Annotated in this window: 51 protein-coding genes, 1 tRNA gene, 3 pseudogenes and 1 riboswitch (1 of these 56 running past the window's edge); of the genes and pseudogenes, 27 read left to right on the top strand and 28 right to left on the bottom strand. The window is 37.4% G+C overall.

From position 1 onward, the window contains the following. Window positions 1–218 precede the first annotated feature (218 nt). Window positions 219–1247, top strand: coding sequence for a BamA/TamA family outer membrane protein (locus DET49_RS07940; RefSeq protein WP_133547568.1), 1029 nt, complete (start codon window positions 219–221; stop codon window positions 1245–1247). A 203-nt stretch (window positions 1248–1450) separates the two neighbouring features. Further along, the gene (locus tag DET49_RS07945; RefSeq protein ID WP_243729581.1) at window positions 1451–2677 is read left to right on the top strand and encodes a hypothetical protein; all 1227 of its coding nucleotides are present in this window, start codon (window positions 1451–1453) and stop codon (window positions 2675–2677) included. Window positions 2678–2700: 23 nt separating this feature from the next. Here DET49_RS07945 and DET49_RS07950 read toward each other — a convergent pair whose 3' ends face one another. From DET49_RS07950 to pnuC, 13 genes and pseudogenes are all read right to left on the bottom strand, one after another. After that, window positions 2701–3171 carry a hemerythrin domain-containing protein gene (locus tag DET49_RS07950; RefSeq protein WP_133547569.1) on the bottom strand — a complete coding sequence of 157 codons (471 nt, stop codon included), beginning with the start codon at window positions 3169–3171 and terminating at the stop codon, window positions 2701–2703. Between the two features lie 37 nt (window positions 3172–3208). After that, a complete protein-coding gene (locus tag DET49_RS07955; protein WP_133547570.1) occupies window positions 3209–5593 on the bottom strand; it encodes a glycogen debranching protein in 2385 nt (794 codons plus the stop codon). A gap of 121 nt (window positions 5594–5714) precedes the next feature. Further along, window positions 5715–6084, bottom strand: a pseudogene (locus tag DET49_RS18920) (VOC family protein). A 248-nt stretch (window positions 6085–6332) separates the two neighbouring features. Continuing rightward, complete coding sequence (locus tag DET49_RS07965) at window positions 6333–8474, bottom strand: glycoside hydrolase family 97 protein (RefSeq protein ID WP_133547571.1); 2142 nt, start codon at window positions 8472–8474, stop codon at window positions 6333–6335. Window positions 8475–8576: 102 nt separating this feature from the next. Continuing rightward, a complete protein-coding gene (locus tag DET49_RS07970; protein ID WP_133547572.1) occupies window positions 8577–8837 on the bottom strand; it encodes a hypothetical protein in 261 nt (86 codons plus the stop codon). A 350-nt stretch (window positions 8838–9187) separates the two neighbouring features. Further along, on the bottom strand, window positions 9188–10063 hold the full coding sequence (locus DET49_RS07975) for a DUF808 domain-containing protein (protein ID WP_133547573.1): 876 nt from the start codon (window positions 10061–10063) through the stop codon (window positions 9188–9190). A gap of 203 nt (window positions 10064–10266) precedes the next feature. Further along, window positions 10267–12732 (bottom strand): TonB-dependent receptor, encoded by a 2466-nt coding sequence (locus tag DET49_RS07980; protein ID WP_133547574.1) that lies wholly within the window; start codon window positions 12730–12732, stop codon window positions 10267–10269. Beyond that, window positions 12713–14074, bottom strand: coding sequence for an HTTM domain-containing protein (locus DET49_RS07985; RefSeq protein WP_133547575.1), 1362 nt, complete (start codon window positions 14072–14074; stop codon window positions 12713–12715). Before DET49_RS07985 ends, DET49_RS07980 begins: the two co-directional genes overlap by 20 nt. Before the next feature lie 10 nt (window positions 14075–14084). Further along, complete coding sequence (locus DET49_RS07990) at window positions 14085–15212, bottom strand: imelysin family protein (RefSeq protein ID WP_133547576.1); 1128 nt, start codon at window positions 15210–15212, stop codon at window positions 14085–14087. Between the two features lie 57 nt (window positions 15213–15269). Then, the gene (locus DET49_RS07995) at window positions 15270–16478 is read right to left on the bottom strand and encodes a DUF4856 domain-containing protein (protein ID WP_133547577.1); all 1209 of its coding nucleotides are present in this window, start codon (window positions 16476–16478) and stop codon (window positions 15270–15272) included. A gap of 195 nt (window positions 16479–16673) precedes the next feature. Beyond that, the gene (locus tag DET49_RS08000) at window positions 16674–17351 is read right to left on the bottom strand and encodes a hypothetical protein (RefSeq protein WP_243729584.1); all 678 of its coding nucleotides are present in this window, start codon (window positions 17349–17351) and stop codon (window positions 16674–16676) included. Window positions 17352–17488: 137 nt separating this feature from the next. Continuing rightward, window positions 17489–18502, bottom strand: coding sequence for an acyl-CoA dehydrogenase family protein (locus DET49_RS08005; RefSeq protein WP_133547578.1), 1014 nt, complete (start codon window positions 18500–18502; stop codon window positions 17489–17491). After that, the gene (gene pnuC / locus DET49_RS08010) at window positions 18471–19073 is read right to left on the bottom strand and encodes a nicotinamide riboside transporter PnuC (protein ID WP_133547579.1); all 603 of its coding nucleotides are present in this window, start codon (window positions 19071–19073) and stop codon (window positions 18471–18473) included. Before pnuC ends, DET49_RS08005 begins: the two co-directional genes overlap by 32 nt. 52 nt (window positions 19074–19125) lie before the next feature. Beyond that, a riboswitch (TPP riboswitch) is annotated at window positions 19126–19234 on the bottom strand. A 487-nt stretch (window positions 19235–19721) separates the two neighbouring features. Here pnuC and DET49_RS08015 point away from each other — a divergent pair. From DET49_RS08015 to DET49_RS08035, 5 genes are read left to right on the top strand one after another with little or no spacing between them, the layout of a single operon-like run. Further along, window positions 19722–20147 carry a DoxX family membrane protein gene (locus DET49_RS08015; RefSeq protein ID WP_133547580.1) on the top strand — a complete coding sequence of 142 codons (426 nt, stop codon included), beginning with the start codon at window positions 19722–19724 and terminating at the stop codon, window positions 20145–20147. A 5-nt stretch (window positions 20148–20152) separates the two neighbouring features. Continuing rightward, complete coding sequence (locus DET49_RS08020; RefSeq protein ID WP_133547581.1) at window positions 20153–20611, top strand: MarR family winged helix-turn-helix transcriptional regulator; 459 nt, start codon at window positions 20153–20155, stop codon at window positions 20609–20611. Between the two features lie 45 nt (window positions 20612–20656). Continuing rightward, on the top strand, window positions 20657–21640 hold the full coding sequence (locus DET49_RS08025) for an NADP-dependent oxidoreductase (RefSeq protein WP_133547582.1): 984 nt from the start codon (window positions 20657–20659) through the stop codon (window positions 21638–21640). Window positions 21641–21696: 56 nt separating this feature from the next. After that, a complete protein-coding gene (locus DET49_RS08030) occupies window positions 21697–22329 on the top strand; it encodes an SDR family oxidoreductase (protein ID WP_133547583.1) in 633 nt (210 codons plus the stop codon). A 28-nt stretch (window positions 22330–22357) separates the two neighbouring features. Then, window positions 22358–23035, top strand: a complete 678-nt coding sequence (locus tag DET49_RS08035) for a type 1 glutamine amidotransferase domain-containing protein (protein ID WP_133547584.1) — start codon at window positions 22358–22360, stop codon at window positions 23033–23035. 249 nt (window positions 23036–23284) lie between these two features. On the opposite strand, the gene DET49_RS08040 is transcribed toward DET49_RS08035, so the two are convergent. Beyond that, the gene (locus DET49_RS08040) at window positions 23285–25429 is read right to left on the bottom strand and encodes a histidine kinase dimerization/phosphoacceptor domain -containing protein (RefSeq protein WP_133547585.1); all 2145 of its coding nucleotides are present in this window, start codon (window positions 25427–25429) and stop codon (window positions 23285–23287) included. A gap of 494 nt (window positions 25430–25923) precedes the next feature. On the opposite strand from DET49_RS08040, the gene DET49_RS08045 reads away from it, so the two are divergent. Further along, entirely contained in the window at window positions 25924–26721 is a 798-nt protein-coding gene (locus DET49_RS08045; protein ID WP_133547586.1) for a GLPGLI family protein, read from the top strand. A gap of 37 nt (window positions 26722–26758) precedes the next feature. Here DET49_RS08045 and DET49_RS08050 read toward each other — a convergent pair. From DET49_RS08050 to DET49_RS08055, 3 genes and pseudogenes are all read right to left on the bottom strand, one after another. Next, window positions 26759–26953 (bottom strand): annotated as a pseudogene (locus DET49_RS08050) (integrase core domain-containing protein); the annotation flags it as partial. Window positions 26954–27147: 194 nt separating this feature from the next. After that, window positions 27148–27324, bottom strand: coding sequence for a hypothetical protein (locus DET49_RS18455; protein WP_166636559.1), 177 nt, complete (start codon window positions 27322–27324; stop codon window positions 27148–27150). Window positions 27325–27529: 205 nt separating this feature from the next. Beyond that, window positions 27530–27601 (bottom strand) — tRNA-Arg (locus DET49_RS08055). A gap of 119 nt (window positions 27602–27720) precedes the next feature. Between DET49_RS08055 and DET49_RS08060 the strand changes: the two genes are divergently transcribed. The 6 genes and pseudogenes from DET49_RS08060 (at window position 27721) to DET49_RS08080 (ending at window position 31235) form a co-directional block, all read left to right on the top strand. After that, window positions 27721–28020: a hypothetical protein gene (locus tag DET49_RS08060; RefSeq protein WP_133547587.1), complete on the top strand. Its 300-nt coding sequence runs from the start codon at window positions 27721–27723 to the stop codon at window positions 28018–28020. 271 nt (window positions 28021–28291) lie between these two features. Beyond that, window positions 28292–28459, top strand: a pseudogene (locus tag DET49_RS18925) (hypothetical protein); the annotation flags it as partial. Further along, window positions 28404–28610: an IS200/IS605 family transposase gene (gene tnpA, locus DET49_RS18930; protein ID WP_410527958.1), complete on the top strand. Its 207-nt coding sequence runs from the start codon at window positions 28404–28406 to the stop codon at window positions 28608–28610. The pseudogene DET49_RS18925 and the gene tnpA, both read left to right, overlap by 56 nt. After that, the gene (locus DET49_RS08070) at window positions 28607–29746 is read left to right on the top strand and encodes an RNA-guided endonuclease InsQ/TnpB family protein (protein WP_133547588.1); all 1140 of its coding nucleotides are present in this window, start codon (window positions 28607–28609) and stop codon (window positions 29744–29746) included. The genes tnpA and DET49_RS08070 overlap by 4 nt, the downstream gene beginning before the upstream one ends. Window positions 29747–29848: 102 nt before the next feature. Beyond that, the gene (locus DET49_RS08075) at window positions 29849–30838 is read left to right on the top strand and encodes a DUF1028 domain-containing protein (RefSeq protein WP_133547589.1); all 990 of its coding nucleotides are present in this window, start codon (window positions 29849–29851) and stop codon (window positions 30836–30838) included. Window positions 30839–30881: 43 nt separating this feature from the next. Then, window positions 30882–31235: a hypothetical protein gene (locus tag DET49_RS08080; protein WP_133547590.1), complete on the top strand. Its 354-nt coding sequence runs from the start codon at window positions 30882–30884 to the stop codon at window positions 31233–31235. A 135-nt stretch (window positions 31236–31370) separates the two neighbouring features. Here the strand turns inward: DET49_RS08080 and trxA are convergent, their stop codons facing one another. From trxA to DET49_RS08115, 7 genes are all read right to left on the bottom strand, one after another. Further along, window positions 31371–31703, bottom strand: a complete 333-nt coding sequence (gene trxA, locus DET49_RS08085) for a thioredoxin (protein ID WP_262707979.1) — start codon at window positions 31701–31703, stop codon at window positions 31371–31373. A 106-nt stretch (window positions 31704–31809) separates the two neighbouring features. Next, complete coding sequence (locus tag DET49_RS08090) at window positions 31810–33216, bottom strand: efflux transporter outer membrane subunit (protein WP_133547592.1); 1407 nt, start codon at window positions 33214–33216, stop codon at window positions 31810–31812. After that, the gene (locus DET49_RS08095) at window positions 33216–36380 is read right to left on the bottom strand and encodes an efflux RND transporter permease subunit (protein WP_133547593.1); all 3165 of its coding nucleotides are present in this window, start codon (window positions 36378–36380) and stop codon (window positions 33216–33218) included. Before DET49_RS08095 ends, DET49_RS08090 begins: the two co-directional genes overlap by 1 nt. Before the next feature lie 9 nt (window positions 36381–36389). Next, window positions 36390–37511: an efflux RND transporter periplasmic adaptor subunit gene (locus tag DET49_RS08100; protein WP_133547594.1), complete on the bottom strand. Its 1122-nt coding sequence runs from the start codon at window positions 37509–37511 to the stop codon at window positions 36390–36392. A 15-nt stretch (window positions 37512–37526) separates the two neighbouring features. Further along, a complete protein-coding gene (locus tag DET49_RS08105) occupies window positions 37527–38012 on the bottom strand; it encodes a GbsR/MarR family transcriptional regulator (protein ID WP_133547595.1) in 486 nt (161 codons plus the stop codon). 71 nt (window positions 38013–38083) lie between these two features. Beyond that, window positions 38084–38926: a phospholipase A gene (locus DET49_RS08110; RefSeq protein ID WP_133547596.1), complete on the bottom strand. Its 843-nt coding sequence runs from the start codon at window positions 38924–38926 to the stop codon at window positions 38084–38086. A gap of 130 nt (window positions 38927–39056) precedes the next feature. Next, a complete protein-coding gene (locus tag DET49_RS08115) occupies window positions 39057–40133 on the bottom strand; it encodes an isoaspartyl peptidase/L-asparaginase family protein (RefSeq protein WP_133547597.1) in 1077 nt (358 codons plus the stop codon). 198 nt (window positions 40134–40331) lie between these two features. Between DET49_RS08115 and DET49_RS08120 the strand changes: the two genes are divergently transcribed. The 3 genes from DET49_RS08120 (at window position 40332) to DET49_RS08130 (ending at window position 43109) form a co-directional block, all read left to right on the top strand. After that, window positions 40332–40874, top strand: coding sequence for a 3-hydroxyanthranilate 3,4-dioxygenase (locus DET49_RS08120; RefSeq protein WP_133547598.1), 543 nt, complete (start codon window positions 40332–40334; stop codon window positions 40872–40874). A gap of 61 nt (window positions 40875–40935) precedes the next feature. After that, window positions 40936–42489: an aldehyde dehydrogenase family protein gene (locus tag DET49_RS08125; RefSeq protein WP_133547599.1), complete on the top strand. Its 1554-nt coding sequence runs from the start codon at window positions 40936–40938 to the stop codon at window positions 42487–42489. Window positions 42490–42716: 227 nt separating this feature from the next. Continuing rightward, a complete protein-coding gene (locus DET49_RS08130) occupies window positions 42717–43109 on the top strand; it encodes a YkvA family protein (RefSeq protein WP_133547600.1) in 393 nt (130 codons plus the stop codon). A gap of 88 nt (window positions 43110–43197) precedes the next feature. Here DET49_RS08130 and DET49_RS08135 read toward each other — a convergent pair whose 3' ends face one another. From DET49_RS08135 to DET49_RS08150, 4 genes are all read right to left on the bottom strand, one after another. Then, a complete protein-coding gene (locus DET49_RS08135) occupies window positions 43198–44202 on the bottom strand; it encodes an acyl-ACP desaturase (RefSeq protein WP_133547601.1) in 1005 nt (334 codons plus the stop codon). A 163-nt stretch (window positions 44203–44365) separates the two neighbouring features. Continuing rightward, a complete protein-coding gene (locus DET49_RS08140) occupies window positions 44366–45094 on the bottom strand; it encodes a metallophosphoesterase family protein (protein ID WP_133547602.1) in 729 nt (242 codons plus the stop codon). Between the two features lies 1 nt (window position 45095). Then, window positions 45096–46232, bottom strand: coding sequence for an ATP-binding protein (locus tag DET49_RS08145; RefSeq protein ID WP_133547603.1), 1137 nt, complete (start codon window positions 46230–46232; stop codon window positions 45096–45098). A 41-nt stretch (window positions 46233–46273) separates the two neighbouring features. Further along, entirely contained in the window at window positions 46274–47026 is a 753-nt protein-coding gene (locus tag DET49_RS08150; RefSeq protein ID WP_133547604.1) for an SDR family NAD(P)-dependent oxidoreductase, read from the bottom strand. 153 nt (window positions 47027–47179) lie between these two features. On the opposite strand from DET49_RS08150, the gene DET49_RS08155 reads away from it, so the two are divergent. From DET49_RS08155 to DET49_RS08200, 10 genes are all read left to right on the top strand, one after another. Next, window positions 47180–47995, top strand: a complete 816-nt coding sequence (locus DET49_RS08155) for a DUF4382 domain-containing protein (RefSeq protein ID WP_133547605.1) — start codon at window positions 47180–47182, stop codon at window positions 47993–47995. A gap of 134 nt (window positions 47996–48129) precedes the next feature. Further along, window positions 48130–49134 (top strand): AAA family ATPase, encoded by a 1005-nt coding sequence (locus DET49_RS08160; protein WP_133547606.1) that lies wholly within the window; start codon window positions 48130–48132, stop codon window positions 49132–49134. Window positions 49135–49199: 65 nt separating this feature from the next. Then, window positions 49200–50066: a DUF58 domain-containing protein gene (locus DET49_RS08165; RefSeq protein WP_133547607.1), complete on the top strand. Its 867-nt coding sequence runs from the start codon at window positions 49200–49202 to the stop codon at window positions 50064–50066. A 5-nt stretch (window positions 50067–50071) separates the two neighbouring features. Next, on the top strand, window positions 50072–51706 hold the full coding sequence (locus DET49_RS08170; RefSeq protein WP_133547608.1) for a protein BatD: 1635 nt from the start codon (window positions 50072–50074) through the stop codon (window positions 51704–51706). After that, complete coding sequence (locus tag DET49_RS08175) at window positions 51706–52710, top strand: vWA domain-containing protein (RefSeq protein ID WP_133547609.1); 1005 nt, start codon at window positions 51706–51708, stop codon at window positions 52708–52710. The genes DET49_RS08170 and DET49_RS08175 overlap by 1 nt, the downstream gene beginning before the upstream one ends. An 18-nt stretch (window positions 52711–52728) precedes the next feature. After that, the gene (locus DET49_RS08180; protein ID WP_133547610.1) at window positions 52729–53778 is read left to right on the top strand and encodes a vWA domain-containing protein; all 1050 of its coding nucleotides are present in this window, start codon (window positions 52729–52731) and stop codon (window positions 53776–53778) included. A 4-nt stretch (window positions 53779–53782) separates the two neighbouring features. Continuing rightward, window positions 53783–54697, top strand: a complete 915-nt coding sequence (locus tag DET49_RS08185; protein WP_133547611.1) for a tetratricopeptide repeat protein — start codon at window positions 53783–53785, stop codon at window positions 54695–54697. Window positions 54698–54755: 58 nt separating this feature from the next. Further along, entirely contained in the window at window positions 54756–56510 is a 1755-nt protein-coding gene (locus tag DET49_RS08190) for a BatD family protein (protein WP_133547612.1), read from the top strand. A gap of 76 nt (window positions 56511–56586) precedes the next feature. Further along, entirely contained in the window at window positions 56587–57336 is a 750-nt protein-coding gene (locus DET49_RS08195; protein WP_133547613.1) for an SH3 domain-containing protein, read from the top strand. A 114-nt stretch (window positions 57337–57450) separates the two neighbouring features. Further along, window positions 57451–57671: the 5' portion of a hypothetical protein gene (locus tag DET49_RS08200; protein WP_133547614.1), read on the top strand. It continues 34 nt past the right edge of the window; 221 of the gene's 255 nt are visible here — the first part of the coding sequence; the start codon lies at window positions 57451–57453; the stop codon falls past the right edge of the window.

A 57671-nucleotide genomic window follows, 5' to 3' on the forward strand; every position in this document is an offset into this window, starting at 1 on the left:
AAAAACAAACCAAAAAATTTCCTGATTCAACAAAAACTATAATTCAATCTGAAAAAATTCTTTGGCTAAACTACTCATGAATAAAGCGGGTTAAGTTATACGATCATAGAACTAAGGAAAACACCATTAAGAACCCAAGCTCTAAAAAATGGCTGGTAGATTCTTATGACATAATTACATATGACCCTAATAAGCGCAAAAGAAGTGAGAATAAAATTATGCCACAAATAGATTATAGTGGCGATGAAGGGCTTTCTTTGGGGCTTAAAGATATCTATACAAGCTATGGCTTAACCAACAACCCCTTTAATACACAACATATCTTTGATGTTTCTTACTTTTTTGCTACCCAGGGTTTTGAAGTTGGTTACAGTGGTGAGTTTGCACACATTTTTTACAATTGGAACTTTGGAATTTCGACGCGCTATACCAGTCCTAATTTTGCTATAAATTATTTTGGAAAAGGAATAGAATCAGAGAATTTAAGGCCTACTTTTGGTAGGGATTACAACCGGGTTCGAATTGAACAATGGGAAATAGCCCCCTCGCTCATCTGGAGAGGAGATGCCGGAGGAAGTTTCTATATAAAACCAATGCTGCAGTCCAAAGAAGTTTCTTATGACCAGGAAAGGTTTATTGCCGAAGCTTTTTCTGAACAAAACGACCTTTTTGATCAGCAACTTTATGCCAGTGGTGAAGTAAATTACAATTATGAAAACCGGGACAACCCTGCTTTTCCCACCCGCGGATTTGAAGTAAATGTCACCACCGGGTATAAAAGAAATATTGACGAGCATAATAATGAATTTGCCTATGTCAGTCCATCTTTGGCCATAGATTATCCGTTACATGAAAGTGGAATTGCAGTTTTAGCAACAAAAGTGGGTGGTAAAGCCATCTTTGGCGACAACTACGAATATTATGATGCTGCTATCCTTGGTGGAAATGATGATTTAAGAGGTTATCGTCAGCAGCGCTTTAACGGAAAACAATCCTTCTATCACTCTACCGATCTTAGAGTAGGCATAAGCCGTTTTAAAACTAATTTCATTCCCTTACAAATTGGGGTAAGCGCCGGGTTTGATTACGGCCGGGTTTGGGCCGAAGATTCTAATTCCGAGTTATGGAGGAACAATTATGGCGGTTCTATTTGGATAAATGGTTTTAGTGCATTTACGGCAAATACGGGGTATTACTATGGTGATGATGGTGGCCGGCTTACCTTTACTTTCGGCTTTAAATTTTAAAATTGGAATACTTAATTCTACAGACTTGTGGAAACAGTATTGTAGAAAACAACAGTTTATCAATTAAAAAAATTGCACAACGAAAAACAAAGTACCGTTATACATTAAAGATTCAGTTAATTTTTAACATTAAACCCAAAGCTATCATAATTTATTGTTTTCGGTAGGGAAATTGAATTTAAGGGGAGAAAGAGTCTTCAAAAATGTCCCCAGATATAAACTTAATTCACAACCTATTGCAAGCGGTAATGTTTATTCCGTTTTTGTACCTGGTAAATCAATACATTTTTAAAAAGATCAGGGAAAAACATGATTTTTTCTCAGCTTCTCTGATGAACAAATTGTTTTATTATCACCTTATCTTTGCTGGGATTTATTACACCTACGCCCTTTTTAATCCTTCAGATTCTAAGCGATATTATCGGGTCCCCAGTAGAGAAGGTAAAGCCTGGAACGACTTTTTAGAAACCGGCACCTCTTTTATAGACTTTGTTTCCTATCCATTTATCAATTTTTTAGGTTTCAGCTACGAAATGATGATGCTACTTTTTAGTTGGGTTGGTTTCCTGGGGTTTGTCTACGCTTACCTATTTTTTAAAGAAAATATTCTCCTTAAAATCAAAGTATTCAAAAAAATAGATTTCCTAGTCCTAATTCTTTTTCTACCTAATATGCATTTCTGGACAGCTTCCTTAGGGAAAGGAGCTCCCATATTTCTGGGTTTAATGTTATTTGCGTACGCCCTTAGAAAACCTAAAAGTAGAATCTTAAGCCTAAGCCTGGGATCTCTCTTGGTTTTTGCAATTAGGCCTCATATGTTTTTATTGCTTGCAGGTGCAGGAATTTTTTGTATTTTCTTCAATAAAAACCAGATAAGTATAAGGCAAAAAGCGATTTTTGTTGGTGCTATCACCGGGGTTTTAATACTTTTTAGCAAACAAATTCTTGAAATAGTACACCTGGGAAATTCCCAGAACCTTATTGCCGATTTCCTTTCTTTTACCGAAAATCGAGCAGAAAATTTAGAAAATGCCAGCTCAGGAGTGCCAATGACAGACTATTCACTTGTTGAGAAATTCTTCACTTTTTGGTTTAGACCCTTGTTTTTTGATGCACCGGGAATCCTTGGGATAATCGTTTCTATAGAGAATCTCATCTATTTACTCTTATTTACAAAACTTTTTAAAAAGAGTTTCTTTGGTTTTTTAAAAACTGCGCCAGGACACGTAAAACTAAGTCTAATCTTGTTTTTCACCACCTCCTTTGCGATGACATTTGTCATGTCTAACCTTGGTATTATCTTAAGACAAAAAACCATGATTATGTATTTCCTGTTTTTTGTGATCTATTATTTTCTTGCCTATGAAAAAAATACTGTTTTCCGAATAAAACAGGAAATAACCGGCAGCGGGTCTATGCGTGCAGCATAAAACATTGGTTTTATATATGGATTTTAATTCCAGAATTCGTCTTCCCAAACCCCGCAGGAAATTTCCTTCTCATGATGCTGCTGAATATACTGGAGCTCTTCTGTTGTAGCCTGCTCTTGAATTTTATTGAAAAGTACACGCTCCTCAAACCTAATATGACTTTCCAGATCTTTCTGAATCGCTTCTAGAGCAAACGATATTTCAGTTTTCTGCCCAAAAAGTGCCGTTAAATGATTGTGCTCCACCAGTGCCTGTTTAACAAAATCATTTTTATTGCCCAGGATAGGAAAAACATATTTTTCTTCAATAGCAAAATGTTCCTTTAAATGATTCTCCCAAAACCAATCTGAATACTTTTTAATACGCTGTTGTTCTACTCCTTTTTCAAAACCTTTCCTGATTTTCCAGCATAATAAAAGGCCCTGATGGTGCTCTCGACTTAAGGGTTGAATGGCTTTATGTCTTTTTATCGGATTATTCTTTAGTGGTACCATAATGAGATAAATTGGTTCCTATATAAAATAAGAAATCTTAATCTGTTTTTACAGATATTTTTAATTTATCTGAAGTCCCGCTAATAACCAGGTTTCCATCTTCAGTTGAAACCTTAGCATTTTTTGAAGTCAATTCGTATTCTGAGTCGGCCATATCAATTAGTACGAGTTGCAAGTCCCAGTTTTTATCCTGAGTAATTTCAATATTTAAAGCTGCTTCTGACCTGGAATATAAAACTGAAACTTCATTTTCACCAATCTTAACATTTTCCAAAGAAGCTTTGTTCCAGGAATTTGGCATTTGAGGTTGAATCACGATTTTCTTGTTGATAGCTTCAGGCTGAATTCCAAAGAACTGATTTACAATGGGCACAGCGTAACCATAAATATTCCAGGCCTGGGAAATCATTCCGTAATCTGGTGAAACTTCATACATACTTCCGGGAAAAGCGAAACTGAAACTACGCGTCATTCGCTCCAGGTACTCAAGGGCTTTTTCGGGTCTTCCATAATTGTTTTCTGCAATAATTTGCACCGCGGTGGGTAAGGTCATTACCGCACCGGTATAAGTAAAAACTTCTCCACCTTTAAAAGAACCTTCCTCAGTTTTTTCCTCTTCATCACGATCTATTCCGGTAACAAAAACCCCAAAAGGATTTCGGTATTTTTCAGCAGTATTCAAAGCTTTTAAGGCTTTTTCTGGTTCTGCTATTTGCATTTCCATTGGGGTATTCACCACCCAATTGTGATGCACCACAAAAGGCCTTGCGCCTTTTGAAGGATTAGCCAGTATTTTCGACCTGGTATCTTTTAATTCTTTTACCGCCCAGGGTTTTTCTAAGGTATCAGCCCTCACGATAGCATCCTCTATCAGCCTAATTGCCTGTTTGTCTGTGCCTATAAAATCGGCGTAAGAATTAAATTCTTCAGACCAGAATTCCTCATTTATTTTCTTTTTGAGGTTTGCAGCTATTTCAGCATACACTCTGGCCAATTCCTGTTCCTCAAGAATTTTTGCCATTTTTGAAGCATCTGCAAATGCTTTCTGGCTATATACAGCAACATCTATCATTTCACTATCCAACCCGTGAATTTCCATCAACCCAAAACCTTCGGGAAAAAGATTACCATCAGTATCTTTTGTTTGCAACCACTCCAAGCCTTTTTTAATAGTAGGAAAGTATTTTTTTAGAAATTCAAGGTCACCATTCCATTTAAAAATCTCATAAATTAGCGAAGCAAACTGTGGCGTTTCGTTAATATTTCCATCGTTAAAAACTGCGCCATTGGTAGACATTTCGTGAATAATTTTACCGTTACCATTCACTACATTGCTCATACTATCCAGCAGTTTAATCGTACTATAAACCGCATCGGTTTGGCCAACCATCATATAACCCTGCAAGGCGTATTCACTATCTACTCCAAACCACCAGGGGTAATCTGGGATGCCTGCAGTGATCCCGGTGCCAATTCCCGGCACGGTTTGTACCAGCCAATCGCTATTATATTTAAGCCATTCAAAAGCCTGTTCAATATTTTTATCGGGAATAGTGAGTTTAGATTTATTGGCCAGAGCTTTATAACGTTCTTTTTTTTCGGCCACCTGGGTTTTGAGGTTTTGCCTGATTTCGTTGTAAGTTTTTAGCACCGCTTCCCTGCTTTCAAAAGAGCCGGCAATGCTGAAATTAATTACTTCCTCTTGTCCTGCCGGGATAGTAAGTTTGTAACTCTGTGAAGCCGAAATTCCTTTTCCCTTATAATTTGTTTTAGTTTGCACCTGTTCTTCGGAATCCCTGTTCGCGCCAACAACAGTAAACCAGGGATTGTTTTCATCTTTTACCAACCACGCATTCTCTTTCGGAAGAAATTCAGCTAAATCCTTATGGTCTACCATCCCCGTTCGATCGCCCAGCCAGGTGGGTCTAAGATCTGAAGAAGCTGTCAAAATAAAATCGGCATTAATCTCTTCTGAGGAATTATTCTGAATTATATACTGCACGGCCAGGCCTTCTTCCCCATCTGGAACAAATTGCCACCTGGTAACTTCAATTTCTTTATTTTCAAGTTGAAAAATATGTTTTCCTGCGAAAGGATAATTCACAAATTCCGAAGCATTATTCAACTCAATCTTCTTTTCATTAAAAATAATTTCCGCAGAAAAACCATCTAAAAGTTTAATAGGATGATTCCAAACGCCGCCCATTTCACCTTCAATATGCCAGCCTAGTTCCGGAAAACTACCATTTTGGTGTCCCACAACGTAAACCCGGTCTCCCGCAGTAACAAAAGGCGAGGCCAGGTACTCAGCTTTTCCGGAAATGTGCGGACTATCCAGCGTCCAATCGTTAAAACTTTCCTGAGCTATTAAAAGATTAAAGCTAAAAATCAAGCAAGAACTAAAGAGGAATATTTTTTTCATAGCTGAAATTTACAAAAACTAAGAATAATCAGCAGCAAAAAACACCAAGCCTAAAACCAATAATGAGTAGGAATTGAAACATAAAGAAGATTGTGCAGTATATCCTGATTTTGTCAAAAAATTAAACGTGCTGATCTACCAAAATCGCATTGCCGTCGGGATCTAAAACTATAAAACTAGCAGGACCTGAAGTGTTTCATCGGCTTCACTTTCAAAGCTTACTCCTTCCTTTTTAATTGCTTTTGAATTTCCCTAACATCATCAAACTCTTACAGTTTTCTGGCTTTGGCGTCCCAGCCGGGATTGAAGGTGAGAATGTTATTCTCGAACATTCCCTGAAATAAACCAATTAAGGAATCTTCACTCTTCATAATAAAATAATTCTTTTCAAAATCGCCTGCAAAAACCTGAAATCCCAGTTTTTCGTAGAATGCCTTTGAAGCCTTTAGGTCTTTAACACTAAGACTTACTGAAAATGCGCCTAATTTCATAAGATTTGTGTTTAGGTTATTAGAATTCAATAATAATTTTCCATTTTAAGTAGGTTTTTGACGGGCATTTGACTAACACTGGTTAAAACTATAAATTATTTCTAAAACTATTAGGCAATAAGGTTTCTAATTGAGACTCTCAAAATCGGAACCGTTTTAAAAAAGAAAACCCCGCCAAATTGACGAGGGTTTTAAGTATTGAAGTTTTACAATTTACAACCTACATTATACGCTATACATTTTAAAAATTACAATTTCTCCAAATCCCTGGTTTCAGATTTATCTGCTTCCATTATACTAATAGCATAGCCTCCACCTGGAGCAGATTTCTGTGAAAGCTCTGACTTACTATTCACCCTATATTTCTTGATTTCATAAGCCTGCGGATTGGTTTTATAGTGTGCATCTGCAGCATCGGAATAAATGGTGGCTATATAGGTTTTATCCTCATCAAGAAAATCGAATTCAATTTCTGATACTCTCGGAGTTAAACCGTTAACATTTCCAACAAACCAATCTTCTCCATTCTTTTCTTTTCGGGCAATAGTGATGTAATCCCCGGGTTCGGCTTCCAGGTAAACACTTTTGTCCCAATCTATCGCCACATCCTTAATAAATTGAAATGCATCCATAAACTGCTCGTAATGTTTAGGTAAATCGGCCGCCATTTGCAGAGGAGAATACATCGTTACATACAATGCCAGCTGATTCGCCAGAGTACTGTTTACGTGGGAATTATTATCGGGATTCAGTTTGCTAATATCCATTTCAAAAATTCCAGGCGTATAATCCATCGGCCCGCCAATTAAACGGGTAAAAGGCAAAACTGTAACGTGATTTGGTTTATTTCCGCCGAAGGCCTGATATTCCGTTCCACGCGCCGATTCGTTTGCGATAAGGTTTGGCCAGGTTCTCGCGATTCCGGTTGGTCTAACGGCTTCGTGTGCGTTGATCATAATCTCATATTCGGCTGCTTTTTCCAGCGCATATTGATAATGATTAACAATCCACTGACTGTAATGATTTTCCCCACGCGGAAGAATATCGCCAACATATCCGGTTTTTACCGCGTTATAATTATTGGATTTCATAAACTGGTAAGCGGTATCTAAATGCCTTTCATAATTTCTAACCGAAGCCGAAGTTTCATGATGCATAATCATTTCAATATCTTTACTCTTGGCGTATTCCCTAATTTCATCTACATCAAAATCGGGATAAGGAGTTACAAAATCGAAGACATAGTCTTTAGAATTGCCAAACCAGTCTTCCCAGCCCACGTTCCAGCCTTCAACCAATAGACCGTCAAAACCGTGTTTGGAAGCAAAATCAATATATCTTTTTACATTCTCGGTAGTTGCGCCGTGAGTTCCGTTGGGTTTAGCATCTTCATAGTTTGTTTCGCCTAATTTTACCGCGGAAAATTCATCGGTATAATCCCAGGAACTCATTCCTGTGATCATTTCCCACCAAACACCCATATATTTCATTGGTTTAATCCAGGAAGTATCTTCTATCTTGCTGGGTTCATTCAGGTTGTAAGTGATTCTGGAAGACAGGATATCTTTTGCATCATCGCTAACAATCACCGTTCTCCAGGGAGTTACTCCGGGAGCGATCATATAAGCTTTATCGCCATTAACATCTGGGGTTAACCAGGATTCAAAAACCATAGTTTCATCGTCGAGATTAAGGTGCATTGCGGGATAATCGATTAAAGCGGCCTCGTGTAAATTTATATACAGGCCGTCTTCGGTTTTAAGCATCAGCGAAGTTTGCACTCCGGTTGGAGAAAATGATTTTTGGGAAACATTGGCGGTTACTGCCTTTTCCATCAAGCCTCTTATTTCTGAAAGTTTACTTTCTGTATAATCGTATTCCTGGGTATCATAATCGCCGGCTATCCAGAAAGCGGTATGATCTCCGCTCATGGCAAATTCAGTTTTTTCATCTGAAATCACGAAATGCGCAAGATTGGGTTGCTGCGGAAATTCATATCTAAATCCGAGTCCGTCGTTGAATAAACGAAACCGGATTATCATCTCTCGATTTGTACTTTCCTGTTTTAAATGAACGGCCAGCTCATTATAATGATTTCTAATTTCACTTTCTTCCCCCCAAACCGGCGTCCAGGTCTCATCAAAAGTAGATTTTTCGGTATTTCCTATAGTAAAATTAGAGGTAAGCGGTTTTTCCTCCTTTAATTCTACGCCAAGCTCACTGGTTTCAATTACGGTTTCATTATCAAAATCCAGTTTATAAACCGGTGTGCCATCTTCAAGAAGGGAAAAATCCATCTCCAGATTACCATTGGGAGATTCCAGACTTTGCGCCTGCAGGTTTCCAAAAACAGCCAGGCAAAGAAGGCTAAGTATTAATCGACATTTCATAAAATTTACTTTTGTTTGTGTGAGAATCACAAAAGTAAGGGTTTATGTTTTTAGAGGAAATGAAAGCCTGTAAAACTCTTCCTTAAAAGCGGAATTCTAATCTTAAGAAGCCAGCATTCTAAAAAGCTCTTCGTCTATTTTGGAATTTTCATTACGGTGGTATTTGTTGAGCAAATTGGCAATTAATTCGCCAATGGCATCCTGACGTTCTTCAGATTTATTCATAAATTGAATTTTTCCCCAACCTCGAATATCACAAACCATCATTCCTTTGGCATCCCAAATTGTTTGTTGCCTGCTATCGTAACTAACCGGAAATTTTAAAGTTTTCAGTGCCAAATTATTCTTTTCATTTACATTCATAACCTAAAATTTCACTATTATTTATCAGCAAAATTAGACGCAAACATTATGGGATAGGTTATTTAAAAATTAAGCCTTATCCTCTGATCTTTAATTGAATGTTAAATTAAAAATACACTTTGCAGGTAATAAAAGCTTAGTATTTACTTGACTTTGATTTAACCTGAATGGGGTTTATCTGAATTAATTTTGAAATATAATATAGGGTAAGAAAGGGGGCAATTCTGAAATGAAAGTCAATCCCCCTTTTTTTATGAAATGTTCTGAACGAAACTCGAGCCTATCTTCGGTAACATAAAACTGAAAGTGGACCGGCTAGCCTTTCTTGTAGTTTTTGCTTTATCACTAAACTATTTAGAGAATTTTTTCCAGATTTTCGTGGCGAGTTTTATAATCAACAAAACAATAGCCCCAACTACCAGGCCTGTTAAAAACTCAACGATAATACCGGGTATATTTTCAAACAAACCGTGAAAGAAAGAAATATTATGAACAAATATACCTCCTGAAACCAAAAGCAAAGCTATAGTCCCTATAACGGACAAACTTTTAATGATTTTAGGCAATGCCGTTACCAGTAACCCGCCTACTTTATCGGAAAAGCTGTCTTCCTTATCGTTTAAATCTATAAGCTTAGCACCAAATTCATCCATTCTTATAATTAAAGCAACAATCCCATAAACTCCAACAGTGGCAATAAGGGCGATAAGTGAAACCACAAGAATTTGCGTAAGCAAAGGTTCTTTCCCAACGCTTCCTAAAGCAATAATAACAATCTCTACCGATAGAATAAAGTCGGTAAGAATTGCTGATTTTATCTTTTCTTTTTCCCTGCTCAAAACTTCCTCTTCGGTAAGTTTTTCAAGCTTAGGTTTTTCAACCTTTTGAGGATGTGGGAAAAAAAATTCATATATCTTTTCGGCTCCTTCATAAGCCAGATATAATCCACCAATAATTAAGATAACGGTAACCGCAGCTGGCAAAAATGCACTAAGCAAAAATGCGAGCGGTAAAATAATAATTTTGTTAAGAAAAGAGCCTTTGGTAATTGCCCACAGCACCGGCAATTCTCTGGAAGACATAAAACCTGATGCTTTTTCGGCATTAACGGCGAGATCGTCGCCAAGTATCCCAGCGGTTTTTTTCCCGGCGACTTTTCCCATCACCGCTACATCATCCATTAAAGTTGCAATATCATCTAAAAGCGCAAAAAATCCTGAGGCCATAATTTAAATATATTAAGGAGCGCAATATAAGTGTATTTAATAAATTGAAATTAAAATAAAAACTTAATTAAATTGAAGGTAAATAAAGAATTTCATAATAGCAGATTTCAAAGCTGGAGTATCTACTCTTTAGCAACCCCTTACGAATTGGCCTGACCTGATTGTTCTATTTAACGACTAAATTACCCGGCCTTATAACACGTTTATAGTTTAAATTGAAGTGTAGTGTACCAGGTTACCGGCTGTGCCGGAATAATCCCAGGACCGGGATAACCTGTTGCCCTCCTGGTGAAATAAGAATTATTCAGTAAGTTATTAATTCCCGCTTCAATTTTGAATTTCCCAAAACTATAAGAGGTGGAAAGATCTACAATGCCATAGGAAGGAATCACACCTTCTATCCCACGCTGATTGTCGTCTACATCTTGCGGCGCATTGGTAGCATCTGTATATTGCTTAGATAAATAAGTATACTGTAGTGCCCCCAAAAAGTTTTTAAAACCAAAATTAATCCCGGTCTTTAGATTCACCTTCGGGATAAATTCAACTTCATTCCCTTCTACATTGGTAGCTTCAGATTTCGTGTACTCAGATTTTGTAAAAGCGGCATTAACAAACGTACTTAACCTAAAATTATTAGCCTGCTGAAAAAAGCTGTTCTTAATATTCCATTCCCCAAAAGTTTCCAAACCATAGATAAAAGCATCGCCTATATTTCCGCGAAACCTTATTATTCTCCCGGTTTCCGCAAGGTCTCCAGAAGCATTTTCCCGAACCTCGGGCCTTAAGATCTCACCAACCCTGTCGTTATATTTTAGAGCGAAAACACTTGCATCATAAGACACAATTTTGGCCAACCTTCCACGTATCCCTAAATCTGAAGTAAAACCTTCCTCATCATTAATGTTTGGATCTACCTGGAATACAGGATTTACCACGCGTATATCATTAAAGGTGACCGAGCGGTAGTTCTGGGAAAAATTTGCATAAAGCTCATTCGTTCCATTTAAATTATAACTGCTTCCTACTCCTAGTAAAACAAAGCTTCTTTCAAATTCCCGGTTATCTTCTTTAGTTTCATTTAACAGTGGATTGCCCGCTAAATCCAGGATAATATTTTTATAAGTTCCACTAGCCGCAGTATTTATATACTCGAACCGAATACCAGGAGTTACAGAAAAATTATTGGTAATCGTAAAAATATTTTCTCCAAAGAAGGCTAAATTTTCGTTTGGAAACTCAAAGGAGGATTGCCTTGGATAATTTGGATATGTGGTTGTAGCAAATTCAAAATCGGGTTCAGAAGTAGTACTTCCCGGACCTTGCTGCTGGCTATTATCACTCTTATAATATTTACTTCCCAGCAGAATCACTGATTCTTCCCCAAAAAGATTGTACCTGGTTAAATATCGTGCTTCTGCGCCCCAGTTAGAAAAGTTATCTACAAGTAATTCCCTAGGTGCAGTAAGATCATCTGGTTGAGAAACCCTATTTTCACGAAATCCTACGGCTTTTCGCGAAGCATCTAATCCAAAAACATTCAGGCTGAAATCAGTTTTTTCTGAAAATTTATGCTGAAGCTTTACCGCAAATAAGTTCCAGTTTACATCAAACCAATTCCGTTCCCGGTTGCTAAAATCGGGTTTTTCGTAAAACTGCTTATCGGTAAGTCCGCCGGGTTGCTGAGCGAGGTAATCTAAAAATGTATATTCGAAACTGATTTTTGTGTTATCACTTATTTCCCATCCCAAATGAGCGAAAGCATTATGGGAACCATATTCAGAATTTGGCCTGAACCCATCACCTGTTTTGAAATTGTAATAAGTATAGTAGCTAAAATCACCCAGGGTCCCGCTTAAACTATTAAAACTGGTAAACAAATTATAGGATCCAACAGATTGCCTGGTTAAAAACGCTATTTTCTTCTCTGAAGGCTCTTTAAATTTAAAGTTGATTAGGCCGCCAAACTGAGTCCCATATTGCAGTGAAGCCGCACCGCGCACCACTTGTATCTCTTTTAAAGCTTCTGGTGGCGGAGTGTAATAACTTTCGGGATAACCCAACACATCGGCCGAAATATCATACCCATTTTGGCGGGTATTAAAATTTTGGGTGCGGTTGGGATCCAGGCCACGGCCGCCAATATTTAGCTGTAAGCCGGCATCTCCATTATCGTAGATGTTAAGGCCCACCACCTGGCTATAGATTTGCCGGGCATTGTTAGCAGCGGTATTTGCCATAACTTTATCCATCACAACAACTTCACTTTTCTTCCCTGCATAAATTGAAGTTCCTTCTACTTTACGGAGTTTCCTAAGGGCAAAAAGCTGTTCCCTTCTTGTGGTAAGCATGACTTCGTTAAGACTTTCGGCCAGCGGTGCCAGACGGAAATTGACTGTAGTATCCTGATTAATTGTGATCTCCCTTTCAATGATCTCATATTCATAACTAAAAACAGCAAGCTTATACTTACCTGCTTCAAGCGATGAAATTTCAAACTCCCCATTATCATCAGCTAAAACAAGATTTCCAGTAGTTTTATTCCAGATTTCTGCATTACGAACAGGATCGCCAGTTTCCGAAGATACTACGTTCCCGCTTAGCGTATACTGCTGTGCCTGGGCGATAAATCCGAATAAAAAAAGTAAGCTAAAGACCTTTAATCTCATCTTGGAAGGGTAATATATATGTTTTGTGTTCAAACGAGTTCGCGAAATTAAGCAAATTAACATCGGGATCTATATAAGGCGCACTCTTTCTGCCGTTAAGAGCTACGTAATTCTCTACATAAATTTCGATATTCTTATGCCCATCTTTTCTAAAATGATTTTCTAGAAAATGAGCATATTCAATTATAAAATCGGGTTGAAATGCCATTTGTTTTTCCTGGAAAGGGGTTAGGAAGTCTGAATTATCCACATAAAAACGATTTCCTGTTTTAGCATCCACTATTTTGAATTGGGCATAACCGGCCTTTTCCATTAACATTACCCTCCATGAAAAACGAAAACCTTCCTCTGTCCAGAAAAGTTCACCTGGGTATAATAAATAACGCCAGGGAAATAATAGCTGGATTATAAAGAAGCCGGTGATTACCGAAGTGATAACTTTTCTCTTAATGGGTTTATAAAAAAGTATCCTGGAATTATCAAAACGATCTTTTTTTATATTTATAATTTTCGCAATCATTCCAAGAATTTTATGATGAACTTCAGGACTGAAGAAAATAAGAGCACTCACAATCATGATGTAGGGAAACATACCTATGGGAAACAAAACACGGGTTAATACATGAAAAACAATAACCAATAAAAAAGCTCCAAAGCGTGTTGGTTTCCAAAGCAATAAAAAGGGAATTAAAATATCATAAAACATGCCGCTCCAGCTAAAAACATAATGCACCCATTCCTGTTGAAGCAAATCTCCCAGAAAAGGAAGATCATATTTTGAGGGCAACCAAATCTTTAACGGCATTGCCCTAAGCAACCAATCCGAATTTATCTTGGCGAGTCCGGCATAAAAATATACAATGGCTAGTAAGAGTTTTATAGCATCTATACTCCATCTTGGAATTTTCTGAAATACTTTTTGAGGGCTTCTAGCTGCATCTATAGAAAAATAGCAGGCTGCAGGCAAAAAAATCATTAAAAAACTGAGAACACTAATAAAGTAATAATGATTTAAATAAGTGGTTTTATCCATCAATTCTATGTAAGTAAAACTGAGAAAAAAAAGGATGATAGCAAACCGATATTTATAGCCTACAGCTACCAGTATAGAGGAAATCCCACAAATTATAAAAAGTAAGTAAGTGAAATCACCAAATGGTTTTACCCACTCAAATCCATAATATGAGAAAAAGAATTTTGGGGCAATATATAGTTTTTCAATCCATCCATTTAACCAGAAGCGAACAATACTGGCAAACATCATAAGTCCGAAGAAAATCCTGAAAACCGCCAGGGGGGCGGTTTCGGTATAAGAATTAAGATATTTACCAATTTTGTTCATTGGCGGATTATTAATCTCCGTCTGAATCTACATAGTCAACACTTATAGATAATGCCTGCATCATATCAACTTTTAGAAGCACCACTGCCATTTGTAAAAGATCAAACGCTTCCAGCATTGGTGTATTATTGGTTCGCACCTGCTCCTTTAAACTAGCATCTAGTGAATCAGCTTGTGCTTTGATAGTATCAAACTGCAAATTTATAAGTTCACCTAAATTGGCTCCCTCTTTTATGCTATCCAGATAATCCAAATATTGTTTATAACTTTTCCCAGCTGAGCTTCCGTCAAAGTGAACTCCATTAAAAAAGTCTTGTACACTTTCTAGTGCTTTTAAATATAATTCTTTGGAAAAATCATTAGCGTAATAAGCTTCTGTGTTCTGTGGTGAAGGTTCTCCTGTGAATGCTCCCGCCGGATATCCTATTTTTCCTGAACGAAGAAATTTTTCAAAATACATCACGTAATCATTGGTGAATTTATCTACTGCCCCAGTACTTGAAGAACTTGTATTGTTTACAAAGGTATCACGATAGTCGCCATGCCAGGAATCGCTCACTTCCACGGTAAGCGCATTAATACGAGTCGAAACTGCTTCCAAATATGATTTATATGCCGAAGCATTAGGATTTTCTGTGTAAAATGAAACTATTTCAGCTTCATTGGCACCAAGACCATTAATTAAAAAATCCAAAGCGGGAAAACCCTGCTCTGCATAACTGGATGGCAGCTCTAAATTATAAGAACCCGTTTCAATTTTTTCCCGAATATTAGTGGTGTTCGCAGGGTAGGTATTAAGAAAATTGCGATAATTAAGCTGCTCAGCCTTTCCAATCTCGAACATTGAAACGCTTTGAAAATCGAGATATGCAGTTCTAAAAGCACTTCTGATTACTTCAAGTTTTGCTACAGATGGATCCTGAATAAAAGCAGTTGTTTGCTCTTCCAAAGTTCTGGTAGAAGATTCAAAGTTTTGAAATGCAGGAAGGATTATATTATCGGCCCAATTGACAAGCATTGCTTCCCGATCAAAAGAATTTTCTTCCTTTTCATTATCAGGCGTTTTATCTTCATTTTCGGTAGAACAAGCAGAAAAAAGAAAAATTAAAATTAACAAAAAACCAGGAATTTTATTCATAACCTTAAATTTTAAAAACCTGGAGCTTTTTAGGCTCCATATGATTTATTATGTTGCTTACGCTTCAGAAACTGCAAAACCAAAAGCAGTGGCAATCTCTTGTGAAATCGAATCTAGTGTTTCAGGTGTTACATCCCAAAATCCATTGCCTTCTAGTAATTCCTGTATAAAACCATCAATTTGTGATTTTGTAAGGTATGGAGAATTTGTTGCTGGGTTATTTGTGAACCTTAAGCTATAAACGAACCCAAAACCTTCTGATAATTCGTGAAAAGCTGAACCATAATTTTCATTTTCGAGTGCGGCTTTTCCTCCCTGAAGATAGTGAACTGCTCTAACTGCAATTACTTTTGATATATTTTCACGTATTATGGCTACCTGCTCATCACGAAGTTCATAATCACCCGCAACGATAGCGGCACGTCCTATTTTGAAGGCTTCAAAAGTTTCTTCAGCAATTCCAGCAAAATCCGCGTCTTCCTCTAACCTACCCAGGTAGTTAAAAAGCAACCTGTCGTTACTTTCATTAAGCATGGAATTGGGATCTTCGGCAGGAACCGATGGATCGCCATAGAGATACCCGTAGGCTTCGTCCCATTTGTGCTCCATAGTGGTATAATTCTTTCCTTCTTCGGTGATACCGGCCTCATTGTTCGCCCTATTTTCTCCTTCATCCAAAACTGGTTGGGCTAGGTAATTATTAAGCATTTGGTCTGCCTGAAGTGCACCAATAAGGCCTTTTGCAAAAGCCTGGTTCATTTCAAGACCCTGGGCATTTACATAGCGAATACTGGATCCATCGGCAATCTGGCCTGCAATTCCAGGTTCGGCCAACTCATCCTTATTAGTTTTAACTGCATTCATTTGGGTTGCAATAAAATCTTCAAAATCAGTTTTTATTGCGTTGCTTTCTACAGTATTAGCAGAAAAATATAAATTTGAAGCCGCTACCTTCGATTTAACACTTTTGGAGGACTCATTGAGTGCTGCAGAAGAAAAAGGATTATTATCGTTGGCAAACATATTAGAGAGGGATTCCTCTGTAGCATTATCAAAATCAGTGAAATCGCCCATTATTTCTGAGGTCATTTTAAGTCTGGTTGTTTGCCCGTCATAACTTACGGTAGAATTTCCATTTCTTTCAAAGGAATAATTTTCAGGTATCACAACTGTATCTTCTCCATCAATAATTTTATTATCGTCATCTGATGAACAAGAAGTTAAAGTCAGGCCTGCAAGAATGAATGTAAAAAAATATGCTTTCATGATGTTTTATTTGGACTAGATTTAAATAAAGTTCCGCAAATATAAAATCATCTTTAAAATAGCCAAAACTTATTTAGATTAATTTTAAATACTCTTAAAGAAATAGTCTTTTCAAAGGAATTTATAGCCCTCAAACCTGTGATTTATATCCATAATAATTCCTAACCAACAAGAATTTGCACAGTTTGATAATTATTATTTTCCTGAATCATCACCGAAATCCTCTATCTCCTTTTCCCAGGTTGAATCGATTATCTCTTCTTTTTTTAGGAGATTTCCAGAAGTAGTTATTTTAAAATGATCATGCTCCAAATTCTGTAAATCCCAGATAATATGTTCTGCCTCTGGGAATTCGGTATTGCCATTCATTTGATCCTCAAACAATCTTTTAACGATATTTCTATCGGAAAGACCATCATTCAATAACCTGAGCACAGTTTCTTTGGTTATGCTAGGATTGTCATCCTTAAATGCTGTTATAGAACAATGAATAATAGTAGCGCTGGAACTCGGGAATTTACCGTTGTAGGCTTTGAATAGTAATTGATTCACATGGAATAATTTTGCCTGCAATTCCATTTCTGGATATTCTTCACAAACCGTATCTATCAACATATCGTTGGAGATCTGGTGAATTTGTCCTTCGGTTAATTGCCCGTCTAAGGTGTATTTCATAACTAACTGTGCAGCTTCAGAAGGTTCAAAATCCGTTATAGCCATAAATAACAACTCCCTTAAATTTTCTTTTTCAGAATCTTCCGCATCAGGATAATTAAATATTTCCAGCAATTGAATGTAATCTTCACTAGTCCAGTATTCTCTGATTTCATCAACAGTTTGGACTTTCTCTATGTTTATTTTGTACTTCATCATAAATTTTTAGTAGGTGGGTTAAAATAATTACCGCCTTTCCCATGATAATCATTTTTCACTACTAATTGGATAAATGATCTCGAAATCTTAATTTCAAACCGAGTGATTATAAACTAAAAATGGGTAGACGATAGATTTCATTTGGTAAAAATGTGATGTTGTGTTGCCGTAAAATAATCCCGAAAAATTTGATTTAAAGGATGATTTAATCGACCTGCATTTACACCCAAAAATGGATAAAGTTCAATAATATTCTGCGAAATATTTTTCACTGCATTAACAGCTGAATTATGGATTTCCTCTATCAAATACTTATCAATGCTTTCCCGGGTTATTATCTTCGCCTCAATATCCTCTGAATATCGAATTATTTTCTTATTGTAAAAATTGAGGCTTTCTTCTAAATTTATTGAAGTATTCAGAGATTTTATAACTCTCGCTTGATCCAGAAAGTGCTCGGCCATTCCTAAGTAATTAACCCAAAGGCTTAGATCGGCAAAGACTGCGAAAGGGACTTTAAATATGTCCTGCGGCTGATTAAATTCATTATAAATAAAACTATAGTCTTTGGAAACCAAAATGTTTTCGACTGCAAAAGAATGGGTGGCTGAAGCTTTTAAACCCATGGTATTCCAATCTTCAATGATCTGTACTTCTTTTCGGGGCAATACGAACGAACGCACTTTTGGTGACCTGTCTTCATTTAATAAGGTTTTTCCATTTTCTTGAATTTCCGCATTAAGCGTGAAATGGCTTAAGTAAGACGCCCCTGTGGCATAACGCCAGGTTCCTGAAATTTTATAATGCTCGCCAAGTTTTTCAGCCTTTCCAAATACACCTCCACTACCTCCCATAATTGTTGTTTTGGAGCTTTGAAAGATTTCTTTCGCGGTTTTCGTTTCCAGGTTCCCAATAAAGTAATTGGCACCACTACATAAAGTTATTGTCCAACCAAGGCTGCCATCAATTTTGGCTAATTGTTTAAGTTTTATAAGTCCTTCTGTTAAGGTTAATTCCAATCCACCATATTTTTTGGGCACCCATATATTCCAAAGGTTTTCATCTGCAATCCAGGTTAAAACTTGTTCGGGAAAAATATTGCAATCAAGGCATAAATCTCTAAGTGCTTGTTGCTTGGACTCTTCTTTCATTTTTCAAAATTTTAATCCATTTAAAATATCCCGAAGTTCCTACTATAAATAAGAAAATCGTTAATCCGGCATATACGTATAATTCTTTGTAAATAAGCAATGGAATAGATATGGTGTTACTGATGTTTAAAAAAACCCAGTTTTCCAGTTTCCTTTTAGCCATGAGCCACATTCCTGCCCAGGCAAAACCACTCACCGCGGCATCCCAAAACGGAACATCTGAATTGGTATAAAACAAAAGCCAGTAACTCATACCCATAAAACATATCAATACAATTCCAATTGCTTTGAGATGTTCCGATCTACTTGCAGAAGAAATCGGAGTTTTTTCTGCTTGCTTTCCATACCAATAAAACCACCCATAAATACTCATTACCAGGTAATAAAGATTCAAAATAATATCGGCATATAGTCTTGACTGGTAAAGCACCCACAAACTTATGAGGATGGCAGTGATACCGAATAAGTAATTATGGATATTATTTTTTCTTGCCAGTAATACCTGAGCTACACCAAAAAAAGTTCCCACAGCCTGTAAGGCTGTAAGGCTGGTAAAGAAATCCTCTCTCATTGTTTTCCAATTAGCAATGAAATGAGGAAAGCAGATGACATTACAGGAATGAAAACTTTGCTTAGAAAATCCCTACGCCGGCATTATCCGGATCAGGTTTAGAGTAAAGACCCCGGGTATCATCTCAGCCTGTCAAATGACAAGCACCCCATTTCATTTGCAAAACTATAATAATTTTAGAAGAATTACTGATAGTTTTTAAAAACCCAATATTTATTATGTAAAAGTGCAAGAATTCTATTGCAGAGTGAAAAAGGGGTCTAAACAATGAAATGTTCAAAACTGAATGAAACAAATGAATAAAGTAGAACCGTTTCTTGTTTTTTCTTATTATGAAAATGGGCAAACTATATTATTTAGATAAAACATCTAAACTTTAGGGGAATGGTTTAGCAGCCTTTATTCCTCATTTAAGTAATCCCCCTAATTTCAAATTGATAATCTGATCAATAGCCACTTAACTATCAGGGGTTTCCGGGTGTAACTCAATATATCTCATTTTTGTTTTTAAAATCTCTAAAATTAATCCTAAGTTATATTAGATCATTGGTAATAAGTTAATACTATGCTAATCAATATATTTTAATTCTATATTTCCATATATTTGTATCGTGCACGATATAATTATGCACGATAAAAATAAAAGTAATGAAAAGAGAAGTTGAAACTTCATTAACACAAAACATCTTTAGAATTCTGTTGGCGCTATTCATGATTTATGCTGGTTTTAGTCACTTAACTTTTAATAGAGTAGACTTCCAGGCGCAGGTTCCAGATTGGGTTCCCTTAAGCAAAGATTTAGTAGTTGTTTTGTCTGGAATAGTTGAAATTGCATTAGGTCTGGCTATATTATTTTGGAAAAAGCAACGTGTTGTAATAGGTTGGGCGCTAGCTATTTTCTTTATACTTGTTTTTCCCGGTAATGTCGCCCAGTATTTGGACGGAAAAGATGCCTTCGGAGCTTTAGATTCAGATAGAGCAAGATTAATAAGGCTTTTCTTTCAACCAGTACTTATAGCCTGGGCACTATGGTCTTCCGGTGCTTGGAAAGCCTGGAGAAATTCAAAAAAATAAATATTATGGACGATCAATTAAAACTGAACAATCAGGTTTGTTTTCCCATTTATTCGGTTTCCAGGCTAATTACGAAAGCCTATAAACCATTCCTGGAAGAGATGGGTTTAACTTATCCTCAGTACCTGGTTTTACTGGTGCTATGGGAAAATGATAACTTATCGGTTAATCAAATTGGTGAAAAATTATTATTAAACACCAATACTTTGTCTCCGCTTATTAAACGTATGGAGAAAATGGATTTACTGCAGCGTACCCGCTCTGAAAAAGATGAGAGAAGTGTATTTATCCAACTTACGGAAAAAGGAAAGGCACTAAGAAACACTGCGCTCCCAATTCCAAAGAAGCTTCTTAATACTTTACTTACGGAAGATGTAACCCTGACAGAAATAATGCTTTTAAAGGATACATTGAATAAATGGTCTGATATTCTTTCTGACAGGCAAAAGGATGATAATATATAGTAACTTACTGATAAGTAAATTTTTAAATTAAAATATGCAATAGATATGAAAGCACTACAAATAGTAAAATACGGAAAAATTAAGGATAGTTTATCGATCAATGAGATCGATAAACCTTCGGTAAAGTCAAACCAAATTTTAGTGGGGGTTAAGGCTGCTTCGCTAAACCCTATCGATTATAAAATGGCTCAGGGGCATCTAAAAGAATTACTGACTTTAGAGTTACCCGTTACCATAGGTTTTGACGTTAGCGGGGTGGTTGTGGAAAAAGGGGCTGATGTTAGTGATTTTGAAATCGGTGACGAAATATATTCCAGAGTACCCCATGAACAAATGGGTACCGTGGCAGAGTTTGTTATCATTAATGATGATAAAGTTGCTAAAAAACCGGAAAATATATCTTTTGCAGAAGCTTCAGGATTACCTTTAACAGGAATTACCGCAATCCAGGCTTTAGAAAAAGCCGGTTTGAAAAAAGACGATAGAATTCTTATTCACGCCGGATCCGGGGGTGTAGGCAGTTTTGCTATTCAGTATGCTAAAGCTAAAGGAGCTATTGTTTATACCACCACCAGCACTAAAAATGTAGATTGGGTAAAAGCTTTAGGAGCCGACCGCGTAATAGATTATAAAACGGAAGATTACAAAGAAGTTGCCAATAATCTGGATATTGTTTTTGACACTTTGGGAGATGACTATACGTTTGATTCTTTTGAAATTATTAAAGAAGGTGGAACAGTAACCTCAATCGCAGGTCCGCCCGATGAAGAATCAGCCAAAGTAATGGGGATCAAAGGTTATAAATTACCCGAACAATTATCTAATCTTATTGAAGAAAAATCGGTAGCCTATAAACACACCTGGATGCAGCCTAATGCAGCGCAGTTGAAGGAGATCAAAAAAATGGTAGAAGACGGGGATATCAAACCAATCGTAGACCTTATTTATGATTTCGAAGACGGAGTTGATGCTTACGAGTACCTGGCGAGCAGAAGAGCACAAGGAAAAGTAATCATAAGCTTATCCTAAACCTTCTTAGAGCTGGTCAATAGATTATATATTATAACTAAAAAAAGAAAATGATTATGAGTAAAAAGAAGAATGTATTAGTTGCCGGTGCAAACGGCAGCACGGGAAGAATCATTATCGATTTATTAAAGAAATCTGAAAAATATCAACCCATTGCTATGGTAAGAAAACCAGAGCAAAAACAGCATTTTGAAAAAGAAAATGTAACCACTGTCCTTGCCGATTTAGAAGAAGATTTAAACCAGGCTGTGAAAGGCGCTGATAAAGTAATTTTTGCGGCCGGTTCCGGTGGAAAAAAAGTGGTTGAAGTAGATCAGGAAGGAGCAAAAAGATTCACTGATGCGGCCAGGAATGCAGGAGTTGAGAAGTTTGTTATGCTTAGCTCAATGGGTGCCGACAATCCCGGAATGAGTGAAGAGCTTGGAGATTATCTAAGAGCAAAAGGAAATGCTGATAATTATCTACGAAATAGCGGATTAGATTTTACTATTGTTAGACCTGGTGCGCTTACAGATGAAGATGGTTCGGGGAAAATTCAACTAAAGGAAAAATTAGATAAACAAGAAAGTATTTCCAGGGCAAATGTGGCTCGTACTCTTGTTGAAGTTCTGGACAATGATGTAAAACAAAATCGGGTTTTTGAAATTCTTGATGGCGAAACTCCTATTGAAAAAGCAGTCCGTGATTAAGAAATTCTATAATTAAAAAAAGAAAGATATGAAAGTACTATTTGTATTAACCTCTCACGATAAGTTGGGAGATACAGGAGAAAAAACAGGATTTTGGATCGAAGAATTCGCAGCACCTTATTACAACCTGGTGGATAAAGGAGTTGATGTTACGGTAGCTACACCCAAAGGAGGTAAAGCACCTATTGATCCGAACAGCGAAAGTGAAGATGCACAAACCAAGGATACAAAGCGCTACTATAAAGATGCTGAAACTCAAAAAGTGATAGAAAACACCTTAAAGTTAGATGGAATTAAGTCGGAAGAATTTGACGCCGTATTCTACCCCGGAGGTCACGGCCCGCTCTGGGATCTCGCAGAGGATAAAACTTCTATAGCTTTGATAGAGGCATTTAATAAGCAGAAAAAACCAATAGGTTTGGTATGCCATGCCCCTGCAGCTCTTAAAAATGTAAAAAATGAAAATGGGGAACCCTTAGTGAAAGGAAAAAAAGTAACCGGCTTCACCAATACTGAAGAAGAAGCGGTGCAGTTAACCGAAGTTGTTCCCTTTTTAGTTGAAGATATGCTGAAAGAAAATGGAGGCATTTATTCTAAGTCTGGCGACTGGGAAGTTTATGTGCTTGAAGATGGAAATTTAATTACCGGACAAAATCCTGCATCCTCCGAGAAAGCTTCTGAAAAACTATACGAGATGCTTAAATAACTAAAGCTCTCTTAATTTGAACCTCTTTAATATTGAAAAAATGAATCCAATTCTTAAGATTGGAAAGGAAGTTCTTTGAAACTAATTGTATAGAGTTGAAAGAGTAATTGAGTATTTTTTAAAATTAAAAATGGGATTTTGAAAATCATATCCCATTTTAGTAACTAATTATTTACTGTTGTAATTTACCTTGATCGGCAACGATTATCATTTCATATTCCACAATAAGTGTTTTAAAGGGATGTTCCATCAGGCTGCGGTATTAATTTTAAAGTTAAAGCTTACCATAGTGCCGTGTTCACTGTTTTCGGTCATCGTGCCGTTGAGTTGTTGCGTCAATAACTGAATCAACTGAGAGCCAAAACCGGTCCCTTTGGTTGCAGCACCCGCATCTTTGCCTACACCGTTGTCGGTTACCTTTAACGATAAGGTTTCAGGGCTTGCCTGTGATAAACTTATTTGAATGGTTCCATTTCTGTTTTCAGGAAATGCATATTTTAAGGCGTTTGTAAGCAGTTCGTTGACAATTAATCCAATGGGTACCGCCGTGTCTACATCCAGTTCCAGGGTGTCCATGGCACATTCAATTTTAACTTTATCTTCTGCATTGAAAGTATCCAGTATGCCTTCGCCTAAATTCAGGAAATAATCCTTCATCTCTATACTTCCTAAATTTCCACCCTGATATAATTTTTGATGGATGATGCCCATGGATTGGACCCTGTTTTGACTGGCCATCATAGCGTCTTTTGAGGCAGAGTCTTCCATTTGTGCAGATTGCAGCGAGATCAAACTTTTGACCAACTCCAGATTGTTCTTGACACGATGGTGGATTTCTTTAAGAAGCAGTTCGTTTTCAGCATTGTGCTTATCAAGCAATATATTTTTATGAGCTAACTCCTCATTTAATATCTTTAGTTTATGATTTCTCTTTTGTTTAAGCCTATAATTACGATAGAGTAATCCGAGTAATAAAGCACCAATAATTAGGGTAACAATATAAATGGTTTGTTGTTCCCGATTAGCAGCAAGCTCTTTATCTCGTTTGAGCACATCCACTTGTAATTCACTTTCACGAAGGCTTCTTTCGTTTCTTTCTACTTCGATAATATTGTTAGCCTCAGACCATTCAATATAATACTCAAGAGCTTTTTTGTAATTTCCCATGAGCTCATAAACACTGAATAATTTCTTGATAAAATATGCCGTATTTGCTTTGGTATTAATTGCAATTGATGAATTCCTGGCTTTTTCATAATAGGCGATAGCTTCATCGTACCTTCCTTCTGCTTTGACAATGTCCCCTATGCGGGAATGTGCAAATTGATAAGTATCAATAGTAGTAAGGTCATATTCCTCTAATAGTTTTATGGTTTTTATCAGGTAGGATTTTGCTTCTTCAGATTTTTCCTTTTTAATTAGATTGCTACCCATTGAGTAGTAGTACCAGGTATGGTGAAAGGGATTTGTGAGTTGAGGCAAGAGCTCCTTAAATTTATTCATATAATACTCAGTCGAATCGGAATTTGAATCTCCAAAATGATAAGATAATAGCTTGTAGGCCATTGCAAGGGACTCATTCTTTTCCCGGTAAGCTGATTTTTGATAGCCAATCATACTCTCCTTTAAATATTGAATTCCTATTTCCTCTTCTTCTGGCAAACCATACTGATAATAAAACCTTCCCTTATCTTTCAATATCTTAAGCTGAATTTCAGGTCGGGGATCATCTTTAAGCAAATCCAATGCTTTTACAAAAAGCTCCAGTCCGGGTTTTGGTTCTCCTCTAATAATTTTTATCAAAGCCCAATTGATCAATAAATCATAACCCAATACCTTATCCCTCTTGTTTTCCGGGATTTTCTCGTAATAGGCCCAACCTATAGGTGCCAGCGAATCCACCACATTAAAGTTATGAGATCTATTCGCTCTATCAGTTATATCCAGATACAAATCAGCCAATCTTTCATATGGTAAGGGTTGAACATTTTGAAGTAGTAGAGCAGCCATATCAAAATAAAAAACAGTACTATCGCGATTAAAATGGGGCATTTCTTTAAACCACAATGCCTTGTCCTGGTAGGCTTTACTTAATGCATAAGCCTGATTATTTGAAAGGTCTTGTCCAACACTCATTTTTTTTAATTGTAAACTTTTAAGAGCTGTTTGATGAAGAGGTTGCTTGTCATCCAATACTTCAAGGGCTTTATCTGTGTAATAGGGAGAACTGTCCGCATTATAATGATCCGTGCTCCTAAACCATAAGGATTTTTCGAAATATTTGTTGCTCATTTCGAGTGCAGCTTTCGGGGTACTATTTTTAACCTGGGCACTTTGAGAAAAGCCGGAGGAAATAGCCAGGGAAAAGATAACCAGTGTCAGCAGCTCTTTCATATTTTCTTTAAGCAATTAAAAATGACCTGGGGATGTATAAATGTATGAAAAAAGGCTGAAATACAGTCTATTATAAAATAAGGGTGGCTCTGTTTTTTCGATATTCCGATTGCGGACTATCAGCATCTGGGAGAGAATCGTATTGTTTTTGTAGAAGTTCTAGGCTAATGTGCTTAGCTGTTTATCAGAAAGTTTTTATAATTTCTACGGATTAATTTACAAATTGTTAATTGTAAATCTATTTATCATAATAAATCAAATGGTGCAAAAAAATACTATTTTTAAACAAATGATGTGTAAATTAAATCCCCCTGACCGCCACCAGAAGAACCCAACACTTATTGTACCGACTTAGGTTATGATGATTTAACAATCAATATTAATTTCGATCCAAGTACTTATAGCAATCCCATACCTTACGCTTGAATTCTATTTTATTCTTTAAAAAAAGATTAATTAAATTCACCTTCTAGATAATATTTAAAATATTAGTAATGAAACAATTATTCCTTTCATTTTTATTTTTCCTGACTTTAATCTCTTGTTTTTCCCAGAAATTAAAAGATAAATTTGAATACAAAGTAACTTATAAGTTAACATACGCACAAGATTCTACCGCTTTGGAAGAATCTAAATCTGAGTATATGGTCTTGTTTACAGGAGATGAACTTTCCAAATTTTCCAGCCGTGCGGTAACACTTGCAAAAACTTACGAAATTAAAGGAAATACAGGTACAACTTCTCGCCAGGCGGTTAGTGAATTTCATTACCAGATTTTAAAACAGGCCAAAACGGGGAAACTATTTTATACCCTCAAAATTCCAAAAATGGACGATCGGTTTTATTATACTGAAGAATTGGATCAATTTAATTGGGTGATTTTACCGGAAACCAAGTCTATAAAAGATTTCAAAGTTCAGAAAGCAAAGACTTCCTTTAAGGGTAGAGATTATATTGCGTGGTTTACTTCGGAAATTCCAATTTCTGAAGGTCCTTTTAAATTCAATGGACTACCCGGACTTATTTTGGAAATTGCTGATACAGATAACCATTGGAATTTTGAATTTATCGGTTTGGAAAAATTAACACCAAAGATTTCCTATAAAACGAACCTAAGGATATATGCTGAAACCGAAAGGAATGAATTATCTGCCTTATGGAAACGTTATCGCAGTAATCCTATGACTTATGCCGGGCAGGCAGCAAACATGGATCCTGAAATACATAAAGAATACAAACGAATTTTTACGAAAAAGGAAAACAGTAAAAACAATCCTATAGAATTGGAATAACTTGGACTTGCAATAAAAAACGGGACATAAAGTTAAGCTACATTTTACCCAAAGCTGAGTGTCTTCTATTTCGGTTGTACCATGTTTCTATCCATTCAAACTCCGCTAGAGCTGCCTGTTCTTTTCGCTCATATCGGGTTCTGTATATAAGTTCTACCTTTATGCTTTTAAAGAAGCTCTCTGCCACGGAATTATCCCAGCAGTTCCCTTTCCTGCTCATACTTTGCTGAACTTCCTGCTTCAGTTTAGAAAACATGTTATTATTGTGATATTCAAATATATCTTCTAATGAAAAAAGATGCTCCCTATCCCCAAAATAACGAGACTTGATATTTTCACCAGAAAGAACGCCCCCCTTCCATTCTCAAATCTTGATAACATTGAAATAATTTGGAGTGCTCCTGTTCTAGAAATTGGTTGAGCTCTTTAGCTTATGAACGCTGGCCCGTAAGCTTTTGAATCCCATAGATCAACCTTTCTTTTCAGGCTGATGTTTAATTTTCTACCGTTAATAGAGATTCTGGCGTAAATAGCGGTTTGATTCCCTTTGGCTCGTTTGGAATAAATCCAAAATAGGACGGAAAATGTTGACTGAGTTCTCATAATTTGTGGTTTTAAGTTAAACAATTTTGCGAAGTCAAACCACTATTATGAGTAAACTTTCAGGATATTAAGATAAGATTTTTTTACTGAAAAAATGTTGACGATCTGTGAACTTTTACATCCATATTAATAGACATCATCTAATATCAAAACACACTAAAAACACTGAATATCAATAAATTGATTATATTTAAAGTGTCAAAAGTGACCTCGCCAAGAATCGAACTTGGATCTAAAGTTTAGGAAACTTCTATTCTATCCGTTGAACTACGAGGCCTTAATTGCTGGACAAAAATAATAATGTTTTCAGAAATTCATCATATTAAAACTTAAAACTTCTGCAGGTTCCTATGCTTTCATTAACTTTATTTCAATTGCTATATTAAAATCATTCTTATGAAAGTTATTTTCCTAGCCCTGGTTTCAGGACTTCTTTTTTTGAACACCAATTGTAATAGAAAAACCTCAGAAACACAAATGAAACTTACAGGAACCCTGACAAGCCAGGGAATTACTTCCTATCAATATGGTACGCATACATTAAAGACTTCCAATGAATTTTACGCCTTAAAAAGCGAAAACCTAGATCTCGATCAATTTGTTGGAAGAAAAGTCACAATTTTAGGTTCAAAAATAGAGGGATACCCCGTGGACGGTGGGCCTGAATATATTTCTGTCCAACAGGTAAAAGAATAAAAAAATTAAATTATTTTGAATACTGGTATAAGCCTAATTACCAAATTATTTACGATATTTTGCCGAAGAAAGCCCTCACCCTCGGGCTTTAGCCAAGGGATGAATTCGGCTTTATTTTGAACCATTCCATGTGGTGAAAAAATAAAAACAAATGACATTAATATAATTATTTATTATTTTTATAAAATGAAGGAGGCTAAGCCTAAACGTTGGAAGACATCATCTACCTCCGTCTATAATTTAGGATATCATTTGATATAAATACAGAAGGAAAGTACTGATTGGTGATATAGAAAGCAAATTGAAGAAACTGCTATTAGAGAAAGCTGATGAATTGGGTCTGGTTATTGAAAAAATGGAAATAATGCCTGACCCATGTTCCTCTGTTTGTGAAGGCACAACCTACAGATGCGCCACACTTCATAGTAGGTCAGCTTAAAGGTTATACCTCTTTCCACCTAAGAAATGAATTTGCTGAATTGAAAAGCAAGCTACCGACCTTATGGACTCGTTCTTATTATATGGAATCAATGGGTCACCTTTCGGAAGAAACCGTTAAAAAATATATAGAAAACCAAAAGAATCAATGAAGCAAATTAAGACATATCATTTTAAACTTAATCCTACCAAAGCCCAAGAACAAACCTTTGCTCAGTGGCTAGGCTCATGTAGATATGTCTATAATTTATGCCTTGATTATAAGAAGCAACTCTATACCAGCCATAGAACATCAATCAATAAAAACGATATCCAAAAAGAACTATCAGCTATTGCAAAAGAAATAGCGTGGATAGGATGCGTTCATTCTCAGACTTTGCAGGAAGTAACCGACAGATTGTTTAAAACCTATGAAGGTTTCTTTAAGCAGGGCAAAGGCTTTCCAAAGTTTGCAAAGCGTAACCAATACAGGTCATTCACTTTTAAGCAAGGCATTAAAATACATCAAGGTATTAATTCCATTCAATTACCTAAAATTGGTAAGGTTAACTATAGAAAGAGCCAACCAGTAGAAGGTATCATAAAAACGGCAAGTATAATTAAAGAAGCTGTTGGATGGTATATAGCTATTTGCTGTGAAGCAGCTATTATTCCATTATCTTCAGTTGAAAATACGTTAGGACTTGATGTAGGGATTAAATCGTTTTTAGTGACCTCTGATGGGGTGGTAGTGGATAATCCTAAGCACCTATATCATCGGCAGTACAGGCTAAGGAAGGCTCAAAGAGCCGTAAGTAGAAAGAAAAAAGGAAGCAATAATAGAAAGAAAGCAGTTCAAAAATTAGCAAGAGCACATCAAAAAGTTAAGAATGCCAGAAAAGATTTCCACCATAAATTAAGCACTCAGTTAATCCGTGAGAACCAAACGATAATAACTGAGAATCTGCAAATTAAAAATATGGTCAAAAATCATAAATTAGCTAAATCTATAGCAGATGCTGGATGGTATCAGTTCATTCAGATGCTGGAATATAAATCTAAATGGTATGGCAGGGAATTAATTAAAGTCGCTGCTAATCACACCAGCCAGGATTGCTCAGTCTGTGGCTGGCGTAATAAAGAGCTTCAGTTGAAAGACAGGTCATGGACTTGCATTAATGGCCATACTCTTAAAAGAGATTTAAATGCAGCAATAAATATAAGAAATAAGGGTGTAGGACATACACCATCAGCTTGGGAGATATACAGCGACAGTGGTCGGGTAGCCCAAGAATCCCACCTGCTTTAGCAGTGGGAGTGTCAAAAACCAATTCCCCTTTATCCTCTCAATATTTTCAACATATTTAGTTAAAGATTCGCTAACTTTCACTTTTAAAAAGAAACCAGAATTATGAGACAATTCTTACTTTTTACCGTTTTGATATTAATTTCCACAATCAATATCAAGGCTCAAAATTCAGAAATCAGCGGAGATGCTTTTGCGCATACCTATTCCATTGTTGCGCGAGATGCCAATACCGGTGAAATGGCCGTTGCCGTGCAAAGCCATTGGTTTTCGGTTGGGCCTCTGGTAGCCTGGGGAAAATCCGGCGTAGGCGTGGTTGCCACCCAGTCATTTGTAAATCCGGCTTATGGCCCCGAAGGCCTTAGACTATTAGATGAAGGCTACACCCCGGAAGAAGCTGTGGAAACCCTTGTCAATAATGACGAAGCTCGGGATTTTAGACAACTTGCCATTTTGGGGAAATCCGGAGAAAATGCCGCGTATACAGGATCAAAATGTGTAGCTGAAGCCAGTCATCTTAACGGCGATAATTTTTCGGTCCAGGCCAATATGATGTTGAATGAAAATGTTGTACCGGCAATGGCGAAGGCATTTACCGAAAACATAAATCTTCCTTTAGCTGAAAGAGTTGTGGCCGTTCTAAAAGCTGCCCAGGATGCAGGTGGTGATATTCGAGGAAAGCAATCAGCCGCATTAATTGTTGTTGGGCCAGAAAAAGTTGAAGAAATCTGGAAAGACAAAAAAATAAACCTTCGAGTTGACGATCACGAAAATCCCGTGGAAGAATTAAGTCGGTTGTTAAAAACCGCAAGGGCTTACGAATACATGAACCGTGGAGATCTGGCTATGGAGGAAGGGAATGTTGAAAAGGCTTTAAAGCAATACAGTACTGCCGAGAGTATGTTCCCTAATAACTTGGAAATGAAATTCTGGAAAGCGGTGGCCCTTGTCAATAGTGATCGTTTAGAGGAAGCAAAATTAATTTTTGACAGGATTTTTGATGAAGATAAAAACTGGAGAACCATGCTGAAACGCTTGCCCGACGCAAAACTTATAGAGGTAACAAAAGATCAATTAGAAATGCTTACACAGTAATTCTCAAAGTTTTAGTATCTTTATCTACTTAAATAATGCTGTTATGAAAATCATATTTAAAAAACTATTTATTGGAATAGCGGTTATAGGAATTACCGTTTTCACTTCTTGTAAGGACGATGAAAAAACTCCGGAAAACCAGACCAACCCAACAACACAAATGAACAATACTTCAGCAAATGCTGAAGAAACACCAGATGTAAATCCTCCTCACGGGCAACCAGGCCATAGATGTGATATGCCGGTAGGCGCCTCATTAACAGAAGCTAACAATACTCAACCTGAAATGACAACTTCTCCAATTCGGGTCAGACAAGACAAACCTGCTAAAAACCCTCCTCATGGCGAACCTTTTCATGACTGCTCCATCCCAGTAGGAGGCGATCTTAAAAGTTAGTTTTTAATTTAACTATTGTGTTAAAAAACGATATTGGTTAGGCGGTTACTGGATATCCCACCTAGAAACCAACAGTTTAATTGCAGAACCGACTTCAATCCTTAATAATTATGCCGTAGTATTAAGTTTGTTGTGCTAGGCTTTAGATTTAATTATTTGAATAATTTCCGCCTTCTGTAATACTCCGGACTGCCTCCATAATTGTTCCCCGTTTTTAAACAGGATCATTGTGGGTACACCGCGTACCTGGTATTTTTCTGCTAACTCCTGGTTTTTATCGACATCTATTTTAACAATTTTCACACCGTCTCCTAATTCGGCTTTTACGTCTTTTAAAATTGGAGCCAGCATTTTACAAGGACCACACCAATCCGCATGAAAATCAACTAGAACCGGCTTTTCATCTTTTATAATTTCACTGAAATTGCTTTTCATGATTTCAATTTTTTCTTTCTTAAAGTTACTCAATTTCCGGCTTTAGTCGAAAACAAATCGATCTTTCAACAAAAAAGAGCCCCGAATTTTAATTCACGGGGCTGCTTCTTCAACAATTAACAAAACAAATCCAACAAAATTATTGCCAGCCCCCACCTAAAGCTTTATAAAGGTTTACCGTGGAATTTAGTTTATTGTACTCCGCATTAATTAAATTCAGCTGAGAGCTAAGTGCGTTCTCTCTGGCAGTTAAAACCTCAAGGTAATTTACCAATCCATTATTAAGCAATTCTTCTGAGTATTCAGATGCTTTATTATAAGCTTCATACTGATTTTTCAAAATTTCTATACGTTCAGTACTTGCCTGGTAGTTAGAAAGCGCATCTGAAACTTCTCTCCCGGCAATTAGAATGGTTTGCTTGAAGTTCAACAAGGCTTGTTGTTGTTGCGCTTGGGAAACTTCATACTGGGTTCTTATTTGTCTTTTGTTAAGAATAGGCTGCAATAACGAAGCGCCTAAAGTAGCAAAAAGCGAATTTGCATTTAATAATTTATCCAATTCTAAACTTTGGAAACCTCCTGCAGCTGTTAAGGTAAGCGAGGGATAAAAATTTGCCCGGGCAGCATTGGTAAGTTCAAAAGCATTAATAAGATTATACTCGGCGGCGATCACATCCGGCCTGTTTCTGAGCAGTTGGGCAGGAACTCCCGTGTAAAGTGGCGCTTCAATAGATTGGTTGGATAATTCAGTTCGTGCTATTTCCTGTGGCCCTGCGGCCAGTAGGATAGAAAAGGAATTCTCTAATAAACGTATTTGGTTTTTGAGCTGCACCACTAATGCTTCCGCAGTATGTAACTGAGCTTTTGTCTGCTGAACGCCTACTTCAGTAACGATTCCTGCTGTTTTTAAAGCTTCGGTGGTTTCCAGGCTACTTTTCCTGGTAGCAAGGGTTTGTTCTGCAATTCTGAGTTGTTCATCAAGACTGAGCAGCTGATAATAGTTGGTGGCAATGGTCGCAATAAGCTGGGTTTTTACAGCTTTATGAGCGGCTGCGCTTTGTAAATAAGCAGCGGTAAAAGCCCGGTCATTACTCCGTATTCTGCCCCAAATATCAGCTTCCCATGAAAGGTTTCCCGTAATATCATATTGAGTGATATTTCCATTAAAAAACGAACCAAATTGACTATTTCTAGAAAGGATCTGATGGCTCACTGACGGCCCTGCACTAAGGGTGGGAAAATAACTGGCATTCCCTTGCTTAACATAAGCCTCAGCTGCCAACATTTGTTGAATGGCGATCCGGATATCTATGTTATTCTCCAGGCCTTCTTCAATATGTCCCTTCAATAAAGGATCGGTAAAAATTTCTGTCCATGAAATTGTTGCCATATTTAAGGAATCCTGGGGAAATTTATCTGATCTATAAAGTCCCTCAGATAACTCTTTTATTTCTGGACGTTCGTATTCTTTAGCTGCAAAGCATGAAATCAGTAAAAATGGCACGATTCCCGCGAGCAACAATTTATATATACTGTTCTTTCTCATTATTTTTCTTTTTCAGAAATTGATTTGTTTTCTGTTTTAGCCGCTTCTGGCACCCCGGTTATTTTTTCCTGTAAATATTGAAAAATGATATAAAGTATTGGGATAATAAAAATTCCCAGAATAGTTCCTATTAATAAACCACCAACCGCTCCGGTGCCTATCGAACGGTTACCCGCCGCACCTATACCGCCTGCAAAAACAAGTGGCAGTAAACCAATAATAAAGGCAAATGATGTCATCAAAATCGGTCTTAATCTTACTCTGGCACCATCAAGAGCTGCATCCACTATAGAATAACCTCCTTTACGGCGTTGCATTGCAAATTCTACAATAAGAATAGCGTTTTTGGCAAGTAATCCCAAGAGCATGATTAAGGCTATTTGAAAATAAATATTCGCCTGGAGTCCTGCGAATTTAGTCACTAGATAAGAGCCCATTACTCCAACCGGAAGTGAAAGTAAAACTGCAAACGGAATTAAATAACTTTCGTATTGAGCAGAAAGGATAAAATATACAAACAAGATACTTAATAAAAGAATAAAAGTAGACTGAGAACCTGCAGAAACCTCCTCACGGGTTAGCCCACCATAATCAATACTAAAATTATCAGGAAGCGTCTGTTCGCTTACCTCCTGAACGGCTGCAATAGCATCCCCGGATGAATATCCTGGGGCTGGAGCTCCATTTACCGTGGTCGAGTTAAAAAGGTTGAATCTTGTTACAGATTGCGGTCCATAAACTCGTTTTAAACTTACAAATTCGCTTAAAGGTGCCATTTCACCCTGACCATTTCTGACAAAAAGGGAGTTCAAATCCTCTTTACTAGAACGGTCTTCAGGCAGCGCCTGTACATATACTCGATACTGCTTACCAAATCTCGAAAAATCCGCCGCATAAACACTCCCTATATAAGCCTGTAGCGTAGAAAAGATACTGGAGATATCCACACCAGCTTCTTTAGCTTTAGGAATATTGATATCCATCTCATACTGTGGATAATCAGTATTAAAAGAACTTTGTGCATATTGAATTTCTGGCCTTTGAGAAAGGGCAGCAATATAGTTTTGCGTTTGTCTATCTAGTTCTTCAAAACTACCACCGGATCTATCTAACAGCTTTGCCTGAAACCCTCCTGAAACCCCAAAACCAGGAATACTAGGTGGGGAAAAGAACAACATTTGAGCGTCCACAAACGAGGCGCCTATCCCGAATAATTTTGCCTGAATTGCCTCTACAGAAAGATTTTCTTCCGTACGTTCACTCCAAGGATCTAATTTCACAAAGCCTAGGGCATAGTTACTACCTGCACCACCAATTAAGCTATATCCATTAACCAAAGAAACTCCGTCGACTCCATCAATTTTCTGAATCTTTTGTTCTAACTCCGAAGTGATACCTACAGTTCTATCTAAAGATGCCCCGGCAGGTAATTCAACATTCACGAATAATATTCCACGATCCTCATCGGGAACAAATCCGGTTGGAGTTGTTTTAGCACCCCAGAATATTCCCAAAATAGCCGCGATTAGAATAACTCCAGTGATCCACTTATGTTTATTTAAAAACGAAAGGGACTTCACATATTTGTTTGTAGTTACCTGAAAAGCAGTATTGAAACCACTGAAGAATTTTTGTAAAAAATTCTTTTTCTTGTATTCCTCGTCTTCCCTATGTGGTTTTAAAAAGATGGCACAAAGCGCTGGACTTAAAGTTAAGGCGTTTACTGCAGAAATTGTTATCGCTACAATTAAGGTTACCCCAAATTGTTCATAGAAAACACCCGTAGGTCCGGAAATAAAAGTTACAGGAATAAAAACCGCTCCCATCACCAGGGTGATAGAAATAATTGCTCCAGTAATTTCATCCATGGCTTTTCTTGTTCCGGACAAAGCATCTTTAGCACCTTCTTCCATCTTCGCATGTACGGCTTCTACTACCACAATGGCATCATCTACCACAATACCAATGGCCAGTACCAGAGCAAATAATGTTAGCAGGTTTATAGAATATCCAAAGAGGTTTAAGAAAAAGAAAGTACCGATAATCGAAACAGGAACGGCTATAGCCGGAATTAATGTAGATCGGAAATCCTGAAGGAAAAGAAAAACTACGATAAAAACCAGTACGAAAGCCTCTATAAGTGTTACTACTACCTTATCAATAGAAGCGGTTAAAAATTCGTTAGTATCAAAATTTACATATACGGAAAGACCAGTAGGAAAATCTTCTTCCATCTCATCTAGTTTCTGATGTATTTCCTGAATAATTTCCTGGGCGTTAGAACCCGGAGTCTGATAAACTGCCATATTCACCCCCGGCTTTCCGTTGGTGTAACTAATTACATTGTAACCCTCGGCATCTAATTCCACCTGGGCAACATCATCCAGCCTCAAATACTGCCCATTATCCAGGGCTTTAATAATAATATTTCTGTATTGATCTTCGGTTTGATATCTCCCACTATAACGTAGAATATATTCAAAAGCCTGGGCATTATTCCGACCCAGGGAACCAGCCGCGGCTTCCTGACTTTGTTCATTAATTGCTCCGATTACATCAGAGGGGATCAAATCATAAGCGGCCAATTTTTCAGGTTGGAGCCAGATTCGCATGGCATATTTCTTGGCACCAAAAACATTTACATTTCCCACCCCGTTTATACGCTGCAATTCTGGAATCACGTTAATATTCAGGTAATTCTGAATAAAAGTTGCATCATATTCTTCATTGTCAGAAAGAACGGTAAAAAACATCAGGGCACTCGTTTGTTCTTTTTGTGTAGTTACCCCAGATTGAGTAACCTCTTGCGGTAACAAAGGTGTTGCCCTGGCCACACGGTTCTGAACGTTTACAGCCGCTATATCAGGGTCTATTCCCTGGTCAAAAAATACCTGTATACTAGCACTACCATTGTTACTGGCCGTTGAGGTTATATAATCCATTCCCTCAACCCCATTAATTTGTTCTTCGATAGGAATTATCACGCTTTCAAGTACAGTCTGAGCGTTGGCTCCAGGGAAATTAGCTGAAACCTGTACTGTTGGGGGTGCAATATCAGGATATTGGGTTACCGGAAGGGTTGTAATACCCAGAACTCCCAGCACCACGATTATGATGGAAACGACCGTAGATAACACCGGTCTTTCTATAAATTTCTTTAGCATCTTAAACTTTTATTTAAATACTTTATTAATAGAATTTGCAATACTGTCAAAGGGAATTTTCTGTGGTTTTATCGGTGTATTATTCCTTAATTGTCCAACACCTTTTGCCACGATTAAATCTCCCTCTTTTATCCCAGATTCTACCACAATAAGATTATTTACCCGGGCAGTTTCAGTAATTGGATTAGAAATGGCTATGGTATCTCCCTGTACTTTATAAACATAAGTTCTTCCCTGTTGTTCGTAACTTGAAATCTCAGGAACAACAACTACATCTTTATAAGTTTGCGGAATTCGAATTTGACCACTATTACCATTTGATAATAATTGGTTTGGGTTCGGAAATTTTGCTCTGAAAGTTACTGTACCCGTGGAAGGATCAATTTGTCCTGAAACGGTTTGTATTTTTCCTTTATAACTATATTCTTCTCCATTGGCAAGAATTAAGGAAACTGGAGGAAAGTTTGCTATTCTTTCATTCATAGTACTTCCCGGAGCCCCCTGTATAAAATTCAAGTAATCTTTTTCATTCATGGAGAAAAAAGCATACACCTCATCGGTTTGCGAAACAGTGGTAAGTGGAGTAGGATCACCTGGTGACACCAGGGCACCATTTCTAAAATTTATACTCCCCACATAACCATCCACAGGACTTTTTATGTTAGCATAATTTATATTGGCAGAGATGCTGTTATAATTAGCCTTGGCTTGAGCAAGTTGCGCCTTTGCAGTTTCCAGTTGCACATTGCTGATAATATCCTTTTCCACCAAGGGTTTTAGTTTTTCAACTTCAACCTTAGCTGCATTTACATTAGCCCTGGCAGCTTCTGCATCACCAGATAAAGATTCGGTTTCAAGTTTAAAGAGAAGTTGCCCTTTCTCTACCTCCTCCCCTGCATCTACCAAAACATCAGTAATATAACCAGATACTTTTGTTCTTACTTCACTATTTACTACGCCTTCTATACTGGTTGGAAAAGAAGTGTATCCCGTAACGGTTTTAGTTGGGACCTCTAAAACTGGAAAAGGTTTCGGACCCATTGCTTGAGCTTGCTGGCCTCCCTTACTATCTGCACAAGAAGTTAAAATTGAGGCACTTATAAATAGACTAAAATAAATTATCTTTTTCATGGTTTATAAATATAATTACGAGTTGGTTATTTTTCTCTTTAATTTATTCACTGCTGCAGTGGCTTCATCAAGAAAGATCAGTAGGTTTTGCTGAAAATCCAGATCAAAATTATCTTCTGAATCAAGCTTGTTCATCTGAGTTTTATATTCCAGGACTTCTTGGTGAATGCATCTTTGCGCTTCCCATTTTGCAGTCATCTCATCGATATAACTCACCATTAGATCCGGATTTACAATAAAATATCGCTTTCTATCTCCAGTTTTTGTGTAATATTCAATGCGGTTAGTAGCCTGTAAATGCTCTAAATGTGTTGAAACGGTACTTTTTCCAGCTTTTAGATCGCTAACCAATTGCTCGAAAGTGCAGCCTTTTTTTCCAATCATTATTAAAGTGGAGAAAATCCTTGCGGCTACCGGTGCCAATTGATGCTCTTTTTCAATTTGAACCCCAAGTTTTTCTATAAGATGAATTTTGCGCTCTTCTAGTTGTGATTTATTCATTTTGATAAATTGAAGCCGCAAAATTATCAATTAGTTCCGAATAAACCGAACTAACAAAACTTAATAGTTTGTTAAAAGGAGTCGGGTATAGTTTTCAAAAAGTTGAGTTCGTCTGATTTAATTACAAATCCTGCCCGTACCATACTTCGATTTTCTTTAAAGTTGATAAGGCTTTCAGTGTTGCCTTTAAACCACTCCAACATTAAATAAACATTGGAAGAAATAAAAGGTTTGTATAACAGGCGAGTGCGAAGAGTTCCATGCCAGTCCTTCATTCCTTTTCGTAGCATAATGTCTACAAGCAATTCATTTGGTATGATATTGTAGGTAAGATTTATTTTACCATAACCAAGAAAATCAATCAGATCAGGATTGTCTTTTTTGTATCTTATAGGAAGCCAAGCCTTTGCACTTATTAATAAATTTTCATTTATGGCCGTATGGTAACTCAAAGATAGAGAATTCCAACTTCTGGAATAAATACTATCCCGTCCATTAGATTCGTGTTCTAATTGTAAATATGCCATTCCTGCTAATTGATCTTTCTTATTAAAAATGGGCTTTCCTAACCCTATACCTGGATTAAAATTGAGTTCGCGAAATGGACTGGAAAACTGGTAAACGCTCCAAAAAGCTTTTTGGGTATAGGTAAGAAACATATGCGTATCAAATGGAAGTTTATCGCGGATTAGTAATGCTTTAAAACTTATTTGATATTTTGCATCTGCAGTCTTTGAATTAATTTCTTTGTCTGTAGAAATCCCGGTAATAAAATAATTGTCCTTATGTATAGAAAATGTCGGCATTTTCTCAATAGTATCATTTATCTCTTCACGAGTTAAACGTTGAGAAAACACTTGCCCAAAGCATAAAGTAAATATTATTATAAAAATAAACCCTTTCTTATTTTTCATTTTAAAAATTTAATAATCTGCGAAAATAGGTTTAGCCTGGGAGTTTCAGAACTAACAACTTTTAAACTTGCGTTAAAAACAAAAGCCCAACTTTTTAGGTTGGGCCATCCGTAATTTTGAAATAGAAGATTTATTTTCCATAAATTCCTATTTCTAAATTTCCGTTTTTATCCATATTTGCACGGTACATACCAGCGGTATTGAATTCCATAGAAACATTACCATTATGATCTATCGCGATTATTCCACCGTTACCCCCTAAGTCCGGATTCTTATTCTGAATTACCTCTTTTGCAGCTTCTGCCAGGCTCATTTCTTTATATTCCATCATCGCAGAAATATCGTAAGCTACAACTCCGCGAATAAAATATTCGCCCCAGCCAGTAGCTGAAATCGCCGCAGTTTTATTATTAGCATAGGTCCCAGCTCCGATTATTGGCGCATCACCAACTCGCCCCCATTTTTTATTGGTCATCCCACCAGTAGAGGTTCCTGCAGCCAGGTTTCCGTTTTTATCCAAAGCAGCACATCCAACAGTCCCGAATTTTGAATCTTTAATGAATGCATCTATAAAAGCGGTTTTATTCTCATCGTGATCCAGTACCGTTTCTTCTGAATTTCTTTCTTTTAAACTTTGTAAAGATTGAAACCTGTTTTTGGTATAAAAATATTCAGGAGCTACCATTTCTAATCCTCTTTCCCTGGCAAATTGTTCTGCTCCTTCTCCGGCCATCATAACGTGTGGTGAGTTTTTCATTACTTCCCAGGCAAGGTTTATTGGATTTTTCACAGTGGTTACACCCGCTACTGCACCCGCATTTAAAGTTTCTCCATCCATTATGGAAGCATCAAGCTCATTGGTTTCAGCATTCGTGAAAACAGCACCTTTCCCTGCATTAAAAAGAGGAGAATCTTCCATTACATTTATAGTACGTTTTACAGCTTCTATAGCGGTGCCCCCGTTGGCAAGAATTTCATGTCCGGTTCTGATAGCTTCCTCCAGTTTGGCTCTATAGGCTAGCTCAAGGGAATCACTCATGTTTTCTTTTAAGATAGTACCAGCGCCGCCGTGAATGACAATTCCGAAGTTATCTACGGAATCGGTTTCCTTATTTATAAGGGTATTCTGATTTTCAGCTTTATTTTCTGAAGTGTTATTGCAAGCCAATAGAAAGCTAATTGAACAGAACAAGAGTAGTTTTTTCATCTAAATAGATTTTATAAAGTTGAAAGATAAGCATTTTCTAAAGCTTATATAGGGCCAGCTTTAGCATACATAGCCCTCAGGAGCTTCCACCCTTCAATGCTTATGGCCAATTAGGATGTTAAGCCTCCAAAAACTTATTCTTCCACCAGCATTTCTAATCATTAAGTTGTAATTTTAAACAACAAAAAATGGAAAATTATGGCTGTGAATAAACCTTTTAACCTAAATAAATGGATTGAGCAAAACCGAGAGAGCTTAAAACCGCCGGTGGGCAATCGAAATCTATATAAAGAATCGGAAGATTATATTGTAATGATTGTAGCCGGACCTAATGCTCGAAAGGATTATCATTACAATGAAACAGAAGAATTATTTTATCAGTTAGAAGGAGAAATTGAGATACATATTCAGGAAGATGGAGAAAAGAAAACAATGAAATTGGGGCCCGGAGATATGTATATGCATCCGGCAAAAATGCCACATTCTCCAGTAAGAAAGGAAGGTTCCATTGGCCTGGTTGTAGAGCGAAAACGTGTCCAACTTCAAGGAAAAGACGGCCTCTTGTGGTATTGCGATATCTGTAATCATAAATTATATGAAGTTTATTTTCCCCTGGAAGATATTGAGAAAGATTTCTTAAAGCATTTTAAACATTTCTACGGTAGTAAACAATTGCGCACCTGTGATAATTGCGGGGAAATTATGCCTGTAGATGAACGATACGTATCCGATACACAATAGCGTAAATTTTTTACTATTTTAGCAGAAAACACACAAAAGAACAGATAAAATTTACAATTTAATGAGTGAAATAGCAGAAAAATTCGGAATCAAACAAGCTTTAAAAGATCTCGGCTTAGAGGAAATCAATAACGGAACTTCTACTGGAAAAGATTTTTTCAGTAACGGAGAAATAATCCCATCTTATTCCCCTGTGGATGGTGCTTTAATTGGAAAAGTAAAATCCACTACGAAAGAGGATTATGAGAATGTAATTACTAGTGCTGAAGCAGGCTTCAAACAATGGCGCACCTGGCCAGCCCCACAAAGAGGAGAAGTCGTTCGCCAGTTCAACGATGAATTGCGAAGATTAAAGGAACCTTTAGGGAAATTAGTTTCCTACGAAATGGGAAAATCCTACCAGGAAGGTTTGGGTGAAGTTCAGGAAATGATAGATATCTGCGATTTTGCAGTAGGTCTTTCCCGCCAGTTGCACGGTTTGACCATGCACTCTGAGCGCCCGGGCCATAGGATGTACGAGCAGTACCACCCGCTTGGTGTGGTTGGAATTATTTCAGCATTTAACTTTCCCGTAGCGGTTTGGTCTTGGAATACAGCTTTAGCCTGGGTTTGTGGTGATGCTTGTATATGGAAAGGTTCCGAGAAAACTCCTTTGACTTCTGTGGCCTGTCAAAATATAGCTGCACGCATTTTTGCTGAAAACAATGTCCCGGCAGGAATCTCCTCTTTGATTACGGGCGACTATAAAGTTGGTGAAATGATGACTAACGATAAACGTGTTCCTTTAATTTCGGCTACCGGTTCAATTAGAATGGGGAAAATCGTTGCCCAGGCTGTAGCTGCTAGATTAGGAAAATCACTTCTCGAATTAGGTGGAAATAATGCCATAATAGTTACACCAGATGCCGATATTAAAAACACGGTTATTGGAGCCGTTTTTGGAGCAGTTGGAACTTGTGGACAACGTTGTACTTCTACCCGAAGATTAATTATTCACGAGTCTATTTACGATCAGGTAAGAGATGCGATCGTAAAAGCTTACAAACAGTTGCGTATTGGAAATCCATTGGATGAAAATAATCATGTAGGACCGCTTATCGATAAAGATGCAGTGAAAAATTATCAAAAAGCTTTGGAAAAAGTTGTAGAAGAAGGCGGAAAAATCTTAGTTGAAGGCGGGGTATTGCAAGGAGAAGGATATCAAAGTGGATGTTATGTAAAACCTGCTATTGCCGAAGCAAAAAATGAATTTAAAATTGTTCAGCATGAAACTTTTGCTCCGGTACTTTATATAATGAAATATTCTGGTGAAATTTCTGATGCGATAGAAATACAAAACGGAGTGGTGCAGGGACTTTCTTCAGCAATAATGACTAATAATTTAAGGGAAGCCGAGCATTTTCTTTCCGTAGAAGGTTCCGATTGCGGGATAGCCAATGTGAATATAGGAACTTCTGGGGCAGAAATTGGTGGGGCCTTTGGCGGTGAAAAAGAAACTGGTGGCGGTAGAGAATCCGGCTCAGATGCATGGAAAATTTATATGCGCAGACAAACTAATACTATTAATTATACCACTGAACTGCCCTTGGCACAGGGAATTAAATTTGATTTGTAAATGGTTTACTGGAAGCTTACCGAAGACTTTTAATATTTCCAGCCTGGCTTTTAGCTTCCAGAGTACTTATAGATTCTAAAATATTTCCAAGTGCACAAAATTTTATAATTTTATAAACCTCACAGCCCCTAAAATATGTGAGGTTTATTTTTTATAAGATTTTAGCATTTCACTAAATAAACCTTCAACAATAATTTTATACTTTGTGTGCATCAAAAAATTGAATAATGAGTAAAATTGATAACGAAGCGATTAAAAAGGAACATAAAAAACGCCAGGAAAACTTTGAAGAGGACGATATAAATAGTGTACTGGAAGATGAAGAGTCGATAAAGGCTAAATTTGAAAATAAAGGAAAGTTACAGCGTTATATGGATGATGCGCAATTACTTTTTAATTTGTTGCGTGATTATGCAAAGGGAAATTATCGCGAAGTTCCCTTTAACGTTATTGCCGCTATTGGTGGAGCGCTTCTTTATGTGCTCTCCCCCCTGGATTTAATTCCTGATTTTATTCCTATAATTGGTTATTTAGATGATGCAGCGGTAATTGCATTCTGTCTTAATTTAATAGAAAAAGACCTGATTTCTTATAAGATCTGGAAAAAGCAAAGGAGCTAATATTCAATATTTAGACTTATAAATAAAGAACCTCACATTCCCGACATATATCGAGGAATGTGAGGTATTATTTTTTAGATGACACTTACTAAATCCTTCCGTTGGCTTCAACCCATTTAAAAGTATGTTGATCTTGCGGGATTGCCATACGGTCTGCTATTCTGCGCATTCTATCGGGCAATCTCATTAGATAATCCCTTGCTTTTTCAGCTTCATCGGTCAGGGAGCGCATTTTATCTATTTCCCAGTAGCCATTAAGTTTCTCAAGGATTTCAATATAATCGTAAGTCGTGTATACGCCAAGTCTTTGCGCCGCGTTTGAGAAATTTTCAAAGGCTTCTGCGATTCCCTGTCCACTTTCACGAAGAAATTGTGCAGGCATCACAATCTTTTTTTTCATCATATCGTGAAAAGCCAGCATCATTTGGCTAGGATCGTGTTCAAAAATGGTTTTCACAAACTCTCTATAGGCCATATAGTGCCTCATCTCGTCTCCGGCGATAATATTACACATTTTCCCGAGCATTTTGTTACCTTTCTTCTTAGCTAGCTGACCAACCCTCTTGTGCGATATATTGGTTGCCAACTCCTGAAAACTAGTATAAACAAAATTCTTGTAAGGATCACGACCGGTACCAATATCAAAACCATCATTGATTAAATATTGGGTGGTTTTTTCTATTTCTCGCATATTTACCCGGCCGGAGAGGTAGAGATATTTATTGAGGGTATCCCCGTGACGGTTCTCTTCTCCCGTCCAGTGACGTACCCACTTGGACCAGGCATTTTCTTCACCCCGACTTTTCCCGTGCTGCTTTACACCTTCCATATCCATAAGCCAGGATTCATAGGTCGGCAGGGCTTCCTCAGTAACCATATCGGCGACTAATACAACCCAGAAATCGTATTCAAGTTCTTTGGCTTCTTCCCTGATCTGGGTAAGGTCATCCATATAATTCTCTTCCTGTAAATTGGGAAGGAGATCAGTGGGTTGCCAAATTTCTTCTACCGGAATAAGGTATTTCTCTATGAAACCATCTACCTCTTTTTCAACGGTATTCATTACTTCTAATCTAATATTGTCGAGGGCCATTTTATATTAATTGGAGCAGGCGTTGTGCAATCCTGCTGGATTTATAATTACTGCTTCAAAAATTCGATTAAAATCTTCACTAAGATAATTCAGCTCAAATTAAAACCAAAATCCTTAAAGTACAAAGATATGAAGAGTAAAGGCGTTTTGTGGTAAAATCGTCTTAATTTCTACCCTCTTCCTCAGGATATAGCTTGAAAACAGGATCACTCTGCCAAATTTCCTTTGAATTCACATCTATAGCCGATAATTTTCCCATAAAAGCAGCGCCAGTATCTATATTCCAGATTTTTGCTCTTTTTACCGGCACATCTTCATTGATTCGGGTAACGGGCGTATGACCAATAAAGATCTCATCAAAAATTTGAAGCCTTTTTGGATAGTTCACATCATCCGGTTTTATATTTTTATCTAAAGAAAGCGCCATTTCCCATAGGGTCCGATCCCAATAAAAACCAGTATTATGATATTCCTGTTCAGGGCCGTGCTGATTTGTGAAACCGGCATGTACAAATAGCCTGTTTTTTTTATCGATATAGTAATTCAGCATCTGATTAAAAAATTCAATATGTTTTTCTATTTCTTCTGAAGAAAAATCGCGGTAAGCATCAATACTGGACTGACCTCCGTGCTCCAACCATTTCTCGTTCAGATCTCCCGTTTCCAACCAACGATGAGTAAGATCATCGTGATTCCCGCGCAAAAAGATGCAAGTGTTTTGCCGGGCCAACTCTATGAGATAAGAAACAACCTTGGCTGAATCGCTCCAACCATCTACATAATCACCCAGGAAAATAAGTTTATCTTCGGGGGTGACTTTTATTTTTTCCAGGAGTTGAACTAAAGCTTTTAATCCCCCATGAATATCCCCGATAGCAATACTTCTCCCCATATTAATTGTATTTTACTTTTCTTAGAATTCGCATACTTTCCTTATAATAGTTATAAACTTCCTGACTGTATTGCTTCAAATAAGGCTTTGCTTCTTCAAGTTTATCTATTGCCTTTTCAAAGTTATTTAAATAACAAAGTAAATACGTTGAAGGCAAATTTTTAAGATCTTTTGTTTGTTGTTTGTTTAACGGAAGCTTCTTTTTAAGCCTTTCTACCAGTTTACTATTTATATTGTAAATATGATAAAGAGTTCTTCTGTCAAAAACTGGTGGTTCAAATAGTAATCTGCTTTCAATATCATAACTCACACTGTCTTTAAAACTGATGGTTACTTCTTCAAGTGGATAAAAATGATATTTATCATGAAGGCCCAGCTGAACATATTCCAGAATCTTAAACTTTTCATCGTCCAGGCTGATGCTCACCTGGTCCAGATCTGAATAAAATAGCTTTACCTGTTCATTTATCAGCTCAATGTCCACACGTGAATAAAATATTTCATTTTTTGCCTGTATCTTTTTTCCGGCCCAGCAAACCACGAAATATTCTTTAAAAACTTTATAAGTGGCGTTGTAATCTTTTCTTTTTCTTAAAAAATCGAATACGCCATCGAGCGTTAATTCAATATTATTATGTGAATGTTTCTCTATAGAATTCACTATTTCTGAATTCACATCCTTGATTTCTATCCCAAAAACTTTCGGCATACTTATACTTCCGTCCCTAAGGAAAACCGAGCCTCCATAATACTTCCATATATTTTTTTTAAGTGAACAAATTTTCCCGTGATTGGGTCTGATACTCACTAACCCCACTACAAGATTTCCTGGCAGATGCGGAAAAGGAATATTTTCATAGGAAATTAAAGGTGGGTTACTCAAATACGCATTTACGAGATTCTGAATTTTACTGTCATCAAAAAAATCAGTCCCTATTATATTATTATCCTCATCCTGAACTCCAATTACTATATAAGAATTATTCTCAGGATTGGAATTAGATAGTGCACAAACGTGTTTTAAAAACTTAGCCTTCCCTTCTCGTTCCCCAATATTGAGTTTTAGCTTTTTGTCATAAAAGCTGTTCTCATCATTATGAGCAAGAAGGTTCTTAATTAGAAGCCGTTTGTTAATCATATTAATTTCCTCATTTCCGTGAATGCGAAAGACTCTGTTTATTATTTCTCCCTATGCACAATTGAACTATTTGCCTGGGCAGTTGGCATCACGATCAAATCAGCAATATTTACGTGATAAGGTCTGGTGACCACAAACCGAATAATATCGGCGATATCCTCTGGACGCAATGGAGTATAGCCCTCATAAACATGCTTAGCCTTTTCAGAATCTCCTTTAAATCTCACCTCACTGAATTCGGTTTTTGTGAGACCTGGATTTACAGCGCCAACTTTAATTCCATATTTATTGAGGTCGATGCGCATTGCCTGGTTTAAAGCATCGACCGCATATTTACTGGCGCAGTAAACGTTTCCGTTAGGATAAACTTCTTTCCCTGCGGTAGATCCTATATTGATAATATGCCCGCCCCCCTTACTTATCATTTGCGGGAAAATTGCTTTGCTCACATATAACAGGCCTTTTACGTTTATATCTATCATAGCATCCCAATCGTCTATATTTCCATCCTGAATTGGATCTAAACCGTGGGCATTTCCCGCATTATTGATAAGAATATCTATTTTTCCGAATTTATCAGGAAGACTAGTAATTTTTTCGAAAACCTGATCTTTCTCTCGAACATCAAAACAAAGCGTGTAAACCGCAACTCTTTTGGATAATTCTTTTTTCAAGGCTATTAGACGCTCCTCTCGTCGTCCACAAAGAATGAGATTTATACCCTCCCTGGCTAGGACACTCGCGGTGGCTCTTCCAATTCCGCTAGTTGCTCCGGTGATTAATGCAGTTTTCATACGATGGTTTGTGTTACATATTTTTCTACAAGTAACTAGCTTGGATTTACATATGCAATTTAAAATCATGTTAAATTTAGTTAATCTAATTACCTGTGTAAAATTTAATTGATTACACGCCGTTTTCTTGTCTAAACAATTAATAACCTATTTATGAAAAGAACGATGAAGAACTTAAAATTAAAAAGCTTACTGCTTGCTGCGGTAATCGCTTTTGGATTTACCAGTTGCAGTGATGAGGAAAATGGAAATGAAGAAGGAAGTGCCCAATTAGCGGTGAGAATGACAGATGCTCCCGGAGACTATGATCATGTTTGGGTAGATGTGGAAGATGTAATGATTAAAACCGAAGCAGCTATTGGAGAGGAAGAATCACAATGGGAAAGCCTTCCAAACGTAGAGGCCGGCCGTTATGATCTTTTACAATTAACCGGAGGAGTATCACAGTTACTGGTTGATGCGGAAATTCCTGCGGGTTACCTGGATCAAATAAGATTGGTGCTAGGTCCTGATAATGTCGTAGTAATTGAGGGTGAGGAAATACCGCTTGCTACCCCTAGTGCAGAACAATCAGGTTTAAAATTACAAGTGGATCAAGAACTTGAAGCAGGAGAAAGTTATGAATATCTTTTAGATTTTGATGTTGATGAATCTGTTGTAATTACAGGAAATTCAGGTTACATTTTAAAGCCTGTTATCAGAATTTCGGCTATGGCCAACACGGGTTCTATAATGGGAAAAGTGCATCCCACAGATTTCCAAAGTTTGGTCAAGGCACAGAACGCTAGTCACACTATTTCTGCTTATACCGACGCCACCGGGAACTTTGTGCTTCACGGAGTACCGGCAGGAACCTACCAGGTTACTATCACTCCAGCTGCAGAAACAGGTCTTGATGTGGTACCAGTAAACAATGTAGAGGTCGAAGAAGATTCTGCTATTGATCTGGAAACAATTTATTTGGAATAACCCAGATAATTCCTTTATAACAAAAAAGCGGCATTTTAGCCGCTCTTTTGTTTTTTAACCATACATTAACAGCCTAAACGCTAATAATTAGCCAATTTGCGGCCAAGAAATTTAAGGTTCTAAATACGAATAAAATGGTAGAAAACAACGCCTCTGTAGATATTGCAAGTTTAAATGAGAAGATTGAGAGGGAAAGCGCTTTTGTAGACTTACTAAACACAGAAGTCAATAAGGTCATAGTAGGTCAAAAGCATATGATGGAGCGTTTGCTAATTGGTTTACTTGGACAGGGACACATCTTACTGGAAGGTGTTCCAGGCTTAGCTAAAACCCTGGCAATTAACACGCTTTCACAAGCTGTTCATGGAAGTTTCAGCAGGATCCAGTTTACACCAGATCTTTTACCGGCTGATGTTGTGGGAACCCTAATTTATAATATGAAACTTAATGATTTCAGCATTAAAAAAGGACCAATTTTCGCAAATTTTGTCCTGGCAGATGAAATCAACCGTGCACCTGCTAAGGTGCAATCTGCTTTATTGGAAGCTATGCAGGAAAAGCAGGTAACTATCGGAGAAGAAACCTTTATTTTAGATAAACCCTTTTTAGTAATGGCCACTCAGAACCCGGTAGAGCAGGAAGGAACATATCCTCTGCCCGAAGCCCAGGTTGACCGTTTTATGCTAAAAACCGTTATCGATTATCCTGAAATTAACGACGAACAGTTAATAATGCGTGCCAATTTAAAAGGGGAATTTCCAAAGGTAAATCCTGTGGTGAGCATCGATCAAATTTTACGTGCACAGCAAGCTGCTCGAGAGGTGTATATGGATGAAAAGATTGAAAAATATATCCTCGATATTATTTTCGCTACCAGAAATCCAGAAAAATATAATTTAAAAGACTTAAAACCACTTATAAGTTTTGGTGCTTCTCCCAGAGGAAGTATTAACCTAGCGAGAGCATCAAAATGCTATGCTTTTATAAAACGTCGTGGATATGTAATTCCCGAAGACGTTCGGGCAGTAGTTCTAGATGTGCTTCGTCACAGAATCGGAATTACCTACGAGGCTGAGGCCGAAAATGTAACTTCAGAAGATATTGTACATAAAATAGTGAACGAGATAGAAGTGCCTTAAATTATATTTTCACACCAATATTTGCATTCCAGTTATTTGCTGTGTAAAAACACAACCGTTTCCTGATGGATACCAAAGAACTTTTAAAGAAGGTTAGAAAGATTGAAATAAAAACCCGGCGTTTGAGCGATCACGTTTTTGGAGGGGAATATCATTCTACATTTAAAGGTCGTGGAATGACCTTTAGCGAAGTACGGCAATACCAATTTGGAGATGATGTTCGAAATATAGATTGGAACGTAACAGCGCGTTATAGTGAACCTTTTGTAAAGGTATTCGAGGAAGAACGCGAACTAACCATGATGCTTATGGTAGATGTTTCGGGTTCAGAATTTTTCGGAACACAAAACCAGACTAAAAAAGATGTGATTACCGAAATTGCCGCCACACTGGCTTTTTCGGCAACCCAAAACAATGACAAGATTGGGTTGATGTTATTTTCAGACAAAATAGAGCTTTATATCCCCCCCAAGAAAGGACGCTATCACGTACTTCGTATTATCAGGGAATTAATAGAATTTAAACCACAGTCTAAAAGAACCGATGTCGCAGCTGCCATAAAATACCTTTCAAATGTGATGAAGAAAAAAGCAATTGTCTTTTTACTTTCCGATTTTATGGATGATAATTACCAACAAACTTTAAAGATAGCCGGCAACAAACATGATGTTACTGGAATTCGGGTATACGATTCTGCAGAAGAAGAGATACCAAATTTGGGTCTGGTACAAATGTTGGATGAGGAAACCGGAGAGTATGTAACGGTAAATACAGGATCAAAATCGGTTAGGAAAAATTACGCTGAATATTACCGTGGAAGAGCCGCTTATTTTAACGAGAGTTTTACCCTTAGTGGGGCAGGAGTTATAAATAACCGGGTGGATGAAAGTTACGTAAAAAAATTACTGGGTTATTTTAAAAGGAGAGGTTAAAAAGAATGGAAAATAAATTACTAACATCAATCAAAATTCATCGCACGGCAATTCTGCCGATTTTGATGCTGTTATCCTTTCAGTTATATCCCCAGCAATCTCCCGTAAATGCTGAAATAGATTCCACCTCTATAAAAATCGGAGAACAGATCACCTTTAGTATTGAAGTTGAAACCGATTCTACCGATTTGGTGGTTTTTCCGGAGGGACAAACTTTTGATCCTATGGAAATGGTCGAATCATTAGGTACCGATACAACTACAGTTGAGGACCGTTTCAGACTTTTAAAGAAATATACCCTTACAAAGTTTGATTCCGGTGCATATATTATCCCGCAGCAGAAAATTATTATTGAAAACCGGGAATATTTAACCGATTCCTTCAGGGTTGAGGTCGCCAATGTAAAAGTTGATACTACCCGCCAAAAAATGTACCCTATAAAACCTTCTGTAGAGGTCCCAAAACCTTTTGAAATCCCAAAATGGCTTTGGTGGCTGCTAGCAGGGGTCATATTGCTTGGTTTTGCATTCTATTTTTTCAGAAGAAGAAAGAAAAGAAAAGAAGCCGAACCCGAATTACCTCCCTACGAACAGGCAATGTTCGAGCTAAACCAATTGGATAGTTCTTCTTTACTACAAGATCGTGAAATTAAGGAGTATTATTCCCAACTGACTTTTTCTGTAAGAAAATACCTGGATAGGAAAATCTACGATCGTGCTCTAGAGAGTACAACTTCAGAACTCATCGCCTACCTGGAGTTGAGGAAACAAGCAGGAGAATTGAGCCTGAAAGATAAATCAATAGATAATCTTCAGCAGTTATTGAAACGTGGTGATTTGGCCAAATTCGCGAATTCGAGACCTGATGTCATTACAGCTAAAAGTGATCGTACCAAAGTGGAACACCTTATAAAAGACATTAGACAGGTAGTTCCCGAACCTACCGAACAAGAATTGATGCAGGATGAAAACTATCGACAAGAAAAACTAAGACGAAAAAAAAGAACTAAAATTCTGGCAGTAATTGGGGGGGTACTTGTACTTGGTATTATAGTTATTGCTGTATTAGTGAACACAAAAGGATTTGGTTTCGTAAAAGATTCAGTTTTCGGGAATCAAACTAAAGAATTATTAGAAGGTGATTGGATTAAAAGTGAATATGGTACCCCAGCAGTAACGATTACTACACCGGAAGTATTGGTAAGGAAAGAAGTTAAGCGCAGTGATGAACTTCAACAGATGATGCTGGGTAGCGAAACTTTTGATTTTGGTTCACTCGAAGGCAACTTATATACCTTGCTTGTTACAGGCCCAGTTAATCCGCAAGGCAATTTCGATTTACAAAAAGCGGTAGATGGAATTTACGAATCTTTGGAAGCCCAGGGCGCACGAAACATTATTATGAAACAAGAAGATTTTTCTACCATTAATAATACTAAAGGAATTAAGGTTTTTGGAACTTTTGATCTCGAAAATCCCCTTAGCGGCGGATCAATTAAAAAGGAATATGCAATTCTAAATTTTGGTGCTAACGAGGGATTCCAACAAATTATGGTGGTGTTTGATGAAAATGATGCTTATGCCGAAGAAATTTCGCAACGTATTGAAAATTCGGTTCAATTAAAAAATCAGACTGATTAATGTTTGCTAACTATACATTTGAAAACCCGGAATTTTTCTGGCTTTTATTACTGCTTTTGCCAGTAACGGCTTGGTATTTCTGGAAACGTAAGAAGCAGACGCCAGAGCTTAGGATGTCTAGCGTTAGAGGTTTTAAAGTAAAGCAATCTCTGCTATCAAAATTAAAACCGGTGCTTTTTGTTCTGCGTTTACTGGCTTTGGCGCTCCTCATTACTGCTATGGCGCGACCAAGAACCGTGGACGTAACCACCCAAAGCAGTAATGTGCGCGGCATAGATATCGTAATGGCCATCGATGTTTCAGCAAGTATGCTGGCGCGAGATTTTGAACCTAATCGCCTGGAGTCTGTAAAGGAAGTTGGTGCTGAATTTATTAAAAACCGACCTAATGATAGGATCGGTTTAGTACTCTTTGCCGGGGAGAGTTTTACCAAAACACCTATTACCAGCGATAAAAATATTGTGTTGCGGGCTATAAATGATATAGAGTATAGCGAGGTGCTACAAAATGGCACGGCTATTGGTTCAGGCCTGGCGACATCGGTAAATCGTTTGAAGGACAGTGAAGCCAAAAGTAAGGTGATTATTCTGTTAACTGATGGGGTGAATAATTCAGGATTTATTGATCCTGAAATTGCCAGTGAACTTGCAGTAGAGTTCGGAATTAAAACTTACACTATTGGAGTTGGAAGCAACGGAAACGCACTTACACCAGTGGGAATTCTGCCCAATGGAAGATTTCAATATGGTGTTCAAAAAGTTGAAATTGACGAAGCTTTATTACAACAGATCGCTGCGGATACCGGTGGGGAATATTTTAGAGCCACAAACAATGAAAAACTGGAGGAGATTTATGAGGAAATAGATAGTCTTGAGAAATCTAAAATAGAAGAATTCAGGTATTATAACTATTCTGAAAAATTTAGGCCTTATGCTTTATTGGCCCTTGGCATATTGATTTTTGAAGTGATTTTGAGGTATACCATATTTCGCGGCTTTATTTAATAACTGAAACAAGGATTAATGTTCATCTTAGAAGAGAAAATATACTTATGGTTATTACTGCTTATTCCGGCAGTATTCCTGTTGTATCTTGTTTTTACGATATGGCAAAAGCGGGCGCGCTCAAAATTTGCCAAACCCGGACTTCTAGGACATTTAACTCCAAACAGATCATCGTTTAAGCCGTTTTTAAAATTATTATTTATCCTAGCTGCGCTGGCCAGTCTGATTTTGGGACTGGTAAACCCCAAGATTGGGTCCCAGTTAGAAACAGTAAAGCGTGAAGGCGTAGATATTGTTTTTGCCGTGGATGTTTCTAAAAGTATGTTGGCTGAAGATATTGCTCCCAACAGATTAGAAAAATCGAAACAATTGGTTAGGGAAATCATCGGCAATTTGGGTAGTGATCGCGTTGGTATTATTGCCTACGCAGGTAGTGCATTTCCACAGCTACCGATTACCACTGATTATGGTGCTGCCGAAATGTTCCTCGAAAGTTTAAACACGGACATGCTTTCTTCACAGGGAACAGCCATAGGTGATGCCATTGATTTAGCTACAGGTTTTTTTGATGATGATCAAAAAACCAATCGTGTTATGTTTATATTAAGCGATGGTGAAGATCACGAAGGTAATGTTGAGGATATGGCACAACAAGCCGCGGAAGCCGGAATTAGAATTTTCACCATTGGTGTCGGCACTACCAAAGGAGGTCCGATCCCTATGAAACAGAACGGAGTAGTCCAAAAATATAAAGAGAATAACCAAGGGGAAACTGTAATTACAAAGCTTGATCCAACCATACTTCAGGAAATTGCTGAAGAAACAAATGGAGAGTATATTGATGGAGACGTAACCTCTGAAGTCACCGAGAAAGTACAAGAAGTGCTTCAGAATATTGAGAAAACAGAATTTGAAGCAAAACAATTTGCCGATTATAAATCGCAGTTTCAGTGGTTTATTGGTTTGGCAATCTTTTTGCTGTTAATGGATGTATTTATATTGGAAAGAAAAACAAGCTGGGTAAGAAAGCTTAATTTATTTAACGAGAAACGAAAAACCGGGGAGTGATTCAATGAAAGGATTTTCAACAAACATATTACATTTAATTTTTGGCTTGCTGCTATGCCTGCCTGCTTTTGGCCAGCAACAAGATGAAAGAGCTAAGCATTTGGCCAGGGAAGAAGCCAGGGAACTAATGCAGGAAGCCGAGATAGCACTAGGTGAGAATAATTTTGCAGTTGCCGAGGCCGCATATAGAAAAGCTATAGCCAAAAATCCTGAGAGTAGTGCAGCAAGATACAATATGGGAAATATGTATTACACCCGGGATAATTCGGTCCAAGCCTCACAACGCTTTAAACAGGCTGCTGAGGTAGCAGAAACCAAACTTTTACGACACCGCGCGAATCATAACCTCGGAAATGCATATATGAAACAAAAAAAGTATCAGGAGGCGGTTGATGCCTATAAAGATGCTTTACGTAATGATCCTACTGATGATGAAACCCGTTATAATTTAGCTCTGGCTAAGAAAATGCTGGAAGAACAAAAGAAAAAAGAGGATAAGAATAAAGGTGGTGGCGATAATAAAAATCAAGACCAGAAGAACCAGGATAAAGAAAACCAGGACAAGCAGAATCAGGGTCAAAACAAAGATCAGAAAAACAAAGAAAATCAAGATCAAGGCGATCAGGAAGATAAAGGAGAGGATAAAGGAGATCAGGATCAGCAGAATAAAGATCAAGAAGAAAAAGAAGGTGATCAAAACCAGAAAAAGCAGCCAGGTGAAAAAGGCGACCAAAAAGAGAAAGAGCAGGAACAACAGCCAAAGCAACAAGGTCAGCCCCAACCAGCCCAGGGACAATTATCACCTGAACAGGTAAGAAGTTTGTTGCAAGCGATGAGCAATGAGGAAAGAAAGGTGCAGGATAAATTAAATGCTAAAAAGCAAAAAGGTGCCAAAGTACAATCGGAAAAAGATTGGTAAAATTTTTGATAGATTACTCTCCAGAGGCATACTTATCTTAAAGAAAGAGGTTATATAAATGAAATTGAAGTTTTTAATACTTAGCGTTTTATTTTTTACCGGTATTGGTTTACAAGCCCAGGTAAAGTTCGTTGCCAAAGTGAGCAAGGACAAACTGGGCGTTAACGAGCGACTTAGGGTAGATTTTGAAATGAACCAGGATGGTGACAATTTTAGGCCACCTCCTTTCGATGGTTTTACTGTGGTTGGGGGCCCCAACCAGGCAGTAAGCAATAGTTGGGTTAATGGTACCCGCACCTATTCAAAGACCTATTCTTACTATTTACAGCCAACCTCACGTGGAAGTAAAACTATAACTCAGGCCGAGATAACCATAGATGATAAGGTTTATAAAACAACTCCTATAGAGGTTGAGGTTACCGCCGCGGTAGACAAACCGACCGATGGCGATAACTCTGAACTTATTGCCTCAGAAAACCTTCATTTGGTAGCCGAGGTTTCCGATGCAAATCCTTATTTAAACGAAGGAATTACTGTAGTTTATAAACTATATGTAAGTCCTCGTATTAGCGTAAGTAATTTTAGGGAAGTTGACAGTCCAAAGTTTACAGATTTCTGGAGTCAGAATATTGAAATAAGAGAATTAAGACCAGAAAACACCGAATACAACGGGGAGCCTTATCGATATGTAGTGCTTAAAAAAGCGGTTTTATATCCCCAAAAAACAGGTAAGCTGGAACTTGAGCCCCTCACCTTATCAGTTGCCGTGGATGTTCCCAGTGACAGACGTGACATTTTTGGAAGCAGAATATACAAAACAATCAACAAAACTGTTGCTGCCGGTACTAAAACTATAAATGTGAAACCTTTACCCGAAGGAAAGCCTGCCGGATTTACTGGTGCAGTAGGTGATTTTAAAATGGACGTGAGTACCAGCAAGAAACAACTAAATGCTTCAGAATCCTTTGAAGCCAATGTTGAAATCAGTGGTAATGGAAATTTAAATCTATTCGAATTACCTGCCCTGGAGGTACCTTCCTCCTTAGAAATATATGATCCTGAGCGGATAGAGAATGTTACCACTACGCTCAATGGAAAACAAGGAAGCATTATAGAAAGTTACACCATTGTGCCTACCCGTAAAGGGCAGTATCCAATTAAACCTCTTAATTTTGCATATTTCGACCCGGAAACTGAAACATATAAAAGCCTGAATTCAGAGGAAATTGTGATAGACGTAGCAGCAAGCCCCCTGGGTACCAGAAATAACACTATTGCCAGTAACCAAAAACAATCGGTTCAGCTTCCATCAGAGCAATTTCGGTTTATTAAAACTGATACCCATTTAAATCCATTAAACCAACAGGCATTTTTTAGATCCTGGGTTTTTTGGGGTTCTCTAGTGCTACCTTTTGCGGCGATTCCCTTATTTATTTTATTTGGAAAAAGAAGAGATGCCATGGCTGCTGATGTCATCGGAAACCGGAGGAAGAAAGCAGATAAACTGGCCAGAAAATACCTTTCTGAAGCAAAGAAAAATTTAGGGCATCAACAGCGTTTTTACGAGTCGCTAGAGCGTGCAATGCATAATTACCTCAAAGCGAAGCTGCATATTCAGACTTCAGAAATGAGTAAGGAAAGGATTGTCGAGATACTGAATGAAAAAAATGTTGCTCTAGAAACTTCTGCAGGATTTATCGAAGTACTCAAGAGTTGCGAATTTGCTCGTTATACACCCGCATCAGATACAGCTCAACAGGAAGACTATGATAAAGCGGTTAGGGTAATTTCCAAACTCGATAAAAATTTGTAGAATTTCCCTACTAGGGAATTTATAAAGTGGCTCTCTATGATTAAAAGAAGAAGATATGCCAGTGAAATTGTTTGAAATGAAGAATTTGATATTTACTTTTCTTGTACTGGTTTCAGTTTTGGCGCAGGCTCAAAATTCTGAGCTTTTTAAAGAAGCCAACCAGGCGTATGCGAGTGATAATTTTGAAACAGCCATAGCAAAATACGAGAAAATCCTTGAAAACGGCGAAACTTCAGTAGCGGTCTATTACAACTTGGGCAACGCCTATTATAAGTTAAATAATGTTGCGCCAAGTATTTATTATTACGAAAAGGCACTTCAACTAGACCCTACTGATGAGGATGTGCAAAACAATTTAAAATTTGCGCAGAGCATGACAATTGATGACATCCCTAACAATGAGGAAACTGGTCTTCAAAAGCGTATAAATCAATTAATTTCGACTTTTTCCTATAATACCTGGGCTTACCTGGCCATTGGTCTTTCGGTATTATTTGTGACCTTATTTTTACTTTATTATTTCAGCCACACTCCTTTACGAAAACGCGTATTATTTGGACTTGCAGTTTTTATTTTTTTATTAGGTTGCACCTCGGTCATTTTTGCATTTCAGCAACAGGAAATTCAGTTTAACAATCAATTTGCCATTATTTTTGCTGAAGAAGCTGCGGTAAAGAATGAACCTTCACCTCGTGGTGAGGCAGCTTTTAAGCTTCACGCTGGGACGAAAGCTAAGGTCCTGGAGAATTACCAGGGCTGGGTAAAAATAGAACTCCCAAATGGCACACAGGGTTGGATAGAAAATAATAATTTGAAACGCCTATAAGAAAAATTGATATTAGTTTAACATAAAAGTATTGATTTTTGTTTTTAACTAGAGGCATTTGTTAGTATTTTTGCCGCTGTGAAAAGATTAGCCCACTTACTAACATTTATTTTTTTGTTGTTTATAGCAACGCCAAGTATTGTGGCTTATATTGATAATTCGGTAGATGTTTCGTTTGCTTTTAACGTGAACGAAGAGGAAAGTTCTTCAAAAAACGAGATCAATCTTGAATTTAATTTAGAAGAAAGCCATTCTAATTACGCCAGTATACAATATCTACAGGAACACACACTTACAAAAGATATATATAAAGAAAGTTATCCTATTGTCTTTCT

The sequence above is a fragment of the Salegentibacter sp. 24 genome, from assembly GCF_004362395.1.
Classification (GTDB): domain Bacteria; phylum Bacteroidota; class Bacteroidia; order Flavobacteriales; family Flavobacteriaceae; genus Salegentibacter.

Coding starts and splice junctions, on each gene's coding strand:
- DET49_RS07940 (WP_133547568.1), top strand. CDS start 219: ATGCCACAAATAGATTATAGTGGCGATGAAGGGCTTTCTTTGGGGCTT.
- DET49_RS07945 (WP_243729581.1), top strand. CDS start 1,451: ATGTCCCCAGATATAAACTTAATTCACAACCTATTGCAAGCGGTAATG.
- DET49_RS07950 (WP_133547569.1), bottom strand. CDS start 3,171: ATGGTACCACTAAAGAATAATCCGATAAAAAGACATAAAGCCATTCAA.
- DET49_RS07955 (WP_133547570.1), bottom strand. CDS start 5,593: ATGAAAAAAATATTCCTCTTTAGTTCTTGCTTGATTTTTAGCTTTAAT.
- DET49_RS07965 (WP_133547571.1), bottom strand. CDS start 8,474: ATGAAATGTCGATTAATACTTAGCCTTCTTTGCCTGGCTGTTTTTGGA.
- DET49_RS07970 (WP_133547572.1), bottom strand. CDS start 8,837: ATGAATGTAAATGAAAAGAATAATTTGGCACTGAAAACTTTAAAATTT.
- DET49_RS07975 (WP_133547573.1), bottom strand. CDS start 10,063: ATGGCCTCAGGATTTTTTGCGCTTTTAGATGATATTGCAACTTTAATG.
- DET49_RS07980 (WP_133547574.1), bottom strand. CDS start 12,732: ATGAGATTAAAGGTCTTTAGCTTACTTTTTTTATTCGGATTTATCGCC.
- DET49_RS07985 (WP_133547575.1), bottom strand. CDS start 14,074: ATGAACAAAATTGGTAAATATCTTAATTCTTATACCGAAACCGCCCCC.
- DET49_RS07990 (WP_133547576.1), bottom strand. CDS start 15,212: ATGAATAAAATTCCTGGTTTTTTGTTAATTTTAATTTTTCTTTTTTCT.
- DET49_RS07995 (WP_133547577.1), bottom strand. CDS start 16,478: ATGAAAGCATATTTTTTTACATTCATTCTTGCAGGCCTGACTTTAACT.
- DET49_RS08000 (WP_243729584.1), bottom strand. CDS start 17,351: ATGATGAAGTACAAAATAAACATAGAGAAAGTCCAAACTGTTGATGAA.
- DET49_RS08005 (WP_133547578.1), bottom strand. CDS start 18,502: ATGAAAGAAGAGTCCAAGCAACAAGCACTTAGAGATTTATGCCTTGAT.
- pnuC (WP_133547579.1), bottom strand. CDS start 19,073: ATGAGAGAGGATTTCTTTACCAGCCTTACAGCCTTACAGGCTGTGGGA.
- DET49_RS08015 (WP_133547580.1), top strand. CDS start 19,722: ATGAAAAGAGAAGTTGAAACTTCATTAACACAAAACATCTTTAGAATT.
- DET49_RS08020 (WP_133547581.1), top strand. CDS start 20,153: ATGGACGATCAATTAAAACTGAACAATCAGGTTTGTTTTCCCATTTAT.
- DET49_RS08025 (WP_133547582.1), top strand. CDS start 20,657: ATGAAAGCACTACAAATAGTAAAATACGGAAAAATTAAGGATAGTTTA.
- DET49_RS08030 (WP_133547583.1), top strand. CDS start 21,697: ATGAGTAAAAAGAAGAATGTATTAGTTGCCGGTGCAAACGGCAGCACG.
- DET49_RS08035 (WP_133547584.1), top strand. CDS start 22,358: ATGAAAGTACTATTTGTATTAACCTCTCACGATAAGTTGGGAGATACA.
- DET49_RS08040 (WP_133547585.1), bottom strand. CDS start 25,429: ATGAAAGAGCTGCTGACACTGGTTATCTTTTCCCTGGCTATTTCCTCC.
- DET49_RS08045 (WP_133547586.1), top strand. CDS start 25,924: ATGAAACAATTATTCCTTTCATTTTTATTTTTCCTGACTTTAATCTCT.
- DET49_RS18455 (WP_166636559.1), bottom strand. CDS start 27,324: ATGAGAACTCAGTCAACATTTTCCGTCCTATTTTGGATTTATTCCAAA.
- DET49_RS08060 (WP_133547587.1), top strand. CDS start 27,721: ATGAAAGTTATTTTCCTAGCCCTGGTTTCAGGACTTCTTTTTTTGAAC.
- DET49_RS08070 (WP_133547588.1), top strand. CDS start 28,607: ATGAAGCAAATTAAGACATATCATTTTAAACTTAATCCTACCAAAGCC.
- DET49_RS08075 (WP_133547589.1), top strand. CDS start 29,849: ATGAGACAATTCTTACTTTTTACCGTTTTGATATTAATTTCCACAATC.
- DET49_RS08080 (WP_133547590.1), top strand. CDS start 30,882: ATGAAAATCATATTTAAAAAACTATTTATTGGAATAGCGGTTATAGGA.
- DET49_RS08090 (WP_133547592.1), bottom strand. CDS start 33,216: ATGAGAAAGAACAGTATATATAAATTGTTGCTCGCGGGAATCGTGCCA.
- DET49_RS08095 (WP_133547593.1), bottom strand. CDS start 36,380: ATGCTAAAGAAATTTATAGAAAGACCGGTGTTATCTACGGTCGTTTCC.
- DET49_RS08100 (WP_133547594.1), bottom strand. CDS start 37,511: ATGAAAAAGATAATTTATTTTAGTCTATTTATAAGTGCCTCAATTTTA.
- DET49_RS08105 (WP_133547595.1), bottom strand. CDS start 38,012: ATGAATAAATCACAACTAGAAGAGCGCAAAATTCATCTTATAGAAAAA.
- DET49_RS08110 (WP_133547596.1), bottom strand. CDS start 38,926: ATGAAAAATAAGAAAGGGTTTATTTTTATAATAATATTTACTTTATGC.
- DET49_RS08115 (WP_133547597.1), bottom strand. CDS start 40,133: ATGAAAAAACTACTCTTGTTCTGTTCAATTAGCTTTCTATTGGCTTGC.
- DET49_RS08120 (WP_133547598.1), top strand. CDS start 40,332: ATGGCTGTGAATAAACCTTTTAACCTAAATAAATGGATTGAGCAAAAC.
- DET49_RS08125 (WP_133547599.1), top strand. CDS start 40,936: ATGAGTGAAATAGCAGAAAAATTCGGAATCAAACAAGCTTTAAAAGAT.
- DET49_RS08130 (WP_133547600.1), top strand. CDS start 42,717: ATGAGTAAAATTGATAACGAAGCGATTAAAAAGGAACATAAAAAACGC.
- DET49_RS08135 (WP_133547601.1), bottom strand. CDS start 44,202: ATGGCCCTCGACAATATTAGATTAGAAGTAATGAATACCGTTGAAAAA.
- DET49_RS08140 (WP_133547602.1), bottom strand. CDS start 45,094: ATGGGGAGAAGTATTGCTATCGGGGATATTCATGGGGGATTAAAAGCT.
- DET49_RS08145 (WP_133547603.1), bottom strand. CDS start 46,232: ATGATTAACAAACGGCTTCTAATTAAGAACCTTCTTGCTCATAATGAT.
- DET49_RS08150 (WP_133547604.1), bottom strand. CDS start 47,026: ATGAAAACTGCATTAATCACCGGAGCAACTAGCGGAATTGGAAGAGCC.
- DET49_RS08155 (WP_133547605.1), top strand. CDS start 47,180: ATGAAAAGAACGATGAAGAACTTAAAATTAAAAAGCTTACTGCTTGCT.
- DET49_RS08160 (WP_133547606.1), top strand. CDS start 48,130: ATGGTAGAAAACAACGCCTCTGTAGATATTGCAAGTTTAAATGAGAAG.
- DET49_RS08165 (WP_133547607.1), top strand. CDS start 49,200: ATGGATACCAAAGAACTTTTAAAGAAGGTTAGAAAGATTGAAATAAAA.
- DET49_RS08170 (WP_133547608.1), top strand. CDS start 50,072: ATGGAAAATAAATTACTAACATCAATCAAAATTCATCGCACGGCAATT.
- DET49_RS08175 (WP_133547609.1), top strand. CDS start 51,706: ATGTTTGCTAACTATACATTTGAAAACCCGGAATTTTTCTGGCTTTTA.
- DET49_RS08180 (WP_133547610.1), top strand. CDS start 52,729: ATGTTCATCTTAGAAGAGAAAATATACTTATGGTTATTACTGCTTATT.
- DET49_RS08185 (WP_133547611.1), top strand. CDS start 53,783: ATGAAAGGATTTTCAACAAACATATTACATTTAATTTTTGGCTTGCTG.
- DET49_RS08190 (WP_133547612.1), top strand. CDS start 54,756: ATGAAATTGAAGTTTTTAATACTTAGCGTTTTATTTTTTACCGGTATT.
- DET49_RS08195 (WP_133547613.1), top strand. CDS start 56,587: ATGAAGAATTTGATATTTACTTTTCTTGTACTGGTTTCAGTTTTGGCG.